We start from the raw sequence: 56,940 nt of genomic DNA, 5'->3' as shown, positions 1-56,940 counted from the left end.
GCTCTAAGTTTTCGCGAGCGAGGTGCCGAGGACCATCGGTGCCGGTACCCATCTGTGGTGGCCGACGTTGTGTAGTCCGCCGCCCCGGAAAATGGGTGCCCGACCTCATGGACACCCCGGCCGCCAGCGGCCAGACTGAGTTCATGGACCGTCCGGGAAGTGGTATCGGCCTGTTCCGGCGGCACACCCGGACACCGGCGGATGCGCTGTTCCGGCGAATCTTCCTCATCAACGGGCTGGTGTTCACGCTGGGCACGCTGGTGCTCGCGCTGTCACCGGCGACGGTGTCGTCGCGGGTGCGGTTGACCGAGCTACCGGTGCTCGCGGTCGGTCTGGCGGTCATCCTCGCCGCCAATGCGTTCCTGTTGCGAACGAGTCTGGCACCGCTGGACGAACTCATCGCCTCCATGCGGCGGGTGGACCCGTTGCGCCGCAGCGGCCGCGTCGACGGCCGGGGCAACGGCGATCTGTCCCATCTGATCGATTCGTTCAACGCCATGGTCGACCGGCTCGAGACCGAGCGCGCCGCGGCCAGCGCTTCCGCCCTGGCCGCCCAGGAAGGCGAACGGCAGCGTATAGCCCGGGAACTGCACGACGAGATCGGGCAGAGTCTCACGGTGGCACTGCTGTCGATGAAGCGGGCCGCCGACCGCGCCCCCACCGATGTGGTCGATGTGCTGCACGGTGCCCAGGAGACGGTGCGCGGCTGCCTGGACGAGGTCCGGGGGATCGCCCGGCGGCTGCGCCCCGATGTGCTCGACGATCTCGGCCTGTCCAGTGCGCTCAGTGCGCTGTGCAGTGAGTTTTCCTCCACCGCGGGGATCGGCGTGCATCGCGAAGTCGACCGGAACCTGCCACGGTTGCCGCCGGATATCGAACTGGTCTGTTACCGGGTGGCGCAGGAAAGCCTGACCAATATCGCCCGTCACGCCGATGCCGGTCGCGTGGGGCTGAGCCTGCGCGTCGGCGAGGAGGCGCTGATACTGCGGGTCACCGACGACGGCCGCGGCGGGGTGGCCGAGGACGGTTCCGGGATCCGCGGGATGCGCGAACGCGCGCTGCTCGTGAACGCCACCCTCACGATCGATTCACCACCCGGGCACGGCACCGTGGTCTGCCTGACCATTCCGCACCGGGAGGAAGGGAATGCGCCATGACTTCATCGGCACCGGCCCGGATCCTGCTCGCCGATGATCACGCACTGGTCCGGTCGGGGCTGCGGATGATCCTCGATGCCGAACCGGATCTCACCGTGGTCACCGAAGCCGCCAACGGCCACGAGGCGGTACAGCAGGCCGGAGCCGTACCGATCGATCTCGCGATCCTCGATATCGCCATGCCCCGGCTGACCGGTATCCAGGCCGCCCGCGAGATCAACCGCAACACCCCGGGGGTACGGATCCTGATGCTGTCGATGTACGACAACGAGCAATATTTCTTCGAATCCCTGCGGGTCGGCGCCTCCGGCTATGTCCTCAAATCCGTCGCCGACCGGGATCTGCTCGAGGCCTGCCGGGCCACCCTGCGCGGCGAGCCCTATCTGTATCCCGGCGCGGTGAATTCCCTGATCCGCGAATGGCTACAACGTGCCGAACGCGACGAACCCGTTCCGCAGACACTGCTCACCCCGCGCGAGGAGGAGATCGTCAAGCTCGTCGCCGAGGGGTATTCGTCGCGCGAGATCGCCGGGGACCTGGTGATCAGCGTGAAAACCGTGGACCGGCACCGTGCCAACATCCTGCAGAAACTGGGCCTGCGTGACCGCCTTGCGCTGACCCGCTACGCCATCCGCGCCGGGCTGATCGAACCCTGACCACCGGCCCTCTCCTCGCGGGGAGATGCCGATCGTGCGGCGGACCGGCGAAACCACGGATGGCGCGGACGAGGCTGCGGCGCTTGCGCTCTCGGTACGCTACGTGCCGGTTCCGTGGCCCGCAGTGAACTCGTCCAGGCCGTTGGTCCTCGTATTGTGTGCGGCCCTGATGAGCCATCGGCCCTGACGTTTCACCATGATCAAGGTGATCAGGCCGGTACGATCCTCGGTGACATCCGTACCCGGTAGCCGATGTTCCGGCCAGCTCCAGCGGGTGTGGACCAGGGCGACCTCGGGTGTGATGGTGGCGATATCCAGCACTTGCTGGGTGTAGTTCTTCTTCTGTCGTAACACCGAGTCGGGGACGTCCTTGTGGCCGTCGATGTTGTCCTGGCGTGTGCGCCACCAGATTCCGCGATGAGTGATGAAATCCGAGTCCTCGGTGAAGTAGGTGCCCCATTCGTCCATCTCATGGCTTGTCCACAGCGCGGTGTGGGTCGCGAGCGTCGTCCTGATGGTTTCTTCGTCGTCCCGATGCATACGACAACTCTGAAACCTGAAGTGAACTCGATGTCAAGAGCAGGGTCAGGAGAGCTTGTGCTCGCCGATCGGGGCGGTGAGGTCGGTGCCGTTCAGTTCGAGGTAGAGCTGCCGCTCCAGCACCGACAGCGTGGCGGAGTTGCGGCGTTCCAGGGCGGCGGCCGCGGCGTCGACGAAGGTGCGGCCGAAGCTGTAGAGCGGGATGGTCTCACCCCGGTGGATTCGCTTTCCGGCCAGGCCGGCGAGGACCTTCGAGGGGTCGCGGTGGGTGTAGACAGCTGCCCGGCCGGCGAGTTTGCTGCCGCGATGTACCCGGTCGGCATCGGGGGCGCCGACCTCGATCCATGCGGTGATCTGCCCGGTGAGATCGCGGACCAGCACGGCGGGTTCATCGGTCGAGGACACCCCGCCGTCGCTGAACGCGATCCCGTCCTCGTATTCGAGGCAGTAGGCCAGCAGCCGGGTGACCAGGAATTCCGCGGATTCCGACGGATGCCGTGCCAGGCGCAACTCCAACTCCTGATAGACGCCGCGATCGACGTCGGAGAGTTGGACTGCGAAGGTGTGCAGGGTCGCGCCGATAGCCATAGGCAGGTCAGCCTAATACCCCGGCCGGATCCCATGACCATGAGTGCTGCCCGGAACTCGACGGCAGGCGCTCGATTTCTGGAAACAGCGGCACCCGCGAAAGGTCGGACGGCGCCGGGTTGTGAGAGTGCCCGCGCCGAGTTGCCCGGGGTCACGCTGACCTTTCGGTCGATCGCAGGTGCCCGGTCACCCCGATGCGAAGGCTTCGACCATCATTATGTCGTTATAATGAATTGATGACTCTGTATGCGCAGGTGGAGGCTGCCCTCGCCGAAAGGATCGGGGCGCACTGGCAGATCGGTGACCGGCTGCCCACCGAGGACGAGCTGGTACGCCAGTTCGGGGTCAGCCGGATCACCGTGCGACGGGCCGTGCAGAACCTCGCCGCCAGGGGTCTGGTCGATGTGCGCCAGGGAGTGGGCACATTCGTGGCCGCGCCGAGAATCACCCAGCAGCTGATGGAACTGACCGGGTTCGTCGAGGACGTTCACGCATTGGGGCTCGAGGCCAGTGCCGAGGTGGTGACCGTCGAGACCGTAACGGCTTCGCGAGACGTCGCCGATGCACTCGAGGTGCCGTTCGGATCGGCGGTGACCTTCATCGAACGCATCCGCCGAGCCGACGGCCGGGCCCTTTCGTTCGATCAAACCTACTTGGTTCACGATGTGGGGCAACGTATTGCCGAGGAGGATCTCGAAAACACCCAGATCTTCACTCTGCTGGAGCACACCTACGGCGTGCCACTGGCCGGGGCGACCTACAGAATGAGTGCCTGCCTGGCCGACTCCGACGTCGCCGCCGCGCTGGACACGGAAATCGGCGAGGCCGTGTTCCGGATCGAGCGGACCACCTGCACCACGAACGACAGGCCTGTCGACTACGAGATCCTGCACTACCGCGGGGACGCGGTGACCTTCGAAACCCGGCTCCACCGTCGTCGTGACGCGCCGTGACGGTGGCCACGACGCTGGTCGTGCTGATCGGTGCGTTCCTCACCGCGAGCCTGGGAAGCGCACTCGGGATGGCAGGTGGAATTTTCCTGGTGCCGTTCCTGACGGTCGTCACTCACCTGTCGTTCGAGAGTGCTGCCGGGGTGAGTCTGGTGTCGGTCGTTGCCTGTTCGTGCGCCGGCTCACCGGCAACGATCGTTGCGCGCCTGACCAACATTCGCCTCGCGATCGTGCTGGGAATCGCGTCGTCGTCCGGGGCGCTGGTCGGGCTACTGGCGGTCGGGATGATCCCCGAGCGGGTGCTGTACGGTCTGTTCGCCGCGGTCCTGGCGGTATCTGCGGTACAGATGGTGAGTCCCCGGCGCGCCAGGCCGGTCCCGCCGGGACGGACCGATCGGGCGGCTGCGCTGCGGCTGCATTCCAGTTTCCCGGGCCCGGACGGGACAGCGATCCCGTATCGAGTCGCGTCGCCGGGAACTGGATCGGTAGCGATATTCGGCGCCGGGGTGCTGTCCACCTTGCTCGGCATCGGGAGCGGGGTACTCAAGATTCCGGCGATGGATACGGTGCTCCGCCTGCCACTGAAGGTGTCCTCCGCCACCGCGAATTTGATGATCGGCATCACGGCGGCCGGCGCCGCCGCGGCCGTCGTGATCGGCGGGACGGTCGACCTCGATTTCGCTGCGCCGGCCGTCGTAGGCTCCGTGGCCGGATCGATCCTGGGCGCGCGAGTGCTGGTGTGGGCGAAACCTGTTCACCTCCGCATCGTGTTCACCGGTGCGCTCGCCCTCCTCACGATCCCCATGGCACTCACTGCCGCGGGGACGATCGGTTCGGGCGCACAGTGAGCGCGCGACCGCGTCGGCCGAGCGCCGTGCAGCTACGGCTTGCGTTCCTGCTGCGGCGCGGAACGACATTCGCAGCGGCGCTCACCGCCTTCGGGATGGTGGCCGAACCGATGGGGGCTACACAGTGGACAGCCTCTGTCACCACAGTGTGCGGATTACTGCTGTTCGCTCTGCTACCCGTGGCGGGATTGCTCGTGGTCGCCCACCATTTCGCTCGCCGGCGCGACTGGGCGTACACCGCCCTCACGGCAGGTGCGCTGCTGCTGATCGCGGCGAATATCGTTGTCGGTTCCGTCGTCTGAAACGGGAGCAGCCGCGCGGTCGACCAGCCGTCCGCCGTCGATCATCGCGTCGGCTCCGGGCCGAATCGGTGCCCGGCGCCGGTGGCGAGATCGGCGGATGGCGTTGCTCCCGCGCTTCGAGCCGGCGGGTTCGCTCATCTATTCCCGGCAGTCGCAGTGGTGCTCTTCCTGCTGTCCGCGGTGGTGCGGGCGGCTGCGCCCCGGTGGCCGCGCCGACGATGGCCCCGGCCCGAGAAGGCCGGGGCCATCGTCGTTTCTACAGGCTGTGCCGGATCAGCCGAGGCTGAAGGGCTGACCCCAGACACGGAACTCGGAGGTGCCGTTATCGGTGGCCACCTCGACTCGCACGAACGCGCGGGCCTGAGCGTAGCCACCGCATCCGTTGAGGCCGATGGTGCTGTCGGTCCAGGTCACCGAGCCGTTGGGGCCGTTGAACTTGGTGGCGAACTGGTGGCCCTCGTTGCCGTACGCGTCCGGCTTCTCGATATCGAGGAGCAGGAACGAGGTGGCCTGGCCGGGGCCCAGGGTCAGGTTGCCGCCGGTGCTGAGTTTGCCGGTGACGTTCTCGCCGGCGTAGTCGGAGGTGACGTCGGCTCCGCCGTTGGCGCCACCGCCGCTGATATCGACCTGGCAGCCGACGACATAACCCGGGGTGATCTTGGTGCCGTTGTGCTTACCGTGCACCTCGACCTGCGCGCTGGCCGAAACCCAAGCGTTGCGGTGCAGCGGGGTGGAGCCCATGGAGGGGTTGATCAGCGCGGATTCGTGGGCGATCCGCGCGGTGACCCCGAGCCCGTTGGGCAGGGTGTGGTGGAGTTCGGCGCCGGGCAGCGGCACGAACGTATCGGCGTTGGCGGCGCCGGTCGAGAACAGACCGACAGCGGCGGCGGCCGCGGCGGCGACGCTCGCGATGCGCACGGCGCTCTTCTTCACTACAGACATGAGATTTTCCCTCTCGGAAGAGATATTCCGTTCAGCGACGGATTGATCGACCAGTGGTGACGAGCGTCAGCCGATGCTGAACGGGGCTCCGTACAGGGTGGACTTGGAGTAGTGGTCACCGATGATCTCGAGAACCGTGTAGGACCGGGCCTGGGCGAAACCGCCGCAGCCCTCGACGTTCATCTCGACATCCTTGTAGTCGATCCAGTACGGGCCGGGCTTCTTGATGTCGACGCCCTCGATGTGGACGAACTTCACTTCGCCCGGACCGAGCTTCACACTCAGGGATCCGCTGCCACCCAGGGTCGAGGTGCTCAGAGTGCCACCGATACCGGCCTGGAAGGCATTCTCGGCGATGCTGACCTGGCAGCCGACGATGTAGCCGGTGCTCAGCCGCGAGGCGCCGTGGGTGGAGGAGTTGTTGGTTCCCTCCGCGTTGGTCGGGCCCTTCCATGGTCCCGGGTCGCCCTCGGGGGTCTGCGTGACGTCAGCGTGAATCTGTCCGCTCACCCAGGCGACCCGGCCCGCGCCGTTGGCCGACATGGAAGGCGAGATCAGCGCACTCTCGTTGACGCGCGCAACCTTTCCGTTCGGGCCGGCCTTCTCGCCGCCGGGCAACGGCACGAACGTGTCCGCGGTCGCCGTTCCGCCGGCAACGCCGAGTACCGCCGCCGCCGTCATCGCCGCGGTGGCAGCAATCCCTTTGATATTCATCGTGTGTCCCTCATGGTCTAGCGAATGTCGCCGGGTACGGCCGCAGCCGCGGGACCGGCGAAAGTGGCAGCACGGAATTCCGGATCGGGACGCGCGAAAACGCGGGTCATGTCCGGTTTGCTGCGCACTCGCAGGTGAAATCCGGTGGGTACGGAATGCCCACCGGCGGTTCGGATCGTCTCAACCTGGGCGATCAGGTGACGAAATGCTGCGCCATCAATCCCTCATCCCTGTGTATCTCTTACAAACCCGGCCAGGTATGGCCGGAGGCCCCGCGCCGTGACAGAGCGGATGGGGAGGCGATACAGCCGGCAGCGGAGTGCATCCCGTCATCCTTTCGCTCCTCGGCACAGTCTGTTGCTAAGCCTAATCAAGTTAGGCTAGCCTGCGCTCACTATAAAGGTTGGTTAACAAAATTTGTGAGCTATCACCGTGACGTATCTCATATACGCCGGAAGGGACGGGTTCGATGCACAGTTCCTGTAGCACCGCGTCATGACGGCCGGTTCGTCCTATGAATACCACACCAGGGTCGCAGTCCGCAGGTGGATGGGCTGGATACTTGCCGCCGGCCTTCTGATACTTGCCTGCGTACTCAGCCTTGTGGTCGGCGTGAAGCATATTCCGATCACGGAGATCATTACTGCGCTGTGGCAGCCCGGCGGATCGCCGGACGACCTGATCATCAGCGAATACCGCCTGCCACGCACCCTGCTCGGCCTGCTCGCGGGTAGCGCGCTCGGGATCGCCGGATGCCTCATGCAGGGGCTGACACGGAACCCGCTGGCCGACCCCGGACTGCTCGGGATCAACGCGGGCGCGGCCTTCGCGATCGCGGTGGCGGTGGCGTACCTGGGCGCCAGTGGTATCGCCTCCTACGTCTGGTTCGGATTCGCCGGAGCGGCGGTAGTGTCGGTGGCGGTGTACCGGTTGGGAACCGTCGGTCGCGGTGGTACCGACCCGATCCGCCTCACCCTGGCCGGCGTCGCGGTGACCGCCGTGCTCACCGGTATCACCAAGGGGCTGATTCTGCTGAATTCGAGCGCCTTCGAAGAGATGCGGCAGTGGGATGCCGGTGCGCTGACCGGCCGCGGCTACGACGTGCTCGCCGGCGCGACCCCCTTCATTCTCATCGGTATCATTTTCGCCGCCGTCGCCGCCCGTTCGCTCAACGCCGTGGCGCTCGGCGACGATATGGCGCGCGCACTCGGCGTACATGTGACACGGACCCGCGCCTTCACCGCCCTCGCCCTGATCCTGCTGTGCGGTACGGCGACCGCCGCGGTCGGGCCGATCACCTTCGTCGGCCTGGCGGTACCGCATATCGCCCGCTGGATAGTGGGGCCCGACTATCGCTGGATCGTCGCCTACTCGCTGCTCCTCGCCCCGACACTGGTGCTCTTCGCCGATATACTCGGCCGGATCGTCATTCCGCCGGACGAGATCGCGGCGGGTGTGGTCACGGCCTTCCTGGGCGCGCCGATACTCATCTGGCTCGCCCGTCGTTCGGAGATGAGGTAGTCGTGACCCTGCGTGAGAAGCCGCGGATCGGCGCCGTGGCGAGTATCGACTTCGGCCGTACGGTCCGAGTGCTGCGGCTGCGCGGCCTCACGGCCCGATTCGGTGTACGCAGCGTGGTGGTATCGGCGGTGCTGCTGGTCGCCGCCTGCGTCGTTTCGCTACTGGCGTTGGGGACGGGGGATTTCGCGATCCCGCCCGACCGGGTGCTGCGGGCGCTACTGGGCAGTGGGGTCGGCAGCGACGAACTCGTGGTCCTGGAGTGGCGGTTCCCGCGGGTGCTGATGGCGCTGGTGCTCGGCGCGGCGCTCGGGATCAGTGGCGCGATCCTGCAATCGGTGACTCGCAACCCACTGGGCAGCCCCGATATCGTCGGGTTCAACAACGGTGCGTACACGGGCGCGCTGCTGGTCATCCTCGCCGGCGGCGGGTACTACGCCACGGCGGCCGGTGCCATCGGCGGTGGGCTCGTCACCGCGCTGGCGATCTTCCTGCTCGCATTCCGGCAGAACGTCAAGGGCTTCCGTCTGGTGATCGTCGGTATCGGAATCGGCTCGATGCTGGCCGCGGCCAATACCTGGCTCATCCTGCGCGCCGACCTCGATACCGCCATGTCGGCCGCGGCCTGGGGGGTGGGCACGCTGGACGGACTGACCTGGGCCCAGATCACGCCGGCGCTGGTGGTGCTGGCCGTGCTTGCGATCGCGGTGGTGCCCGCGGCGCATCAGTTGCCGATTCTGGAACTGGGCGACGATGCGGCGCAGGCGCTGGGGGTCCGGGTGGGCCGGGCGCGGTTGCTGCTCACGGTCCTCAGTGTCGCGTTCACTGCTGTCGGTACGGCCGTCGCGGGACCGATCGCCTTCGTGGCGCTGGCCGCCCCGCAGCTGGGCCGCCGATTGGCCCGGACGCCGACGACGGCGCTGCTTCCGGCCGCGGCGATGGGGGCGTTGCTGCTGGCGGTATGTGATTGGATCTCGCGCCGTGTGTTCGCCCCGACCACTGTGCCGGTCGGTGTGGTGACGGCGTCGGTCGGTGGTGCATACCTGGCTTATCTGCTGGTGATCGAGGCTCGACGGAACTGAGGGATCTTCGTGGACGAAAAACTCGAGCGCAGCGAATCTGCGCAGCAGGCCGTCGCACCGCATGCCGCCACCGACGCCCGGTTACGGGCCGACCGGTTGCGGCTGGGCTACCGGAACCGGGTGATCAGCGACGAACTCACGGTCGATATCCCCGACGGCACCTTCACCGCCATCATCGGGCCGAACGCCTGCGGCAAATCGACGCTGTTGCGGGCGTTGTCGCGGCTGCTGGCACCCGAATCCGGCGCCGTACTGCTGGACGGTAAGGCGATCGGTTCCTATCCGGCGAAGGAGGTGGCCCGCCGTATCGGGCTGCTCCCGCAGAGTTCGACCGCGCCGGAGGGGATCCGGGTCGCCGATCTGGTGGCTCGCGGCCGGTATCCGCACCAGTCGCTGGTCCGGCAGTGGTCGCGCCACGACGAGGAGGCGGTGGCCGCAGCGATGGCCGCCACCGGGGTGACGGAGCTGTCCGGGCGGCTGGTCGACGAATTGTCCGGCGGGCAGCGGCAGCGGGTGTGGATCGCGATGGTGCTGGCCCAGGAGACGCCGATCGTGCTCCTCGACGAGCCCACCACCTTTCTCGATATCGCCCATCAGATCCAGCTTCTCGACTTGTGCCGGGAACTCAACCGGGATACCGGCCGGACGGTGGTGGCGGTGCTGCACGATCTCAACCATGCGTTCCGTTATGCCGATCACCTGATCGCGATGCGCGACGGTGCGGTGGTCGCGGCCGGGGCGCCGCGCGAGATCGTCACCGCGGAGCTGGTGCAGAAGGTCTTCGACCTGGGCTGTCGCGTGATCGACGATCCGGAAACGGGCACGCCGCTGGTGGTTCCGCTGGGTGAGAAGGCGGTTCGGGTGGGCTGATTGCCGGAGCGCAAGCGCAAAGTCCGACTACAGTCAAGATGTTTCACTTTAGTAAAGGTTAGGCTAACCTCAACTGTGGTCGTGTGCTGTGCCAAGGGTTCCCACCCGGTGGCACAGCAGGCGAAAGTGGTTCACAGCGAAGGGAGTTGCCGTGCCGGCGGCAGTGCAGAACGCGTCGACGATCAGCGGTCCAGGACTACCGCTCACCGGCCCCCAGCTGGGAATCTGGAATGCGCAGCAGTTCGATCCGGAATCCGGCCGCTACCTGGTCGGCGAGGTCCTCGAAATATCCGGCTCCGAGCCGATCGACGTCGACGCACTGGCCGAAGCCATCGCGCTGACCGTCGCCGAGGCCGAGAACATGCGGCTGCGGTTCCGTGATACCGCTTCCGGCCCCCGGCAATTCGTGAGCAACGAACCCGCCGTCCTGCGCCCCACGATCGACCTCCGGGGCGCCACCGAACCGGTTTCCCTCGCCCATGAGGCCGTCGCCCTCGAACGGTACGAGGCCGCGCAACGCTGCCGGGGGATGGCCGATCGGCGGCTCTACAACTACACGCTGATCCGGCTCACCGAATGCGAAGTGTGGTGTGTGCAGCTGTACCACCACCTGATCGTCGACGGCTACAGCGCGGCGCTGCTGTCGCGCCGGGTCGCCGCGCACTACACGGCACTACGCCGGGGCACCGAACCTCCCAAGGCGACCTTCGGCACCATTGCCGATCTGGTCGGCGACGAGCAGGCCTACCGGGAGAGCGAGAATTTCACCGCCGACCAGGAGTATTGGCGCGAACAGCTCAGCCCGGCACCCGCGCTGGACGGACGCGGCACCGCGCTCGGCGGCGCCGTGGAACGCACGATCCGCGCCGAGGCGATCCTGCCCGTCACCACTCTCGACCGGCTGCGTCATTGCACCGAGCGCTATCGGATCACCTGGGCGGACGGGCTGATCGCCTGCTACGCCGCCTACATCCAACGACAGCTGGGCACCTCCGATGTCGTGCTCTCGATGCTGATGATGGGACGCGTCGGGCGGGTCGCATTGAGTACACCGTCGATGGCCGTGAACGTGCTGCCGCTGCGGCTGGCCGTGCACGCCCACGAGACGGTCGGCGAACTGGGCGTCCGGGTCGCGGAATCGTTGCGCGAGATGCGCAGACACCAGCGCTACAGCGGCGCCGACCTCGCCCGTGACCTGAGCGGTTTCGGTGCCGGCGAGTTGTTGCACGGGGTCGGGATCAACCTGAAGGTTTTCGATTTCGCGCTCGACTTCGACGGTGCCAAGGGGGTGCTGCGTAATGTCGCGGGCGGGCCGCCGGAAGATCTCGGCCTGGTCGCGACCCCACTGCCCGATAAATCCGTCCTGCTGAACTTCGAATGCGATGCGCGCACCAACGATCCGGAGACCGCCTATCAGCGCATGGCGGGGCTGGTCCGGGTCATCGAGGCGTTCACCGAACTGGACAAGGTACAGGTCGGTGCGCTGGAGCTGATCGACCGTGACGACCGGGCCCGGCTGCTGGCGCAGCGTCGCGGGCCGGCGGCCGCGGCCGGAACCGAGCTGGTACCGGCGGCGCTGGATCGGATGGTCGCGGAATACGCCGGCGATACCGTGCTCGTCGCCGGTGCGCAGCGATACACCGGTGCCGAACTGGGCACGCAGGTCTATCGGCTGGTCCGCTACCTGCGCGACCGTGGCGTGCGCCCGGGGGACCTGGTGGGTGTCGCGCTGCCGCGTACCGCGGATCTGGTGGTGGCGCTGCTGGCCGTCTGGCGTGCCGGTGCGACCTATCTACCGTTGGACCCGGAGCATCCGGTGGCCCGGTTGCAGACGACGATCGACGATGCTTCCCCGGTACTGGTGCTCACCGACAACGCGCTGGTGAACGCACTCGATTGCCGTACGGTCGCAGTGGACGGCGACGAGTTCCGCGCCGTGCTGCTGGAGTATCCGGACAGCCCGCCGGCCGATGCGTGCATCCACGGCGAACACGCCGCCTATGTCCTCTACACTTCCGGGTCCACCGGCACGCCCAAAGGGGTGGTGATCGACCACACCGCCCTCGCACAGTTGGTTGCCGGGCATCGGTCCGGTATCTACGCCGAGACAGTCGAGCGGGCCGGCGGTCACCGGCTGGCCATCGCGCACACCACCTCGTTCGCTTTCGACGCCGCGCTCGACCCGCTGCTGTGGCTGCTCGACGGCCACCGGATCCACCTGTACGACAGCGATATCCGCCGCGACCCCGCCGCGCTGGCCGCCGCCTTCGGCGCGGACGGGATCGAGGTCGCCGACGGTACTCCCACGCTGGCCGCCGCGCTGTTCGCGCACGGGTTGGCGGAGGTGGAGTTGCGCCTGCTGGTTCTCGGCGGGGAGGCCTGCCCGCCGGACCTCTGGCAGCAGGTGCAGACCGCCGGAATCGTGGCGGTCAACCTCTACGGGCCCACCGAGGCCACTGTCGACGCCATCGGCGCACCCGTCCGCGGCGCCGATCCGCATATCGGGGTGCCGCTGTCCGGTGTGCGGGCCTATCTGCTGGACAACGGTTTACAGGCGGTCGCCGACGCGCAGCTCGGCGAGTTGTATCTCGCGGGGGCCGGGATCGCGCAGGGTTATCTGGGCCGGCCCGGACTGAGCGCGCAACGTTTCGTGGCCGACCCGTTCGGGCCGCCGGGCGCCCGGATGTACCGCACCGGCGATCTGGCACGGTGGATGCCGGGGCAGGGCTACTTCTATGCGGGCCGGGCGGACGCGCAGATCAAGATTCGCGGGCACCGGATCGAAATCGGTGAGGTGGAAGCCGCATTGAGCGGGCTGCCCGAGATCGTCGCGGCGGCCGCCGATATCCGCGAGCTCGCGGGGCGGCAGAGCCTGATCGGTTATGTGATCGCCACCGCCGAGGCCGCGGCGCAGGTACACGACGGTGCCGTGGATCTGGGGGCCCGGTTGCGCAACCGGCTGGCCGAAACGCTACCCGACCCGATGGTCCCCACCCGGATCGTGGTGCTCGACGAACTCCCGTGGACGGTCAACGGCAAGGTGGACCGGCCCGCACTACCCGATCCGGTGGAATCCACCGGCGGGCGGGCGCCGGCGACACCGGCCGAACAGGCGATCGCCGAGGTGGTGGCCGAACTGCTCGGCCGCGACGGCGATACCGTCGATATCGACGACGATTTCTTCGGCGCCGGCGGCGACAGCATCACCGCGATCGGTGTCTGCGCGAAATTGCGGGAGCGCGGTTTCGTCCTGGCGCCCCAGGATCTGCTGACCCGTCGCGGCCTCGCCGATCTGGCGGCCGCGACCGAACCTGTTGCGGTTTCGACGGATACCGGCCCGGCCCCGGCGCCGCGCGCGGAATCCGTGACGATCGCGCTCCCGCCGCGGGGTCTTGCCGAACTGGCCGCCGTGCACGGGCCGGTCGCCGATGTGCTGCCGCTGTCGCCCCTACAGGAAGGGTTGCTGTTCCACGCGCTGCGCGACGGCGCCGCCGACGTCTACACCCTGACGGCGCGATTCGAACTGTCCGGCCCGGTGGACCCCGGCCGGCTGGCGGCCGCGTTCACCGAAGTACTGCACCGGCACCCGAACCTGGGCGCCGCCTTCCACTACGACCGGGTCGATCAACCGATCCAGGTGATCCCCCGCAACCCGCGCGTCGCGTGGCGGGTCGAGGATCTGCGCGACCGGCCGGACGCCGCGGACCGTGCGCTGGCGCTGGAACAGGCCGCGGGCGCGGAACTGTTCGATATCGGCGACCCACCGCTGCTGCGCGCGCTGCTGATCCGGCTCTCCGATACCGTGCACCGGCTGGTGCTCACCGCCCACCACCTGCTGGCCGACGGCTGGTCGATCCCGATCGTGCTGCGCGAGATGCTCGCCCGCTATCACGGCGAGGAACTGCCCGACCCCGGCTACTACGGCACCTATCTGGCCTGGCTCGCCGCCCGCGATACGGTCGCGGAAACCCGGCGGTGGGGCGACTACCTGGCCGGGTTGGAGGCGCCGAGCCTGATCGGCGCGCCCAGACCGCGTTCGGCCGCGATCGGGTTGCAGGTGCCGCTGGCCGAGCAGACCGCGACCGCGCTCGAATCCTTCGGCCGGGCACACGGGCTCACGATGAACACCCTGTTGCAGGGCGCGTGGTCGATGGTGCTGGCCGAACAGCTCGGCCGCACCGATGTGGTGTTCGGCGCGGTGGTGTCGGGCCGGCCCGCCGACCTGCCCGGTGTCGGCGGCATGGTCGGGTTGTTCAGCAATACCGTCCCGGTCCGGATGACCCTCGATACCGCGCGGCCGGTGGCCGAGCAGTTCGCCGCTTTCCAGCGGACCACACTGGAATTGCAGAACCAGGGCTATCTGGGCCTGGCCACCGTCGAACGCGCCGCGGGGGTCGGGCGGCTCTTCGATACGCTCGTCGTCTACGAGAACTTCCCGAAAACCGGTGTGGCGCCGAAGGAAACGCACGAGGTCGCGGTTGCCGACGTAGCCGTGCACAGCCTCACCCACTATCCGGTGACCGTGACGGCGCTACCCGGCGACAGGTTCCGCCTCATGCTGCACTACGCGCCGGGCGCGATCGAAGAGGCGAGCGGGCAGCGGATGGCGGCGCGGCTGGGCGCCGTGCTCACCGCGCTGGTCGGCGATCCGGCGGCTACCGCCGGTGCGGTACTCGACCGAACCCGGCATCCGGACAGCCACGGTGCGACCCTGGCCGATTGGACCTCGGAAGCGGGGATCGATCCCGCGTCCCCGGCACTCACCGCCGCCGGAACCACCCTCTCCTACCGCCAGTTCGGTGAGCGCGCCGATCGCCTGGCCCGCTGGCTGGTTTCCCGGCAGATCGGCCCGGAGACAGTAGTAGTGGTCGCGATGCCGCGCTGCGCCGAGGCGGTGATCGCCGCGCATGCGATCAGCCGCGCCGGAGGGGTCTACCTTCCGGTGGATCCCGGTCAGCCCGCCGAACGGGTGGACACGATCCTCGCGACAGCCGCCCCGGCGCTGGTGCTGACCACGGCGGCAGGCGGTTTCGCGACCAGCCGTGCCCCCGTCGTCGCCACCGACACCGTGGATCTGGCCGGTTACGCGGTGGGTGCGCTCACCGACGCGGACCGGATTGCGCCGCTGCGCCCGGACAACGCCGCCTATCTATTGTTCACCTCCGGGTCCACCGGTGTGCCGAAGGGCGTATCGGTGAGCCACGCGGCCATCGTCAACACCTTCGCCTGGCTGCAGGAACAGCATCGGTTCGGTGTGGGCGACACCATGCTGTACCGCACCCCGGCCACCTTCGACGCCTCGCTGCTGGAGATCTACCTGCCCCTGCTGGTGGGCGCCCGGATCGTGCTGGCCCGCCCCAACGGGCACCGTGACCCGTACTACCAGGCCGAACTCATGGCCGACGAGGGTGTCACCGCCGTGCAGATGACCTCCTCCATGCTCACCACCATGGCCGAGGAGAGCGACCTCACCGGCTGTGCCGCGCTGCGTTGCGTATTCACCGGCGGCGAGCCGCTACCACCGGCCACCGCCCAGCGGTTCCGGGAAGTCACCGGCACCGAGGTGAACAATCTCTACGGTCCCACCGAGGCCGCGGTCTGCATCACCTATCACGTCACCGACGACACCGATCTCGATACGGTCCCGATCGGCCGCCCGCCGGGCGGCGCGGGGGTGCGGGTGCTGGACGAGAAGCTGCGACCGGTGCCGTTCGGGACGGTCGGCGAGCTCTACCTCACCGGTGTCCAGCTCGCCCGCGGCTACCTGCACGAACCGGCGCGCACGGCGCACACCTTCGTCGCCGACCCGGCCGGCAGCGGTGAACTCATGTACCGCACCGGTGATCTGGTGCGCTGGGGCGCCGGGGGCGAACTCGACTACATCGGCCGCACCGACAGCCAGGTGAAACTGCGCGGCCAGCGGATCGAACTCGGCGATATCGAATCGGCGGTCCTGCGCCGTCCGGAGATCGCCCAGGCCGCGGTGATCCTGCGGGAGGATATCCCGGGCGATCAACGCCTGGTCGCCTACCTGCGGGCCCACTCCGGTGCCATCGTCGACACCGAGGAACTCCGGGCCGCGCTGCGTAACGTGCTGCCCTCCTACATGATTCCCGCGGCCTTCGTGGAGCTCGACGAGATCCCGATGACCGTCAGCGACAAACTGGACCGCAAAGCGCTGCCCGTCCCGGAATACCCGGTGGACGTTGCTGCCGCTGGACCGGTCGCGAGCCCGGCTGGCGATTCCGGCGCAGCGATCGTGACCCGGAACGGCGCTTCCGACACACCGGCTGCGGCCTCGGCGGCCGCTTCCGGCGCACCGGACGCTGCTCCGGCCGTACCGGAGGCTGCTCCGGGTACGCCGACGGCGGGTCCGGAGGTATCGGCGGTGGCTCCCGGCGCGCAGGCAGTGGCTTCGAACGTTTCGGCCGGGCGTCCAGGAGTTATGCCGGCCGTGGCTCCGGACCCGCCGACGGCCGTTTCCGTTGGGCCGGCGGGGGTACCAGGGGTGACATCGGCTCCCGATTCGGGTGTACCGGGCGCGTCGGCGGCGGTTTCCGGTGGACCGGTGGGCGTACCTGAAGTGGCCGGCGCGGTCACCGCGGCCATGGTCGCGGTACTGGGCCTCGCGACGATCGGGCCGGATGACGATTTCTTCGCCGCCGGCGGACATTCCCTGACCGCTGTGCGGCTGGTCGGGCGGTTGCGCCGTGCCGGATACGAGGTCGTCGTCGACGACGTTTTCGAGGCGCCGACCGTCCGCGCCCTCACGACACGTATCGAAGGCGTGGCACCGGCCGGCGGAAACGGCTCCGCCGATGCCGGTTCCGTCGTCTCGAGTAACGCAGCGCCGGAGACCGCGATCTCGGAGCCGGTGCCCGAGGAGCCGGTATCCGAGGAGATCGCCATGCTGGGCCGGCGCCTCGACCATATGCTGCGGCTACGCGACCGCGGCACGGCCGAGCCGCTGTTCTGTGTGCATCCCGTGGGCGGAACCGCCTGGCAGTTCGCCCCGCTCGCCCGGCGGTTGCGTGCCGACCGGCCGCTGATCGGCCTTCAGTTACCCGCCTTGCGTGGTGTGGATTCCGGGGCCGCGACCATCGACGAACTGGCCGCCCGCTATCTGGAAACCGTGCGCGAAATCCAGCCGGAGGGCCCGTATCATCTGCTGGGTTATTCGCTCGGCGGCAATATCGTGCACGCCATGGCGGCCGCGCTCACTGCGGCCGGCGCGGAGGTCGCGTTCGTGGGCCTGGTCGATTCGCATCCGCTCGCCAACCTGGCCGAACAAGCCGCCGAGGCGCTGGCCGATCCGGACCGGATGGACCGGTTGCTCCCGGAACTTCCCGCGGACGCCCCGGATCTCGCCGCGCTCATCCGCGGTGCCGCAGGTGAATTGCTGCGGATGGTGACGAGATCCGGGACACCGCGGTATTCCGGCCCCATGGCGCTCTATGCCGCCGACCCCGGCGACAGCGAGGACGCCCCGCGCGTAGCCGCCCAGCTGGCCGGCTGGCGTGCTGCCGGGGCCCGGATCATCCCGCGCCGCCTGCCCTACACCCATTTCGGGATCGTTGCCGACGCCGGCTGGGCCGAGGTCGCCGCGCTGCTCGATACCGACCAGGCGTTGCGGACCTGACGGTGTGGGCCGGCCCCAGAAACTCTGCCGGGGCACCGTCCGGTGCCGCGGTAGTTCGAGAAAGAAAGTGAAACACCTATGTCGTTGTTATCCCACAGCCGCTTCACGGCCTGGCTACGTGCCGTAGTCGGTCTGTTCGTCGCGGTCGTCGCGGTCGCGGGCTGTAGCTCCGATGCCGAGCCTGCTGCCGGATCCGGGACCCGGCCGGTCCAGACCGAGAAGGGCGCTGTCGAGGTGCCGGCCGACCCGCAGCGGGTCGTGGTGCTCAACGGCGCCCTCGCCGGCTACCTCTACGACCTCGATGTGCCGGTGGCCGCGGCCGATACCCGGGTTCTCGGCGTCACCGACCGCAGCGGAAAGTTCCCCCCGACGTGGGCGGATGACGCGACGGAACAGGGTACCCAGGTCGTGCCGATCGGGCAGAGCGTGAACGTGGAGTTCGTCGCCTCGATGCAACCCGATCTGATCATCGGTGGTGGCCAGGGCTTCCCGGCCAAACAGTCGGTGGACGCCTACGAGCAGCTCAGCGCCATCGCGCCGACAGTGCTGGTGCCCGGGGATGTCACCGACTGGCAAGGGCAGTTGAAGCTGCTGGCCGATGTGGTGAACAAGGGTGACAAGGTGAACGAGCTGATCACCGCCTACGACGACAAGTTCGAGCAGGTTGCCGAGACCGTCGACGCGCCCGAGCAGCAGATCGGTTTCTTCCAGTCCGCCGCCGACGGCAAGCCGAAGATGATCCTGCCGAACGCGGCGCTGCCGACGCTGCTGGCCGAACTGGGTTTCAAGGCCGACGAGCAGGTTGTCGCCAAGGCCGGTAACCCCGAGGTCAACCCCTCGGCCGATTGGTTCAACTTCAGCCCTGAACTGTTGACCAAGGTCCTGGACCAGCCCGTGGTGATCGTGGTTCCGCTCAGCGGCGCCAAGAGCGCGGCCGATCTTGCGAAGGATCCGATGTTCGCCCAGCTGCCCGCGTTCAAGGACAAGAAGGTCTACGAATTGCCGGCCACCAGCTACCGGCCGGACTACCGCGGCGTGATGAGCACCCTCGACCTGATCCAGGAGCAGTTCAAGTGAGTGCCACCGCCGGCCTCCTCATCGATATCTCCCCGTTGCGGGAGAGCCGGCGGTTCCGCTGTGCCTTCGGCGCGCGGCTGATCTCCGTTCTCGGTATCGGGCTGCTGATGGTGGCCCTGCCGGTCCAGGTCTACGACCTCACCGGGTCGAGCCTGCACGTGGCCGGAGTATCGACGACCATGGCGGTCGCCCTGTTCGCCGGAAGCCTGGGGGGCGGGGTGATCGCCGACCGGTTCGACCGGCGCACGGTGATGCAGTGGTCGCGGACCGCGGCGGGGCTGGGGTTCCTGGCTCTGGGCCTCAACGCGATCCTGGCCAGCCCCGCCCTGGCCGTGATCTACGCCGTCGCCGTCGTCGACGGCCTGGCGGGCGGCGTGAGCGGATCGGCCATGATGGCGCTGGTGCCGATGCTGGTCGAGCGCGCGAAGATGCCGGCCGCGGGTGCGCTGATCACCCTGACCTCGGATCTGGGCACCATGATCACCCCGGCCATCGCCGGTGTGCTGATCGCCCAGATCGGGGTCCCTTTTGCGTTTTTCGCCGCCGCGGCGGCGACTGCGGCCACAGTCGGCTTGATCCGGGCCATCGGCGCCGCCCCGCCACCGGCGCGCGATCTGCGCAATCCGCTGGTGGAAATGGGGCAGGGGATCGGTTTCGCGATGCGCCACCGCGTGATCCGCGCGGTACTGGTGAGCGGTCTGCTCGCCATGCTCGTGAGCGGGCCGCTGGTGTTGCTGCCGGCGTTCTCGGATCAGGCGCTGAATGCCGGTCCGGCGACGCTGGGCCTGCTCTACGCCGCTCCGGGCGCGGGTGCCGTACTCGGGTCGCTGACCAGTGGCTGGATCGGCCGCTCCCGCCGGAAAGGCCTGGCACTGCTGGCGTCGCTGGCACTCATGCCGCTGGGTTTGATCATGGCCGGTGTCTGGCCGCAGGTGGCGTGGAGTGTCTTGGGCCTGGCTGCTTTCGGTATCGCCCGGGCTGTGAACAACATCCTGCGGTACGCGGTATTGCAGCAGCATTCGCCGGAGGATATGCGCGGCCGGTTGTCGAGTCTGCAACTGGTGCAGTCGGTTACCGGAACGGCGCTCGGGTCGATGGCGGCCGGTGTGATCGGCGGTCTGGTGGAACCGGGTGCCGCCCTGGTGGTATACGGCGGTGCGGTGCTCGTGCTGCTCGTACCCACCATGCTGTTCCTGGCACCGCTGGCCCGGCTCACCGCCCCTGGTAAACCCGCCGGGTCACCGGTGAAACCGCCGGTGGAGCCCACCGGGATCGCGGATAAAGGAAAGGACGGTGTGTGATGGATCGCGGTGCCTACCGTGAGCGGATCGCCGAGGTCATGGCCGGGTCGCACGGAGCCAAGGTCGGCTATCCGATCGAATTGCGGGAACTCGAGGTGATTCGCACCGAACAGGTGGGGTCGGGCCTGCTCCGGGTCACCTTCGGCGGTCCGGAGCTCGCCGGATTCCACAGTTATGTACCCGACGAACATGTCCGTGTGGTTTTCCCGGATACCGACGGCGCCCTGCGCCTGCCGGTGAAGGACGGTCTTTCGCTGGAATGGCCTGCACCGAGACCGATCTCGCGGGAGTACACGGTGCGTGGCTACGACGCAGATGCGGGCGAACTCGATATCGATTTCGCGCTGCATCCCGGCGGGCTCGCCTCGGACTGGGCGCTGGCCGCCGAGCCGGGGGCCCGCATCCATATCGCCGGTCCGCCCGGCGGTGTGGTGGTGCCGGACAGCTACGACAACTACCTGTTCGCCGGGGATATCACCGCGCTGCCCGCGATGGCCCGCTGGCTGGAACGGCTGCCGCGCACGACCCGGGGCTGGGTTTTCGTCGAGGTCACCGACGCGAGCCAGGAGATCGGGATCGACGCGCCGTCCGGGTTCGAGATCCAGTGGCTGCATCGCGGCGATGCCGCACCGGGTACCGGGGATCTGCTGGAGAAGGCGATCCGCACGGTCACCGTGCCCGACGGGCAGAACGTGTACGCGTGGGTGGCCGGGGAGGCCGGGCAGCTGCGCCCGATCCGTAAATGGATCCGGAGCGAACTCGGTGTCGGGTCCAAGGACTGCCTGATCGCGGGCTATTGGAAACACGGTATCGCGAATTTCGACGGCGAAGAATAAGGAGAGAGCATGACGAACGACGCAGCGGCCGTGACCGATCGCGATCGCTTCATCCAGGATGTCGCCGAAGTGATGGGGGTACCGGTCGAGGAACTGTCCACCGATACCAACCTGCTCGACGCCGGGCTCGATTCGGTGCGCATCATGCAGCTGGTGGAGAAATGGCGGTCGGAGGGGCATGAGACCGTCGATCCGATGATGCTGGCCGGGGACCCCGTATTGGAGTCCTGGCTAGAGGTGCTGTGCCCGTGACGGGGCGCCGCGAACCGCGCCGGATGCGTGGTTCGCGGCACCGGGGGTCACTGTGCGCGTTGCCCCTCGGCCAGCAGCCGGCGCAGATCGCGGCGGCTGGTCTTCCCGACCCCGGTCTCCGGGAACTCGTCGATGGTCACTACGGCGTCGGGCATCTTCCACGCGGCGATACCGCGTCCGCGGACGAAGCTGCGGACCGTGGTCAGTGTCGGGGGAGTCGCCGGGTCGACGGGTTGGACGAAGGCGCAGATCCGTTGCCCGAGTACCGGATCCGGGGTGCCGACGATGACCGCGTCGCGGATACCGGGGTGTTCGAGCAGATGGGCTTCGAGCTCCTCGGCCGATACCTTCTCGCCGCCGCGGTTGATCCAGTCGCCTGCCCGGCCCTTCACGACGAGGTTGCCGTCCGGGCGCAACGCGACGATATCGCCGGTGCTGTACCAGCCGTCGGCGTCGAAACTGCGGGTGTTGGCCTCGGGATTGTCGTAGTAGCCGCGAATCGTGTAGGGCCCCTGGGTCTTCAGGTTTCCGTCGGCGCCCGGTGCGACTTCGGCGCCCTCGTCGTCGACGATCTTTATTCGGTCGAGCTCCGACATGGGGCGGCCCTGGGTGGCGACGACGACATCGATCGGATCGTCGAGCCGGGTGTAACACACGAGGCCCTCGGCCATCCCGAACACCTGCTGCAGAGTCACGCCCAGCGCGGGTCCGGCACGGCGGGCCAATTCGTCCGGGCAGCGTGCGCCGCCCACCTGAACCACCTGCAGGCTGGACAGGTCCGGCATTTCGCCGCCTTTTTCGGCCCGTTCGACCCACAAGCGTGCCAGCGGCGGAACCAGCCCGGTGATGGTGACCCCGAAGCGTTCGATCGCCGCGAACGCGGTCGAAGGTGTGGGGTCCGGTGTCATCGCGACCGTTCCGCCCGCATACAGTGCGCCCAGGATCCCCGGCGAGCTCATCGGGAAGTTGTGCGCCACGGGCAGTGTGGCGAGATAGACCGAGTCCGGGCCGAGTTCGGTGATCTCGGCGCTGCGGCGCACGCTGTAGAGGTAGTCGTCGTGGGTGCGGGGGATGAGTTTGGGGATTCCGGTACTGCCGCCGGAGAGCTGCAGGAACGCGACATCGCCGGCGTCGAGTTCGGGCATGTCGCCCGGTTCGTCGCGGTAATCGGCGAGATCAGCGGCTCCCTCGGCGAACTCGGTCTCCGGATCGTCGGTGAGCAGCAGGACATGGCGCAGGGAGGCGACCCGGTGCCGGACGGTATCGGCCAGCGCCGCATGGTCGAAGCGCTGGTGGGTGGCGCAGGTGATCATGGCGACCGCTGTGCTCGCGTTGCCGATGGGCACCAGTTCGGATTCGCGGTGCGCCGGCAGGCAGAACACCGGCAGTGCACCGATTTCGAACAGCGCGAAGATGACTTCCACGAATTCGGCCCGGTTGGGCAGCTGTACGAGGACCCGGTCGTGGTGGCCGATGCCGAGCCGCATCAGGCCGGTGGCCAGGGACCGGGCGCGGCGGTCCAGTTCGGCGTAGCTCCAGCGGTGGGTCGCGTCGACGACGGCGATCGCTTCGGGGGTGTGTGCCGCGCGGGTGCTCAGCAGTTGCGCGAACGTCTCACCGGTCCAGCACTTTTCATCGCGATACCGAGTGGCGAGTTCCGGTGGCCAGGGTGTGAAACCGGGCAGGACGGACGATGGCATGGAGCACCTCTTTCCGATCGGCGATCTTGTTCGATGTCACACCGGAATGCTAGCCTTACGGTGTAACTTCAGGTTAGGCTAACCTAATGGTCACGAAGCAATGGGGCGAAGGGGTCATCGTCACCGGAGCCGCCGGGGGCATCGGGGCGGCCGTCGCCACCGCACTCGCCGGCGGTACCCCACTCATCGAACTCTGGGATACCGATCCCCGGGTGCACGAGGCGGCCGGACGGCTCGGGCGGCAGTACGAGGGAATTGCCGCGCGGGGCACCGAAATCGATCTCACCGACCCGGCTGCCGTCTCCGCCGCATTCGATCGCGTGGTCGCCGAGCACGGTGCACCGCGCATCGTCGTGCACACCGCCGGCGCGATGATCGGCGGCTCCGCCCTGGATACCGGCGCCGGCGACTGGCAGCGCTGCCTCGCGGTCAACACCAACGCCGCCGTGTACGTGGCACAGCGCGCCGCCCGCGAAATGGTCGCGGCACAGCGCGGTTCCATCGTGGTGGTCTCCTCGAATTCCGCGACAACCCCCCGGGTCGGCCTGGCCGCCTACGGTGCCGCCAAGGCCGCTACCACGGCGTTCACCCGGTCGCTGGCCCTGCAGGTCGCACCGCACGGAGTACGGGTGAATCTGGTGTCGCCGGGTTCCACCGACACTCCTCTACTCCGCGCCATGTATGCCGATTCCGGCGAGCACGGACTCGGCGACGCCGCGCGCACCAGCCTGCTCGACGGCGATCCGGAGAACTACCGGCTGGGAATCCCGTTGCGGCGGATCGCCGAACCGGCCGATATCGCCGCCGCCGTTCACTTCCTGGTTTCCGACGCCGCGCGCCACATCACCATGCACGACCTGCGGGTCGACGGCGGCGCAACGCTGGATATGTGACACGAGAGGATGATCATCATCGACGCCGAGACCTCCGCTTTTTCCGCGGATCCCGCTTTTGTCCTGTCCCGGCCGCAACGTACCGTGACCGCGTCGGCGGGGGGCCGTGTCTTCCGCAGCGCCGCCGAGGCCGCCGCTGCGCTGCGGTCCCGGCGCGTGAGCCATATCGTCGGCGCGCTGCCGTTCACGCCCGGCGCCCCGGCCGCGTTGTGGGCGCCGGAAACGATTGCGGTGACCGACGGTCCCCGTACTCCGCGGGCGTTGACCGCACCAGATATCGCGATCACCGACAACCTGCCCGAACCCGAGGAACATGTCCGCCGCGTGGGTGCGGCCGTCCGGCTACTGGCCGATCCCGTGCATCCGCTGCGGAAAGTGGTGCTGGCCAGAAAGCTCCGGGCCCGCGCCGATCGCGCGGTGCGCGCGGTCGACCTGCTCGACCTGCTGGTCTCCACCGACCCTGCCGGCAACGGCTACCTGGTCGACCTGTCCGCCGCCGGCGGCGTCTACACCGGCCGGCACCTGGTGGGGTCCAGCCCGGAGATCCTGGTGCGCCGGCTCGGACCGGAGATCATCAGCCATCCGCTGGCGGGTTCCGCACGCCGGATACCGGAGGACCCGGTGGCCGATCGGATCGCGGCCGATTCCCTGCTCGGTTCCGCCAAGGACCGTCACGAACACGGTTTCGTGGTCGACCACGTGGCCGATATCCTGAGCGACCGGTGCACCGATGTGCGAATCCCCGCCGCCCCCGGCCTCACCGAGACCCCGGCCATGTGGCATCTGGGCACCACGATCGGCGCGACGGTGCCGGCCACCGGGCCGACCGCGCTGGAACTGGCCGATGCGCTGCATCCCACCCCTGCGATCTGCGGTACACCGACCGCGGCGGCGGCCGGCTTGATCGCCGAGCTCGAGGGCGAACGCGGTTTCTACGCCGGCGCGGTGGGCTGGTGCGATGCCGACGGCAACGGGGAGTGGATGGTGAGCATCCGCTGCGCGGAACTGGCCGCGGACAACCGGACACTACTGGCCTACGCGGGTGGCGGGATCGTCGCCGAATCGGATCCCGAGGACGAACTGGCAGAGACCACCGGAAAGCTCCAGCGCGTCCTCGGGCCGCTCGGGGTGGGCGGGAAGGCCGCGACCGTTTCCTGACCCGAAAACCCTTTCGCTACTGCGCCCGGGCCCGCAGCCCCCCCCAGAAGGTTGCGTGCCACAAAAGATGATGAGGAGTTCTGGCCATGCCCATGCAGCCGATCGCACCCTATGCGTTGCCGCCGTTGGACGACGAGATCGCCAACCAGGTGTCCTGGGGTATCGAACCCGACAGATGCGCCCTGCTGATCCACGATATGCAGAACTATTTCCTCACCGCGTATCAGCTCGATCGCGATCCGGCCCGGACGATGATCGACAATATCTCCCGATTACGCGATAGATGCCATGAACTGGGCATCCCGGTGATCTACAGCATGCAGCCCGGCGACCAGCATCCCGACCGGCGCGGATTGCTCGCGGATTTCTGGGGGACCGGGATGTCGGATGGTCCCGATACCGAGGTCATCGCGGAACTGAAACCCGAAGAGAACGATATTCAGGTCACCAAATGGCGCTATTCGGCGTTCCAGCGCACCGATCTGCGCCAGCTGCTGGGCTACCGCAATCGCGATCAGCTCATCGTCACCGGTGTGTACGCGCATATGGGCTGCATGCTCAGCGCCGCGGAAGCGTTCATGAACGATATCCGCGCGTTCATGGTGCACGACGGGGTCGCGGACTTCAGCCGGGACGAGCATGCGATCGCGTTGAAATACACCGCGCGGCGCTGCGGCATGGTGCTGAGCACCGACGGTGTGCTGGCGCAGCTCGGGGCCCCGGTGCCGGCCGGAGCTTGAACCGCGGGCCCGGCTCGTGCACGAGTGGTGAGCCGGGCCGTTTCTCATTCGATCAGTTCGCCCGATCGGCGCCAGGAGTCGTGTTCGGTGGTGAAGGCCGCGGTCCGGCGCGCCCGGAACGCGCCGTGGACCATATCGCCCGGGCGCAGCTGCCCGAGTTTCCACCGGTCGGCGGCGGTCGCTCATTGCTGCGAATCTTTTTCCATCTCTTCCCCATTATGGTGATACATTCGCAATTCCTTCGATCAGGAAAGCGTCGAGTTCGGTATCGGAAAGTTCGCCGGTCCCGTCGATCCACCAGCCCCCGATGCATTGAACGGCCGGGTACGGTAAATTGAACGCATTCTGCATCAATTCCATCAAGTCGAGCGTCGACGCATCTGGATAGAGTATCAACATCTCTCGAAGTATCCGAGAGGGAACCCAGCCTTCTCGATACTTCGAGGCCACTAGCGCGGCAGCTGCTTCGTTGAACTTCGGCTCATGATAGTTCATCGGGTAAACTCCACCATTGCGCTGGTGTACTTTCCGGGGCTACCCTCGACGTTCACGATTTCCACCCTTTCGAACCCTGCTCTAGCAGCTTGCTTTCCAGTCCATGTCCTCGCCGCTGCGGCCTCTGGCGACAATCCCTTGGCAGTGAGCTCGTTCAAGCCGGCAAGGTTCGATCCGAATTGCCAATTTCCTGCTATCGAAGTGAACTTGCCTTCGAAGAATTTCAGAATTGCTTGGAACTGTTCCTGGCCGCTCAGCAGAGTCGACCGTTGTCCATTTTCCAGTTTAGTTCTGAGGCTCACGAAGAGACTGCTACCCAAAACCTTACCCTCAGCGTGGAGCCGTGGGTTCGACGAATCCTGTTTGTAGTATCGCTGACCTGGGACGGACCGATCGATCAGGCGCGGTGGTGAATGAACATTGTCTTCGAGTGGGGTCGCTTCCGTGTGTTCGGGGCTCCGTCCCCCGCTTGCTTTCTCGATCTCGCGGCCGGCGTGCTCGGAGGCATCGCCAATTGTTCGGCGCGCCGCGCGGACCTCATCGGCCACGTCGCCCACCGTGTCGTGCAGGTAGGGGCCGGTCCGGCGGCTGAGCAGTTCGATCATGTTGTCCGCCATCCGCTGCAACTGTCGGGATAGCTCACCGGGCACGTCCTTCATTGCTGGCTGCCGCCTCCGCCGCGCACATCGGGCCTGGTCGCGGATCTCATATGTCGATCACCGGCCGGCCACTGCTGTTCGCCTTGCTGCCCCACATGAAAGTGAACCAGCCACTGACCCGGTCCGGTTCCTGATCCAGCAGCGCCACATTCGTGTCCGCGCCGAAATCTGCCACCAACTTGTCCAGCGCTGCCGCATAGATTGCACGCGTGTCGGACACCGTGATCGTGGCCGGGTAGATCCGCACCGCGTCGGCCGATCGCACATCATTCGCCGGAGTCGGCAGCATTCGAACCTGTCCCATCGGCCGACCTCCCACCGGTTCCGCAGACAGTTTCCGAGCCGCCGCCGCGTGAAAGAACATCGCGCAGGACGACTTCGACACTACCGCACATAGTGAGCTGCTATATGCGGTAACCGGTCAGCGCCGGATTTCTCGACGATGTTCCTCGGCCACCGGCACGGACACGGGGTGGTCCCGGTGTGCCGTGCAGGCGAGTCGGCAATGGATTCATGACCCAACTCGGTCCGGGCAGGCCGCGTCTCGCAACGCACCGCCCCCAGGGGCATACGCCGCGTGCCGAAATCCTCGACGCCGCGGCCGAACTGTTCACCACCAACGGCTGCGGCAACACCTCCACCCGGGCGATCGCCGAGGCGGTACTGCGGGTCCTCGGCTGGACCGGCGACCTCGCTGTGGTCGGCGCGTCCGCCGAGAACTCGGTGCACCCATGCGTGTATGAGGCGCGAGCAGCCGGCCGTCGGGTAAGCGGGAGGGCCATCGCGTTGCCGGGCGGGGATGCGGGTGCCGGCGGCCGGGTGCGTGGTCGGCGGGTGCGGTGCCGAGCGTGGTTCGCGCCGTGTGGTGGGTGGTTGCGACGCTGTCGGGTACCTGTCCGTGGCGGGTAACTAGAACGTGTTGTAATTCTGGTGTGGGTTGCCCACGAGAGGAGTCGATACCGTGTTGGCGTTCTTCACCGGAGAAGGTGAGCATTTCCTGCCCACCCGGGTAGCGAGATCCAGCTGGAGCCCGACCCAGATCAGCGGGCCGGCCATCTGCGGGCTGCTCGCCCGGGAGCTGGAAACACGCGCGCCGGGCGTGGAGTTCGTCCCGGCACGGTTCACCGTGGATCTGTTCAGCCCGGTATCCGACGAGCCCACAACGGTACGTAGCACCGTGGTCCGGGAGGGGAAGCGTATCTGCGTGGTCGACGCCGAACTACTCCAGCGCGATGAGGTGCGCTCCCGCGCCACCGTGGTGTATCTGCGGACGGGGGACGTGCCGGCCGGTGAACTGTGGCAACCCGGTCGCGATCTGCCGGTGCCCGATGTCCCGGACGAATCCGAGGCGGGCGCGCATCCGCTGTTCAAGAGTGGTGATCAGGAGTGGACGCGCAATTTCGGTGCCAACCAGACCGCGGACCGCAAGGCGATCTGGCAGAACATGCTGCCGGTGGTCGCCGGTGACCCGGTGACCCCGTTTCAGCGGGTGGCGATGGCCGGGGACGCGGCGAGTTTCATGAGCAACTGGGGTAGCGCCGGTATCGGCTACATCAATTCCGATGTGACCCTCACACTGGCCCGGCTGCCCATCGGGCCGGGGATCGGGGTGCTGGCGCAGGATCATGTGGCCGCCGCGGGAATATCGGTGGGCACGGTGAGCCTCTACGACCGGAGCGGGCCGCTGGGCACAGCGGTGGTGACCGCGATATCCAATGCGCGGCGGCAGGTCGATATGACGCAGTTCTGACGCGGCTATCCGCGCGGCTCGGTATACGAGGGGCGGGGCCAGGGCCGGGCTTCCCGCGCCTCGAGGTCGGTGTTGAATCGCTCGAGGTAGGTGGCGAAGGTCTGCAGGTCCTCTTCGCTCCAGCTACGTAACACCCGGTCCAGGGCGTTGACGTTGTAGTCGCGGTCGGCCCGTAGGCGGCGTTCGCCTTCGGCGGTGATCCGGAACTTGCGGGCCACGCCGCCGGCCGGGTCGGGAATGCGCTCGGCCAGGCCGGCCTTCCTGATGGCGGCCGTTTGCCGGTGAACGGTGGAGGTGTCCAGGGCGAATGCCTCGCTCAGTTCCCCGATGGACATCGGGCCCTCGATCCACAGCCGGCTCAGCACCAGGTAGGCGCTGCGTTCCAGATGGTCGGGGCGGCGTAGATGTGCGTTGAGGCTGTGCCGCCCCAGTAACATGGTTTCGAATTCGATCAGGCGGGTCGGCTTGTCCATGGCGGGTGTCCTGGTCGTGTGCTCATGCCGTGGTGGCCCGGCGGGCGCCCCGCCGATCGCTGTTCCACGCCGCCGGGGATGGTTTGTATCATACACACTCGTTGCATGATGCAAACGCACACCTGTCGACGGGCCTCGGGGGACGCGGCCACCCGGCCGTGGTGGCATTCAGACGGGCTCGCCGGCCCGCGAAGAACGGGGCGGCGCAGCGGGCGCGAATCGGCCCTAGGACGTGTTCGACACATCCCGGTGCACCGGGGCGGTACGGTTTTTCCCGGTACATCCGTTCGGCGGCGCGGTCGCGAACGCCGGCGGGGACCGGGAAACGGCTGGTCCCCGTCGTGCGTGCGGCTGCAATGCGGAGCGCACAGTGCGATCTGAAAGGACTGGTCCATGGTGATCGACACCGGCACGGACCCCGCGACGCCCGAGGGCGACTTGCCGGGCTCCCCGGAAGGAAGACCCGCTTTGCGGCGGGGGCGCGCAGTGGACTGGCTTGTCTTCGGCATCACGTCGATCGGCGCGATGGCCTTCGTACTGTGGGGGATCGTCGACCAGGACAGTCTCGCGCGGGTGGCATCCAACGCGCAGTCCTGGGTGATCACCAATACCGGGTGGCTGTTCGTTTTCGTCGCCACCTCGTTCGTCGTCTACGTGATCTGGCTCGCCCTCAGCCGCTACGGCAAGATCCCACTGGGGGCCGACGACGAAACGCCCGAATTCCGGACGGTGTCCTGGATCGCGATGATGTTCAGCGCCGGTATGGGAATCGGCCTGATGTTCTGGGGCGTCGCTGAGCCGCTGACCCATTTCACGTCCCCGCCGCCGGGCACTGCCGAGGCGGGCAGCCCGGAAGCGGCCGAGGTCGCGCTGGCGACCACCCTGTTCCACTGGACCCTGCATCCGTGGGCGATCTACGCGGTCGCCGGGCTCGCCATCGCCTATACGACCTTCCGCCGCGGTCGCTCGCAGCTGTTCTCGGCCGTGTTCCGGCCGCTGCTGGGCCGGTACGCGGAAGGTCTGGGTGGTAAGGCCATCGATATGATGGCGATCTTCGCGACCCTGTTCGGTTCGGCCGCGTCGCTCGGGCTCGGCGCCCTGCAGATCGGCGCGGGACTCGAATTCAACGGCTATGTCGACGCCATTTCCAAGCTGGGCCTGGTCCTGGTGATCACCGGTCTCACCATCGCCTTCATCCTGTCCGCGGTCTCCGGTATCGCCCGCGGAATCCAATGGCTGTCGAATATCAACATGGTGCTGGCGCTGGTGCTGGCGCTGTTCGTCTTCATCGCCGGACCCACCCTGTTCATGCTGAACTTCCTGCCCACCGCCGTCGGTGACTACATCGCCGAACTGCCGACCATGGCCTCGCGGACCGGTATCGCCGGTGGCGAGGAGATGGAGGCGTGGCTGTCGAGCTGGACCATTTTCTATTGGGCGTGGTGGGTCTCCTGGACCCCCTTCGTCGGTATGTTCATCGCGCGGATCAGCCGGGGTCGTACTATCCGCCAGTTCGTGGCCGGGGTGCTGCTGGTGCCCAGCCTGGTGAGCCTGGTGTGGTTCGCCATCTTCGGCGGCGCCGCGATCAGGCAGCAGACCGATACCGGCAACCTGACCGAGGCGGACGGCAGCGTGAACCCCGACTTCGCCCTGTTCCATCTGCTCGACGAGTACCCGCTCACTTCGGTCGCCACTGTGCTGGTGATGATCCTGGTGGGTATCTTCTTCGTCTCCGGTGCGGATGCGGCCTCGATCGTCATGGGCACGCTCTCCGAACGCGGCAGTATCGAACCCTCGCGGATGACGGTCATCTTCTGGGGTACGGCCACCGGCGCGGTCGCCGCGATCATGCTGGTGATCGCCGACTCGGATGATCTAGGGGGCGCACTGGACGGGCTGCAAGCGCTTACTACCGTAGTCGCGCTGCCGTTCATGGTCGTGATGGTGATGATGTGTATCTCGCTGTATCGCGATGTGCGCACCGATCCGATCATTGTGCGGGCGAACCTGGGTGTGGAACTCGTGGAGGGGGCGGTCGTACAGGGCGTGGCCAAGCACGAAGGCGAATTCGAGCTGGTCACGTCGCCGATCGAAACGGCCGACGACGAACAGGCGACCCGCGACTAGCGTTGCGGCTTCCCGCGCTGAACCCCCGGTCCGTATCCCTCGCGGGCCGGGGGTTCAGCGTCGATGCCCCCGGAAGTCCAGGCAGGCGCGCCCGGTGTGCGCTGGTCGCGAGCTGTTCTGGGTGGCCTCGATATAGATATTGAGGCCGGCGCTGAGCTTGCCGGCCAAGGCCTCGAGCTGATCGGGCGAAAGGGACTCGCCGAAGGCGGCCGCGGCGAGGAGTCGTTCCCGTACCTGTTCGAGATTGAGCCGGGCGAACGGGATGGGGGCGAGTTCGGGCATGCGGGCTACCGTACCCGAATTCGAACATACTTTCGATGGTCGGTGTGTGGGTTGTCCGCACGGCGGTGGGTGACCCACCGCCCCGGGCGACGCCGCGAGGCGTCACCGCTCAGCCGATGACGGCGTTCATGATGGTGCCGGCGCTGGTGGCGACCACGCCGCCGATCATCGCTCCGGCCACCATCTTCGGTGACTCCATCGAACCGCCCGACCATTTCTCCCAGGCGAACTTGCCGCCCGCGTAAATGATCGCGGTGATGCCGGCGAGCAACACGAACCAGGTCAGGTACTGGACCATTTGCGTGATCTTGTCGGCCAGCGGAGGTGCTTCGGGGGTGGGGTTGCCGATTTGCGCCAGCAGCGTATCGGTGACGGCGGCCAGTATCATCTCGCAGCTCACTCTGTGTTCGGGGTGGGCGGGAACGCACACGCATCGTAACCGCTCGCCGGGGGTGATCGCAGTAATCCCCGTTCCCGGTTGGGATTCGGGGGTACCAGCGGTTATAGCGCGAAAGACGCTGAGCGGCAAGAAGTTGCGCCGGAGCCGCCATCGTCTGGATGATGGAGGTGGGCCGCAGCGCCCGAACATATGAGGCGAGGGAGCAGACGGTGAGCATCATCGCAGCGTCGATTGTCGACGCGGTATCGGTATACGCACAGGTCAGCGATCCCACTCCGGAGGCTCCACCGCTGGCGGACAAGATCATGGAGTTCGTGCGATACGCGACCTGGCTGGCCATCCTGTCCGGCACGGTGAGCATCGTATTCGCCGGCGGTAAGTTCGCCTGGGAGAAATGGTCCGGTGGGGCGATGCAATCACCGAAAATGGTGGCCGGAGCCATGATCGGCGGGGTGGTCGCCACCAGCGCCGGCACCATCATGAATACCGTGCTCACCATCTGAGAACCGGCCGCGCCGACCGTGGCGGCAACCATTCGGCTATTCCTGGGCGTATCCTGCGTAGCAGTCCATCCGACGGCGATGAGCAGGGAGAATGTCCATGGGCAACGGCCCGCCGGCGATACCCGGTAACTCGCGGTCCTCGGCGGCGCCCGGCCGGTTGTCCCGTCGGTCGCTGCTGGGTCTGATCGCAGTCACCGGACTGGCGGCCTGCGGCGAGCACGAAGACAGCGCGGTCGAACCGTCGGGTACACCCGCCGAGCGGCGCGAAGTGGCCACCGACGCCTATATCTTCGGGTATCCGCTGATGCTGATCGATACGGTCCGCCGCCAGTCCCTGAAATACACGTCGGTCAACCGGTTCCAGCACCTCTCCTCACTTCCCGCATCGAGCCAGCGCACCGTCGTCCGGATCGATCTGGACAACCTGTACTCGGTGGCGTGGCTGGACCTGCGCGAGGAGCCGGTGCTGTTCGAAGTCCCGCGGATCGAGGACCGCTACTGGGTGATGCAGATCCTCGACGCCTGGTCCAACACCGCGTTCACCCCGACCAGCGTGCAACCCCACGCCGAACCAGGCGCCTCGGCACCGTTCGTCTACGCCGTCACCGGACCGGGTTGGAAGGGAACACTTCCGCTCGGTGCGGTCCAGCTACCCGTGCCCACCGCGGATGCCTGGTTGTACGGGCGGATCGAGGTGCGTGGCCCGGACGATGTTGCGGCGGTGCGTGATATCCAGTCCCACCTGCGGCTCGCCCCGTTGAGTGCCTGGACCACCCCCGCCGCCGCCGAAGCCGATTCGATTCCGGCGAACCGGGACTGGACGGAATCGGCTGGGCGCGACCTCGTCGAGGATATGCCGGTCCGTGATTTCTTCGAGCGCATGTGTGAACTCATGGAGGAGAATCCGCCCGCCGCCGACGACGAACCCGCGATGCGGCGCTTCGCCACCATCGGGATCCGGCCCGGTGGCTCACCCGAAGGGGTGAGCACCGGGGAACTCTCCGCCGGGGCCGACGCTGCCAAACGCAAGATCGTTGCGTACGTGGACCCGGGCAGCATCCTGCGCAACAGCTGGGTGCTGGACCTGAACGTCGGGCGCTACGGCACCAACTACCTGCTGCGGGCAGCTACGGCGAGCAGGGGAGTCGGCGCGAACCTTGCTGCGGTGGTGGTGTATCCGGCGATGTTCGACCAAGCCGACGACGACGGCACCCCGATCGAGTTCACCCTGCGATTCGAACCCGGACAGGCGCCGCCGGTGGCCGCGTTCTGGTCGCTCACCGCGTACGGCAGCGCCGGATACCTGGTACCGAACGAGGCGGATCTGCATACGGTGGGACATCCGGTTCCGCCGGTGTTCGCGCCGGACGGTTCGCTCGAGTTCACCATCCAAGCTGCCGACCCCGGTAGCGGCGTGCCGCGATCGAACTGGCTGCCGATCCCGGAGCGCGGCCAGTTCTCCCTGGTCATGCGGCTGTACGAACCGGATCGGCGGGTCCTGGACGGTGAATGGTTCCCACCCCCGCTGACGCCCTGATACCGGTTCGCACTGGTCAGCCGCGCAGCACCTCGGCCAAGGCCGGATCGAGCACGTCGGCGAGCGCGCGCCACGGGACGGTGATGGTGATCAACCTCTTGCCGGGCGGGGCCACACTGCCCTCCTCGAAATGGATGGCCATACCTTTATCGGTAGCCACCCAGTGATGGAAGTTCTCGGTCCGCGGCCGGGTCGCCCGGTGATCGAAATCCGGACCCGCCGCTGTCTCGGGTAGTAGTCGTTCGGCCTCGTCGGACAACCGGTTCAGGCCGGCATCCAGGTCCGGGAAGAGATCACGCAGCGTGATCGGGTCGGCGTTATCGGCGTTGATCGTGATGGTGGCGAGCAGTTTCTTCGGCTCCCCGGACGGGGGATCGCTCGTACGCGCCGTCGTCAGCAGAGCGCTCAGCACCCCGGCCCCGATATGCAGTTGGTTGGGCGGTCCGCTGGTCAGCTTCGACGATGCGGGCGCGTTGTCGATCTGATCTTGCAGGGCGGCGCGCACCGAATTGTTGAATCGATCCGCAACAGCCGCTGTCCCGCCGTTCACCTGCGGTATCAGAACATTCCAGCTGACGTCGCCGTTATCGCCCCGGGCTTCGGCCCGTGCCTCGGTGTAGCCGTCTCCCGCGGGGGTGGTGCCCGTGGCGGTGCCGGGTACGGAGGAAACGGGGGTACCGGTGTCGCTGGCGGGCGCCGCCGTGGGATCCGCGGTGCCCTCCGATCCCGCGTTATCGGTGCCGAACACCGCGGTGGCCGTCAAGGCTGCGGCGAGTAGGAGGGCGCCGGTGCCGACCACGATGGGTCGCTTTCGCACGCGCCGCTGCCCGGTGCCTGCGACCGAGGCTGCGGATGAGGCCGAGTCGCTGGACGTGACCGACCGCGTGGGTGTCGGCCACCCGGGAGATGGCGAGTCGTGGTGTGGGCCGCCGGAAAGCCGTGAGCGCGCGCTCGTGTGCGTAGGCGGGCCGGGCGAGTGCGGTAAGTCCGGGCGGGCGGGTGTCGGCGGGCCACCGAATGCGGATTCGAGTGCGCGCAACGCCTCTTCGCTGAAGGCGCGGCACGAGTCGTAGCGGTCCGCGGGGTTCTTCGACAGCGCCCGGTACAGCACCGCGTCGATCGCCGGCGGCAGTCCGGGAGCGCGGTCGGAGGCCGCGGGCGGCGCAGCGTTCAGGTGGGCGTTGACGACCGCGGCGGTGCTGCTCACGGGGAACAGTTTCTCGCCGGTGAGCAGGACGAAAAGCGTGCAGCCCAGGGCGTACACATCGGCACGGTGATCGACCGGGCCGGCGGTGAACTGTTCGGGCGCGGCATAGGACACCGTCGCGATCACATCGCCGGTACGGGTCAGGTCCGTGCCTTCGCGGGCGAGGCGGGCGATCCCGAAATCGGTGAGCAGGGCCCGTTCGCCGAATTCGCGGTCCGGATCCGCGGTGACCAGGATATTCGCCGGTTTCACATCCCGGTGCAGCATCCCGTTACGGTGGGCGTGGTCCAGCCCGCGAGCGGCATCGTCGATGATATGCGCCGCCCGGCGCGGACCGAGCTGCGGTGAACCGGCCAGCGCGGCGGCATCGGTACCCGGAACGTATTCCATAGCGATCCAGGGCTGTCCGCCGGTGACACCGCGATCGTGAACGGTGACGATATTCGGATGCCGCAACCGGGCCGCGAGTTCGGCTTCCCGATCGAACCGGCCACGAAACCCGGCGTCTGCCAGATGATCTGCCGGTAGCAGTTTCAGCACATCCTGCCGGGGCAGCCGAGGGTGTTCGGCGAGATAGACGACGCCCATCCCGCCTGCGCCGATCCGGCGCACGATCCGGTAGCCGGCGAATCTCGCCCCGGGTTGCAGCATTGCCCGAGACTATCGCGGGACCGGTGGGCGTCGCGGGCCGGAGGAGTGGTTCGGTACGCGCATACCACACCCCTGGAGCAGGTTGCTCCGGGCGAATTTCCTGGTCGGTTCCGGGTATTCCCCGATACCGCATCGCGGGCCCGCGGCGCAGCATCGGAGTATCGGATCCGGCGAAGGGGATGTGGACGATGACCGAGCAAGATTTGCGTACTGTGGCCGAGGCCGAACAGCAGATCCGGGAAGTGCTGAGCCGGGCCGCTCTGGCGTGGGCCGATAACGATGCGACGGCCTATGCTGCGGAATTCACCGCAGACAGCGACTACGTGGCCTTCGACGGCACCCACGTGCGTGGGCGCGAGGCGAATCGCGCGCTACACGCCGGACTGTTCGAAGGGCCGCTGTACGGCACCCGCCTCGAGGGCGAGATCGAATCGATCCGCTTCCTCACCGACGACGTGGCTGTTGCGCATATGACCGGATCGGTGGTGTTCGCCTGGCAGAGCGGTATTCCACGGAACCGGAGGTCACGTAACACCTGGGTGCTGCACCGCGCCGACGGCGAATGGAAGGTCGCGGCCTTCCACAACACTCGGGTCCGGCCCCTGCCCGGCGACGACAGCCCGTTCGGCCGCTGGTTCGCAACCTATGTACGCCGGCGCACCGACCGCGCCAGGGTGCTGACCGGTCAGAGCTGAGAGCCTGCGCGATCCGCACCGGGTCCCGGCGGGGCGTTCAGATATTCGCACCCTTCTCGCGATTGCAGCCGCGGCACAGGATCTGGAGATTCGAGGCGCTGGTGGCGCCGCCGCGACTGAGCGGGATGATGTGGTCGAATTCGAGGTAGTGGCTTTCCCCGCATTCCACGCATTTTCCGCCGTCGCGTTGCCATACCTCGGCCTTGACCTCTTGCGGGATACTGCGCGAATCACGCTGTCCCGGCGCCAGGACAAGCCGTTTGGCGATTCGCAGCGCGCCTTCCAGTGCGGCGGCGAGATAGGCCGGATCGGCCACCGCGAAACTCGCCCCGCCCCGGGCCGAGGTGGCCGCGACGACGACTGTATCGAGTTCGGCCGCCACCGATACGATCCGCGACCAAGGGATCTCCACACCGGTGCCGGGGCCGACGAACCGCAGTTTCTTGGTGCTCACGATCAGCCGGCCGTCGGTGTGTTTCGGGCCGCGGGCCAGCTCCCGGATATGGGTCGCGCCGATATCCAGATAGACCAGTTCCTCGGCGTCCAGATGCAGATCCGGGGTGCGCAGGGTGGGCAGATCACCTTCGCGTAGCCGCGACAGTGTTCGGCCGCGACCCATCCGGGCACGCAGATCATCGATCAGCCGGCCCGCCAGCGACAGCTCGGTGACGGCGTGCTCGAAATCGTCGTACTCGTCGGCCGAGATCTGACCGTCGGCGAAGGCGAAGGCGACCCGCCGTTCCACATACTGCAAGGCCGCCGGTTCCAGTGCGGCCCGGGCGGTGGTTTCGTCGATCCGCTGATAGCGCAGCGATGCCCACACCGCATCCCATTCCGCACCGCGTGGACCCGAGGCGGCGAGTACCCGCGTAGCACGGGTATGCCAGTGGGTCAGGAATTCCTCGATCTCGGCCGCACACGCGGTACACCGATGGTGCCCGCCGAAGACCCGGCGGCGGCGCCGCGTGCCGCAGCGCGCACAGTCCTGCGGGTGGGGGCGGGCTGTCGGCCGGGTGTCGGCGGTCCACTGCTCGCCGTCCCACCAGCGCAGCACGGTGGGCTCCGTGGGGTCGCGGTACCAGTCGGCGCGACCCGACCCGGGCGGCGGCTCGACGGGTATGGGTTCCGGCACGGTGAGCCGCCGCAGGGTGACAGTGCCCGGTGATCTGCGGGCGGTATGCGCGGAATCGAACCGGTCCCACGGCGGGGCAGCGGCGGTACCGGATTCCATCCGCTCGTCGAGCCGGTAATGCGCGTTACCCGGGTGTGCCTCGGTGCCCCGGCGGGAATCGGTCGGGATGCTTTCCTGCTCCTCCGATCCAGCAGTCCGGGCCGCATGGTCCGATCGGTCCCGCCGGACGGTGTCCGGTGCGGTGCGGCGCGGGGATTCGTACCCGGACTCCATGGGGTGGGCTGCCGGATAGGCCGCTGCCGGGTTCCGCGCACCGGGCAGCGGCGGGCGGTCGCTGTGCGGTGATGGAGCGTCGTTGCGGGCGGAGCGGGCTCCGGTGGGCACCGGGTGGCCCCGGTCCGCGGCCGGTCGGTTCGCCTGTTCGCCGGACACTGTTCGCCCGATGCTCGCCTCTGCGCGCACGGTCTCCGCGGCCGCGCCGTGCCGGCCCGGCGTTGCGCGGTCGCTGTGGCGGCGCGGTGTATCGCCGTGGGATGCGCGCATTCCGGTGAGTACGGCAGTGCTCATGTCTCCGGCCGGGGAGTTCGTGGGCTCGATGCCCGGCGCGTTCCTCGAATCCGGAGCGGGTGGATCGTCGACCTGGATACCGAATTCGGTCACCAGCCCCGCCATGCCGGCGGCCCAGCCCTGGCCGACCGCGCGGAATCGCCACCCTCCATCCCGGCGGTAGAACTCCCCGAACATCATGGCTGTCACCGCTTCCGAATCGGTGACGGCGAATTCGGCGATCGGCCCGTCCACCGCGTACACCGTGACGCGCAGGTCCTCGATCCGGGTGAATTCGGTGTTCTCCAGCGACCCCGACACCACGATGCGGTCCACATCGGGCTCGGTACGCGGAAGTGACACACTGAGCCGGGCGGTCCCGGGTGCGGGATCCTGGTCGAGGGTGACCGCCTGGGACATATGCCGGGGCGCGTTGTAGAAGACCAGGTCCTTGTCGTTGCGGACAGCCCCGGCACTGTCCAGCAGCAGGGCATGCGCATCGACCACATGTTCGGACCGCCAGGAAATCACCACGGCCAGAAGAGATGTCGGTATCGGCGTATTGGCGCCCTTGCTCAGTTCCATCGCCGTCGAACTATGCCATGCGGTGCCGACACGCCCGCAGGCGCGCAGGTCATGGCCTTGCCCGGGATGGATGCGGCAGAGTTGTCGCATGGCCGATCCGGGACAGCCGGGGAGTGGGAAGGCGGCGAACCGGCCGGGAGCGCGCCGGGTGCCCTCGCCCGCCGATGTGCTGGCCGCCGCGCAGTCGGCGGTCGATGCGGCGCAGTCCGCGGCCGGGCAGGCCCTGGAGGCCGCGCAGCTCACCGCCGGTCAGGCATTCGATACGGCGGTGCGGTTACCCCCGGCCTCGGCGCAACTGGCCGCGCAACTACCCGATCTGCTGGACAACCTGTCCAGCGCCATAGACCGCCTCAATGCCACGGTCGACCGGCTCGATCGCACGCTGGCCCTCGCCGACCCCGCCTTCGCGGCCTACGACCGGTTGTTGCCCCGGCTGGAAGCGTTGATCGCGCTCGGCGAGGATCTGTTCGGCGCACTGTCCCGGTTGCCCGGGGTCGGTCGTATCGGCCGGATAGCCGGCCTCGGTGCACGTCCGGACCCCGAGCCCGACCCGCCGCCCCGGAAGCGGCCGCGGCGGAAAACCTGATGGGCGGCCGTTACGTCAGCGGTGGTCGAGGGCCCGGCCGTTGTAGGGGGTGTCGGAGGTGGTGCGGTCGTGTACCGGCCGGACCAGCACATCGTCGTCTTCGAAGGTGATCTGAGCGTTGCGTTCGGCGCTGAGCAGGGTCAGGACCAGTCGGTCCGCGACCCGCTGCGCGGAATTCTCGTCCGGGTAGCGGCCCAGCACCCGAGCGCTCGGCCCGACGGTGCCGTCACCTCGGTCGTGATCCCGGTTCCCGCTGCCGGTGGCCACCGCGAGCCGTGCGATGACTTCTGTCGCGCCCGGACCGTCGTTCGGCGCGCGCACCGGTTCGGTACCGATTTCGATGATCTGGTCGGCCCGAAGCCAGTCCCCACCATGTGTTTTCACCCAGAGCTGTGCCATCGCTCCATTGTTGCGCTGTTCGCGCGATCAGGGCGGGTGTTCTTCCGTCCGGCTTCGACCGCGGATACGGCCCGGTACACTGCCCGGGCCTTGAGCAGCATTTCGTCGTATTCGTCGGCGGCCACCGAATCCAGCACGATCGCCCCGCCTGCGCCGATCTGCCAGCGGCCGCCGTGGCGGACCGCGGTGCGGATCACGATATTCAGATCGGCGGTACCGCCCAGGCCCAGGAACCCGATGGTGCCCGAATAGACGCCGCGCGCACGGGTTTCCAGTCCATCGATGATCTCCATGGTGCGGATCTTCGGGGCGCCGGTCATCGACCCTCCGGGGAAACACGCGCGCAGGCAGTCGATGGCATCGGTATCGGCACGCAGTGTCCCTCGCACCGTCGAAACCAATTGGTGCAGAGTCGAATAGGTTTCGGTGGCCAGCAGATCGTGCACCCGGACACTGCCGATCTCGCAGACTCGGCCCAGATCGTTGCGCAGCAGGTCGACGATCATCACGTTTTCCGCGCGGGTTTTCGGATCCTCGGTGAGGGCGCGGCGCAGCCGTTCGTCCACCGCCGGATCGGGGTCGCGGCGAGCGGTGCCCTTGATGGGTTTCGTCTCCACCGTGCGGGTGCGGTCGACTTTCAGGAAGCGTTCGGGGGAGGAGCAGGCGATTTCGAGATCGTCGAAGCGCAGGTAGGCGGAATACGGTGCCGGATTGGCGCGGCGCAGTACCCGATAGGTGTCGAGGCCATCGGCCGTGGCGGGCAGGGTGAGCTGGTCGGTGAGGGTGATTTCGTAGGATTCGCCGGCCCGCAGCGCGATCTGGCAGGCCGCTATATCTCCCAGGTACTGGTCGCGGCCGCGGACGAGGTGGTCCTCGGTCCGGGGGCGGTCGGATCTTGTGCGGGCCCCGGATCGTCCGTGCGTATCGACCGGCGAGTGGTCTCCACGGGCATCGGCCGTGGCGCGGTCGTCGTGAGCGCCGGCCGCGGACGGGACCGGGTGCTCATCCACGGCGGTGAGGTCGTTGCCGGTGTCGAGGGGTGCGGGATTCCGCCACGTGGGCAATTGCGCCAGTACCACGGCCGTGTCGTCCAGCCAGGCATCGCAGTCCTGCCGCGCCGTTTCCGTGGGGCCCGAGAGTGCCACCAGATGGGTCCGGGCGGCGAGATGATCGACCACCACCAGCCGATCGGTGAAGATCCACTGGGCATCGTGGGTGGTGGCGTTGTGCACGGCCGCGCCGCCGCAATCGGCCTTGACCTCGTAACCCAGGTAGCCGACGTAGCCCCCGGCGAAATCGAACGGCAGCCGCGCGGGCAGCGGCAGGAACCGGGTACGCAGCGCGGCGGCCAGGTAGTCCAGAACGGTGCCCGGTTCGCGGCGGACCCGGCCCCCGGATCCGGTGACGGTGACGAACCCGCTGCCGACCCGGTACCGCACCACTTCGGCCAGTGGTCCGGAGGCGTCGCCGAGGAACGAGAACCGGTCCAGCCCCGGTTCCACATGTTCGCTGTCCAGCCAGAACGCGGTGGCCGAGGTGCCGTAGAGCCGGAGGAATGCCGCCTCGGTGTCGACGGCGCGTTCGAGCACCCGGTGCTGGACGGTGAGGGAATCGGACATGGTGGTCCGAATCTACGCCGGGCGGGCGTACCGAACTGTTGTCGGTTGCCCGCAGTTGTGTGGGTGTGGTGGGGCACAATGTCAGGCATGTCTGTTGCGCAGCCGGTGGGCGTGGATCGCGAACACGTCGACTTCACCGTGGTCGGGAATTGGATGGATGAGCGCGGGCTCGCCGGTGGAGAGTTCCGGGAGGTGAAGGCCCTCGGTGGGGGCACCCAGAACATCATGCTGCGGTTCACTCGCGGCGGTCGTGACTATGTACTGCGGCGCGGGCCCGCCCATCTGCGGCCCAAGAGCAACGAGGTCATCCGGCGGGAGGCGCGGCTGCTGGGCGCGCTGTCCGGTACCGATGTGCGGGCGCCCCGGGTGATCGCGGCCGAGCCGGACGAATCGGTCCTGGGCGCGGTGTTCTACCTGATGGAACCGATCGAGGGATACAACCCGCAGACCGAACTACCGGCGGAATTCGCCGGTGACCCGGCCGCCCGGCGCGCCATGGGGTTGTCCGCTGTGGAGGCGATCGCCCGCCTGGGCGCGCTCGACTACCAGGCCCTCGGGCTGTCCGACTACGGCAAACCGGAGGGTTTCCTGGAACGGCAGGTCGGCCGGTGGATGTACGAACTCGACTCGTACTCGGCCAACGAGGGCTACCCGGGCCCGCAGATCCCGGGCCTGAACGAGGTGGCCGACTGGCTGGAGCGCAACCGTCCCACCACCTGGACGCCCGGCATCCTGCACGGCGACTGTCATCTCGCCAACATCATGTTCTCCTATGAACGTCCCGAGGTGGCGGCACTGGTGGACTGGGAGATGTCGACCATCGGCGATCCGCTGCTGGATCTCGGCTGGCAGATCGCCACCCGGCCGGAACCCGGCACCTCCGGTGCCGTGCTCATCGGCAAACTGGGGGAGGCCGGCGGTCTGCCGTCGAGCGCGGAGATGATCGCGCACTACGGCACATTCTCCGATCGCGACCTGAGCGCTGCCACCTGGTACACGGTGCTCGCATGCTTCAAGCTCGGCATCGTGCTGGAAGGCACCTACGCGCGTGCTTTCGCTGGTAAGGCGCCCAAGAAGGTCGGTGACTTCCTGCACGCGAACACCCTGGAGCTGTTCGCGCGGGCGCGCGGCCTCATGGAGTAGGAACAAGTTTCACTCTTCGGCGAGGACGGCGGCTCCCGGTGGTATCCGGGAGCCGCCGTCTTGTTTCGGGCCGTGGTGGTGTGCAGGTATCGGCACTTGCGGTATCGACGGTGGAAGCGGACGATTCGGGTGTATTCTCCGCCGCATATGGAGCGTTGGCGGGGAATTCTGGTCGGTCGACCAGTTATCCGCGGAAATTCTTTGCCAACCCACTAGAACGTGTTCCAGTTCGTATCGTAGTGTGGAGGCTGTCACATGAAAGCCTGCGCATGCGAGAGGTCGGACACGAATGAAGACGAAGGGCGCGATCCTCTGGGGGATCGACGAGCCGTGGTCCGTCGAGGAAATCGAACTCGGCGACCCCCGCGGCGGCGAGGTGCAGATCCGGATGGAAACCGCCGGTATGTGCCATTCGGACCACCATATGGTCACCGGTGCCACCCCGATGCCGTCGTTCCCGGCAATGGGCGGCCACGAGGGCGCGGGCGTCATCACCAAACTGGGCCCCAACACGCCACCCGATCTCGCCGTCGGCGACCACGTGGTGCTGTCGTTCATCCCGGCCTGTGGCCGCTGTCCGGCCTGCGTATCCGGGAATATGGCCCTGTGCGACCTGGGGATGGGCCTGCTCTCCGGGCAGTCGGTCAGCGACGGTAGCTATCGCATCCAGGCTCGAGGCAAGGACGTCATCCCGATGTGCCTGCTCGGGACGTTCTCCCCGTACATGACGGTGCATCACACCTCGGTGGTCAAGATCGACCCCGAGATCCCGTTCGAGGTGGCTTGCCTCGTCGGCTGCGGTGTGCCCACCGGTTTCGGATCCTCCACCCACGTCGCCAACGTCATGCCGGGGGAGACCGCGGCCATCGTCGGTGTCGGCGGTGTCGGGATGAGCGCGTTGCAGGGCGCGGTGCTCTCCGGGGCGCGCAAGGTCGTCGCCATCGACCCGAACCCGTGGAAACGGGAGCAGGCCATCAAGTTCGGCGCAACCCACGCCTACGCGAGCATGACCGAGGCCATCGCCCCGCTGATGGAGGTCACCGAGGGCCGGATGGCGGACAAGGTCATCCTCACCATGGGTGAGATGGAAGGCTCCTACATCGAAGAGGGCCTGATCCTCACCGCGAAGGCCGGCACCCTGGTGGTCACCTCCATGGGCCGCATGGACGCCTTCGACGTGAAGATGAACAACTTCCTGCTCTGCATGCTGCAGAAAACGGTCAAGGGCTGCATCTTCGGCGGCGGCAACGCCCGCCAGGACGTTCCGAAGCTGCTCTCGCTGTACAAGTCGGGTCAGCTGAACCTGGACGATATGGTCACTCGCAGCTACGCACTGGAGGACATCAACCAGGGCTACAAGGACATGCTGGACGGCAAGAACATTCGCGGCATCATCAAGTACACCGCCGCCGACCGCTGATCCCGTGCCGGGGTGACCGGCCGGATCCTTCGCGGATATTGCGTTTTCCGGGGCTGCCGGGCCGGTCGAGTACCAGCCCGGCAGCCCCGTTCCGGTTGGGCGGGCCTGTGCCCGGTGTGTGAGCGCGCAGCGGCGCCCGGTCGTCGGCTCGGCCGGCATCGACACGGCGCTCGACCGGCGGGTCGGGCTGCGGAGTTCTGTGCGCCCCGGGCCTGCCCACTATCGGAACAGCACGCGTGGTGCGCAGGCCAGGGTGCCCGTCCCGATGAGGGCTCGGGTGAATTCCACGCCGGCGGCACTGTCTCGTAACCTCGGGGATGTGCGCGCACTCGAGCAGATCAAGCAATGGCCGGTCCGGCATGCCGCGGCGGGCGTGGTCACCCGGAACGGACAGTGGTCCGCCGGTGACGGCGACCGTGTCTTCCGCCTCGCCTCGGTGACCAAACCGCTGGCGGCGTATGCGGCGCTGATCGCCGTGGAAGAGGGCGCCATCGAACTCGACCAGCCCGCGGGCCCGCCCGGTTCGACCGTCCGCCATCTGCTGGCGCACACCTCCGGTGTCGCGTTCGACACCACCGATATCCTCGCCCCGCCCGGCGCCAGGCGGATCTATTCGAGCGCCGGTTTCGAACTGCTGGCCGATTTCGTTGCCGAGCACACCGGTATCCCGTTTCCGCAGTATCTGCGCGAGGCCGTCCTCGAGCCGCTGGGGATGCAAGCTTCCGAGCTGACGGGTTCGGCCGGGCACGGCGCGCATTCCACACTCGCCGATCTGCTGCGCTTCGCCGCCGAACTTCTCGAACCGCGGTTGATTTCGGCGCAAACCCATACCGACGCAACCACCGTCCAGTTTCCCGGCAGCAACGGGGTGCTGCCCGGATTCGGTTCGCAGCGCCCCAACGACTGGGGGCTGGGTTTCGAAATCCGCGACGCTAAATCGCCGCATTGGACCGGTACCGCGAACTCGCCACGGACATACGGTCATTTCGGGCAGTCGGGCACGTTCATCTGGGTCGATCCGCAGCTCGACCTCGCCTGTGTGGCCTTGAGCGACGAGAATTTCGGGGAGTGGTCGCGTGAAGTATGGCCTCCGTTCAGTGATTCGGTGATCGATGAGGCCACAGTCGCTCGCAACACAGCTGCGCAGTAACACATGTAACACCGGGCACTCGAGTACACTCGGGCAACGCCTTTTCGACGGACCGTTGGGGAAGACGAGCATCGTCGAAACCGGAGGTGTACGTGGTGCGCGCATCGACCCGATACGCGGAGGTAACGGCGGGTGTGGTCTACATCCACTCGTCGCCCACCGCGCTGTGCCCACATATCGAATGGGCGCTCGCGGCCGCGCTCGGTAGCCCCGCGGGCCTGCGCTGGACCGCGCAGCCGGCGGCACCGGGTCAGCTCCGTGCCACCACCGACTGGATCGGACCGGCCGGTACCGCCGCCCGGATCGCGCAATCCCTGCGCTCGTGGCCGGTGCTGCGTTTCGAGGTCACCGAGGATCCCAGCGAGGGAGTCGACGGCGAACGCTACAGCTTCGTCCCGAACCTGGGTCTGTGGCACGGCGCGACAAGCGCCAACGGCGATGTGATGGTGAGCGAGATGCGGTTGCGGGTCATGCTGCAGGCCGCCCGCGAACTCGGCCGCCATTCGGTCTATGACCTCTCCGTCGAGATCGATCGCGCGCTCGGGACCGCCTGGGACGAGGATCTGGAGGTCTATCGCACGGGCAGCGAGGGTGCCGAGATCACTTGGTTGCGCCGCGACGTCGGCTGATCGCCGCGCCCTGTGCTTGCGGATCAGGCTCCCGCTGCGAGACCGCAGGGGTTCGGCCCCGCGACCTCCGAGACTTCCCTTGTTGCCGGTGCAAGGCCGATGGGGTCTTGTCATCCGGTGGCTGCGTCATAAATGTTCGCCGCGCCCCCAGCCGATGGCCGCGAGGACGCCGGCCAGTTCGCGCCAGCGGCGCTGCCGGTGGCGGAACATCAGCTCGGCGAACATCCGGACGCCGAGGCCGCGCCAGCCGTCTTCGAGTTCGATCTCGTCGGTATAGCGGCACCGGGTCTCGTCGATCGGGGTGAAGGTGAGGCGATGGTTCCAGACGCGTACCGGCCCGCCGTTCTCGTTGGTGTAGATCTCGGTGGGGCCGAGGTGTAGCAGCGTCAGCCGATGCGTCCAGCTCGGTACGATGCCGAACCACCACAGCCGCGCCGAGCCCGAGACGCCCGGTGTGAGCGGGTTCGGAAAGTCCAGGCCCGGGGTGCGGAGCAGGGGGGGGCGACAACGTATTCGAACAGTTCCGGACGTTGCGCCAGCAGGCAGGCGTCACGCGCGGGGAGGGGCAGTTCGGTCGAGAGCCTGACCGTGCTCATCTGTTCATCATCGCGAAAGCCTGCGGCCAGGGCAATGGAGCGTGTTTCGAAGGAGATCCGGGACCGCCGGTTATGGACATTTCGTTACAAAATAGGTTACTGTGCGGTTTATGGCAAGACCACGGAGCTTCGACCGCGAACAGGTCATCGAGGCCGCCACGCGGCAGTTCCGGCAATCCGGGCTACATGCCTCCAGTGCGGAAGACCTCTGTCGCGCAACAGGTCTCGGGCGCAGTAGCCTGTACAACGCCTTCGGTAGCAAAGATGAACTGTTCGCGCAGTGTCTCGACGCCTATCTGGACCGCACGCTGGCGCGTGCCGAAGAGGTTATCGGTGACACCGCACAGGGAACGCTCGACCGGATCGAGAAGCTACTCCGGGGGGTGGCGACCGAGGAGTCCGAGCGTGCTGGTTCGGGGGCGCCGCGGGGCTGCCTGGCGGTGAACACGGTGACCGAACTCGCCGACGATCCCGCCTACGATGCCTGCGTCGAGCGCATCGGCCGCGATACGGCGGCGCGCCTGGAATTGCTTGCGGCCGTGCTGCGGGCCGGGCAGGCGGCGGGAGAGGTGACGACGAGTCTTTCCGCCGAGGGGCTTGCGGCCTTCGTGCACTCGGCGGTCGCTGGATTGCGGGTGGCTTCACAGGGCCGGGTTGCGGTGGCATGGTCGGACGAGATGATCGCAGCGACGCTGCGGGCGCTTCGGCCGCAGCGGCTGATTCGATATGGGTGAACGGGGCGGGCTGCGTCTGTTTGTTTTGTGCAATTCGTTACAGAATGTTCGGTTGGCCAGGTGCTGTCGTAGTAGTGGTAGTGGCGCCCCCGTTGGGGAGGTGGTGGTCGCGGCGCGGGCTCCACCGGGTATAGACCCGAGTGTTCGGTGTTCGTCGGGGCGTCCGGGCATGCCGAGCGTCTCGGGGCCGTTTTCGGTTGATTGCCGCGATCGCTGACTCCCTGTTGTCGCGTGCTCGGTAACCGGTGGTGGGGCCCGGCCGAATGGGCCTGTTGCGGGCTGCCTCAGTTTTAGAACGTTCATTTCAAAACCAGTCAGGAGAGTTTCGTTGACATCCTCCCCGCCCGGTAGTCAAGCACCCGCGATACCCGCCGCTGTGTATGTGCTCGCCGCAGGCGTATTCGCCATGGTCACGAGCGAATTCGCCGTCGCCGGCCTCATGCCGCAGCTGGCCGAGAGCCTTGATACCGATATCGCGCAGATCGGCTACCTGGTCACGATTTTCGCTGTCGCCATGGCCTTCGGCGGACCGCTGCTCATCTTGGCTCTCCTGCGCCTACCGCCGAAGACCGCGATCATGGTGGTTTTCGCGATCTTCTTCGCCGGTAACCTGCTCGCCGCGCTGGCTTCTTCGTATGCGGTGATGGTGGTAGCCCGGATCGTGACCGGTATTGCCGCGCAAGCCTTCTTCGGCCTCACCGTCTCGCTGTGTATGCGAATCGTCGACGCGAGCGTCCGCGGTCGCGCAGTCAGCGTCGCGATGAGCGGCCTGATGCTGGGCACGCTACTGGGTCTACCCCTGGCAACCTTCATCGGCGGCCGGCTCGGCTGGCAGGCCGCTTTCTGGGCAGTCGCCGTCCTCACCGCGGTGGCGGCCGCACTCACCTCGGTCCTGGTCCGCAACCCACGCGACCCGGACGAATCCAGCGCCGAAACCGAAACCTTCACCGAGCAACTGCGGGCGATCCGCAGCCCACGCCTGCTCCTGGCGCTCGTCTCCAGCACCCTGATCATCGGCGCAACCTTCTCCGTCTTCAGTTTCCTGGCCCCCATCCTTACTCGGGTCAGCGGTTTCACCGAAAGCTCGGTCCCGCTGCTCCTGCTCGCCTACGGCGCCGCAACTCTCCTCGGCAATTTCGTCGTAGGCCGCCTCGCCGATCGCCGTACCGTGCCCACACTTCTCGTGGGCACGCTCTTGAACATCGTGTTCCTCCTCGGTTTCGCACTCGGTACCGGCTCTCGGCCGCTCGCGATCCTGTTCATGCTCGGTATCGGTCTCGTCGGCGTGACGATGAACCCGGCAATGGCCGTCCGCGTCCAGCGTGCCGGCGGCACCGGCGTCCTCGTGAACACGGTGCACGCCTCGTTCATCACCTTCGGCGTTGTCCTCGGCTCGGCACTCGGCTCTCGTCTCCTCGCGGAATACGGCTTGCGCGCCCCGATTGTCCTCGGTGTGGTCCTGGCCGTTCTGGCGGTTGCTGCGATCCTGCCGGCGCTACGTGATCCGCGGCCGCGCGACGGCAGTGTGGCCGGCCCGCAGCGTGTCATCCAGGAGGAACGCCCCGCGTATACCGGCTGACGGCGGCTTCGCCGGACCTTGTCTCCTGCGATCGACTACGCGGCGCGAACCACAGAGCCCCAGATGGGCCGGATTGTTTTTCACTGCAAGGATCCGCAGGGTGCGCAGCTCATTTCCGCGGAGTTCGCCCGCGCCTTGCCTCACCCGCCTGCACAATCGGTCGGTGGGCCGACCAGCGATCTGGTCGATCCGAACGCCGGCACCCTTAGCCGTGACCAGCTCGGTGTCGCTGGCGCCGGATCAGGTGCGGGTCAGCGCGAAAATCGGCAGGTCACGGCTGGTCCGGTCGCGGTATGTGGCGTATGCGCCCCAGAGTTCGACGAATCGCCGAAAGATCGATTCCTCTTCCGCCCCGTCGACTCGACTTGCCCACACCGGTATCCGCTGCCCGGCGATGGTCACGGTTGCGTTCGGCTCGGCGATCAGGTTCATTGCCCAAGCCGGATTGCGGTCACCGCCGTAGTTGCTGCCTATGACATACAAAGTGTCGCCGTCGTGCAGATACAGCAGCGGCTGGGTGCGTGGCTGTCCCGAGCTGCGGCCCTTGGTGGTCAGCAGGATTATCGGCGCACGAAGCGCACCCAACGGGGCGTGCTCGGCATTGGTGCGTTCCAGTATCCGCCGGTCCATCGGCGCGAACTTGCGGGCCACCCAGGATCCGGGTTTGGTAACGGCCCACCGTGCCGAAACGCGGAACAGGGCGTTGTGCGGTGACCCCTGTCGTGGCCGGGGGAAGCGCGATGTCATGTGCTGATACCTCGGCTCGCCGAAAGGTGCTCTCAGCCGATCGATTCCCGGAAGCCGACACCCTCCTCTATCGCTTGCACGGCTTCGGCGAGTTCGACGACGGGGTGGACTTCGTAGTCGGCGAAGAAGCCGAACTTCTTGGGAGCGTCGGCGAGATCCAGCGGATTGTCGGTTTCGACCACCGCGAACCCGCCGCTACCGTCGAGCCGGCCGACCATCTGGTGGTAGGTCACGCCGTCGACCGGTTTCCAGTTCTCGAATACCTTCAGCGCGCGGCGGATACTGTCCTCGTTCTCCGTTGCGGTGCCGCTCCAACGATAGGTCCAGGAAACTACGTATTTCATTGATCCTCCATGGATATCCCGAAATGTACAGATTTTGCGCACGGTGGGCCCGCCTCGACATATGACCGATTCCGGTGAAGTCTCGTGCTGGATATGAGGTCGGGCGAGATGCCGCGGAAAATGGTTGCTGACAGGCAGGCTCGGTGAGTCCGTAGCTCGCCTGCTGCTCGGAAGAGCGGTAGATGTGAAGGGGAACTCCGCCTATCGGCTCTGATCGGGGAGTGTGGTTTCTCTCTCCGGCGGGCGTTCCGAGTGCGCGCGACCGGACCATTGACGCAGTAATTATAGCCCTACGCTATTTGTGTCTCAATGGTTCTGAGTCACGGACCACGGATCAGATCGGGGCGCTGGTCGCTGAGTTCGGCAGCCTCCTTCCGGGCCGCTTTTCGGTATCGCAGCGGTCACTTTCCGACCTTGCGTTCGAACGCAGTCGTGGTGACCGTGTCGATCAACTCGAAGGCCGGGTAGTGGGGTGCGACACATACTCGCCCGTCGGTTATGAATGCGTTCGGTCTAGACTGCTCCGCACGAGCCGGTGAGATTTCCCGGTACTTGCATTCGGTACGAGCGGTGGTGGGCAACGCAGCCGGGACCAAAGGTGAGTCGATGAACAACGCCAAAACGTTGCGAGCCTGGTGGAACGACCCGGTCGACTACAGCTGGCTGGTGCGCACCCTGGCAGCTCGATCGGCGCTCCGGCCGCTGAAGATCCTGATCGGCGTCGCGGGCGCGATGATCGCAGTGATGGGCGCAGTGATCGCCGGTACGCCGGTGGGACCGCCCGGCAGCCCGGGTATCTATTCGACAGTCGGAGTGCTGGCCGGTACCTTGTGGGCGCTGCGCTGGTGGCTACTGCCCTGGCCGAGTAAAAACGAGTCTCTGGTGCTGATGGCCTGCGCCGACGTGCTGTTCATCGTGGAGTTCCTCCAGGTCCCGGACCGGTCGTTCGGGGCGATGGGCACGGTGTTGCTCGTTGTCAGCGGTAGCTACCTGGGCTGTTTTCACAGCGCGCGTGTTCTGGCCGCGCACTCGGTGTGGTCTTTCGTCGCGGTGATCGTGTTCTCGGCGCGCATAGTCACCGGAGGCGGGAATGTGCACCTGGCCGTCGCGATCGCGCTGCTGCTGTTCGTATCGGTGGTCAGCGCGGTACCCGCATTGCAGATCCTCTACTGGCTGTTGCGCAACGAATCGCTGTCGGACCCGCTCACCGAACTGCTCAACCGCCGGGGCCTGGAGATCAGGCTCCCGAGGATGGTGGAGCGCTACCCCGCGATCTGCGTGATGAACTTCGACCTCGACCGATTCAAGACCGTCAACGACACCTGGGGCCACCGCGTCGGCGATACCGTCCTGGTACGAACCGCCCGGCGACTCCGCGACGCTGCGGGGGAGGAGGCGGTGGTAGCGCGCACGGGCGGGGAGGAATTCGTGGTCGCCGCGCCCATCCCCGCCGCAGACGCCCGCGCCGAAGCCGAACGCCTGCGCCTCGTGGTCGCCGCACCACCGGCGACCGCGGTGGAGGTCACCGCGAGCGTGGGCGTCGCCGTCTTCGATGCGCTGGTATGCCCCCAGTGCCCGCGCCCCACTCCGGACCGGTTGCTGCATTCCGCCGACGCCGCCATGTACCGGGCCAAACAGTCCGGCGGGAACCTGGTGGTCGTCGACGAACTCACCCCGCCCCGCGACGATACCCAACCGATACTCGGGTAGCGTGTCGCCCTTGCCGGCGGCATAGCGCGTCATCCCAGATCCGGGATGTTTCGCAGCTGTCTGCGCGAGGTGATGCCGAGTTTGCGGAAGATGTTTCGCAGGTGAGCATCCACCGTGCGCTTGCTGAGGTACAGGCGGGTGGCCACCTCCTTCGACGTCGCACCCGCCGCCACCTCGCGGGCAATATGCATCTCCTGCATGGTCAGGCGGTCGTAGGTGTGCGCAGAGCGGCGACGGACCACTTCTCCGGTCGCGCGCAGCTCGCCCGCGGCCCGCTCGGCGAACGCCTCCAGCCCTATCTCCGACAACTGTTCGTGCGCGGTACGCAGGTGTTCGCGTGCCTCGCGTCGGCGGTTCGCCCGTCGTAGCCACTCGCCGTACCGCAGGTGTGCCCGCGCGAGGTGCGTTGCCAGTGGGCTACCCGTCAGATGCTCGAGTGCCTCCCGGTGGTCGTCTTCCCCCTCGCTGACCAGGGCCCGCGCCCCTGCCGCGACGCCGAGGGCGAAGCCGGTGCCCGCCGGCTGTGTGCGTTCGAGCAGGGCTTCCAGCGCCGACCGCGCGACGGCATCCGCACCACACCGGACCGCCGCCTCCACCAGCTCGGGCAGCGCGATTCCGGTGAGGAAGAGGTCGCCGCCCGCCACGGCGCTCCGGGCTGCGTCCAGTGCGGTGGCGTAGTCGGCCGAGCCGTTGTACAGGACGGCCTTTGCGAAATGGGCGTTAGCGGTCAGCTGGCCGGTGTCCCGGCTCATCACCTCGGTGAACAGATCGTGCACTTCGCCGCGACGGCCGCGCATGGCCGCCAGATGCACTCTCGGATACAACTGCGGGAGATCGCCGAGGGCGTCGGCGATCGCTTCCTCCTCGGCGATCGCGGCCATCGCCCGCCCGAAGTCGCCAGCGAGCACCGCGGACACAGCAGATTGCGACAGGCCCAGCCGGATCGTCATCGGCGAACCCGTGTCCCGCCCGGATCGCCCCAGCCAATCGGTGACCGTAGCGTGCAACTCGATATCCCACAGTTCACCCGCGAGTACCGTGGCCAACGCCGGCGCCTGGATCCAGCCGGCATCGTCGCCGGTGAGAACCCGGCGCAGGGCCGGCACTCCGGCGTGATGGCCCTCGGTGTTCAACAGCACCAGTGCGTCCAGGAGATCCGGCGGTCGTGCTGTCGGCGGTGCCGAGCGCGCCGCGTCGAGCACCCGATCCATTACTCCTGCGGCCCGCCCCACGACGAGCCCCATCTCCAGTGCCGCGACGAAGCACTCTCGTGACCGTTGCGGATCGATGGCCGCGAGCCGCTGCCCTGCTCGCAGGATGAGTTCCGGGCCCTCGACGGACCCTCCCGCGCCTCGGACGAACGCGATCCGGCCACGCAGCAGGTCGACGGCCGCGTGCTGGAGATCGTCCAGCCTCTCGGTATCGATGCTGGCCAGCAGGTCCGCTGCTGCGCCGGCCCCGCCCGCTTCGAGCATCGCCCGCGCGGCCGCGAGTGTGCGTTCGGTCTGCTTGCCGGGATCGAGTGACAGTGCCGCCGCTCGTTCGAGGAACGCGGCGGCGGCCGCCACACCGCCCCGTGCCTGCGCCCGCGATGCCGACGACTCCAGTTGCGCAGCGGTCCGTTCGTCCGGTGCGGTGGTGGCTTGGGCACGGTGCCAGGCCCGCCGGTCCGGTGCGGTATCCGGATCGGTGGCCTCCGCGAGCGCCTGATGTGCCGCACAACGCTGGTACGGTTCGGCTGCCCGGTATGCGGCCGAGCGCGCCAACGGGTGGCAGAAGCGCGCACGCGTATCGAACACCATCAGCCCCGACGCCGCGACGGTGGCAGTTGCGGCGGGCACATCGATATCCAATCGCCGTGCGGCGACCCACAGCAGATCCGGGGAACCAGTGGGATCGGCACTCGCGAGGATCAGCAGCAGTTGTGCATGCCGGGGTAATTCCGCCATCCTGGCCTGGAAACTCCGCTCGATCCGGCTCGCGACCGGCGAGGGCGCGGGCTGGGCGAAACCGCCCGCTTTCGGCAACTCGATCAGGGCCAGCGGGTTTCCGCGCGCCTCCGCGAGCAGGCGATCTCGTACCCGCTCGTCGAGCGTTACGGTTCTCTCCGCTGCCAGTAGTTCGCGCGCATGAGCGTCGCTCAGGCCGTCGACCGGTAACTCCGGTAGCGCGGCCAATCCACCCGCCAGGTCCTGGTCGCGAGCCGCGAACAGCATCGCGATCGGCTCCGCCGCGATGCGTCTCGCCAGGAATGTGAAGGCATTCGCCGAGGCGGCGTCCATCCAGTGTGCGTCGTCGATGAGGCACAGCATCGGACGCACCGTGGCGGCGGCGGCCAGCAGTTCGAGAGTCGCGAGGCCGACGCGGAACGGGTCGGGAGCGCCGTCGGCCAACCCGAAGGCGACCTGCAGGGAGTTCCGGTAGGGCGCCGACAGCGTGGGGAGGTGCGCCAGCACCGGAACACACAGCTGATGCAGTGCCGCGAACGGCATCTCGTCCTCGAACTCCGATCCGGACGCGCGAATGACCTGGAATCGCTCCGGCGCCGCGTGTTCGACGTGCTGTAGCAGTGCGCTCTTGCCGATGCCGGCCTCGCCGCGCAGGACGAGCACACCGCCCTCGCCCTGTTCTGCCCGGTGGAGAAGGGAAAGCAGGATTTCGCCCTCGTCGTCCCGGCCGACGAGCGAGCCGCGGGACGACGCCGCAGTATTCGGAACCATAGGCCGATGCTGTCATCCGTGGCATCTCGCTCGTTCGAAGGGAGGGATAGGCATTTCTTGCCGACGCGAGTGAGGGTGTTCCCACGCGATCATTCAGGCGTGACGACACCTGCACCCACCACATTGCCCGCCCGTTCGCAGTTACCGCGCGGGGTCGCGATGGCCGGCCTGGCAACTGCCGTGTTCCTGGTTATTCTCGACGCCGCGATGGTGAACCTCGCCGGGTCCACGATCCGCGAGGGACTCGAGCTCACGGCCGCCGAACTCACGATCGTCGTGGACAGCTATCTGGTGACCTTCGCCGGTCTGCTGCTGCTCGGCGGGCGCCTGGCCGACGTACTCGGGGCGCGGGCCATGTTCTCGACCGGGTTGATCATCTACCTTGCGGCATCGGCCTTCTGCGGGCTCGCTACCGGCGGCGAGATGTTGATAGCCGGGCGGATCGGGCAGGGTATCGGGGCCGCGGTCGTGATGCCGGCTGCGCTCTCGCTCGTGCTCGCTCTCCACCCCTCGCCCACGGAACGCACTCGGGCGATGGGTATCTGGGGCGCCGTCGCCGGGGCCGGCAGCCTCGTCGGAGTCTTCCTCGGCGGAACGCTGACACAGCTGCTGGGCTGGCAGGCGGTATTCGTGACTCCGGTTCCCTTCGGGATCATCGGCGCGATCATCGTGTGGCGTTCGGTGCCGCCGATCCCGGGCAGCCCCGGCCGGTTCGACGTGCTCGGCGCCATCACCGTCACTGCCGGGATCTCCGGCCTCGCGCTCGGCATGGTCTCCGCCTCCGACGCCGGATGGACCTCGCCCGCCACGGTAATCGGACTCGCGGCGGGCATAACCTGTCTGGTGGCGTTCGTGATCGTCGAGCGGCGTTCCACCCATCCTCTGATCCCGCTCGGTGTGTTCCGCAGGGGGCCGGTGGTGACGGCGAACCTTGTGATGCTGCTGATCGGCGGCACACTGACGAGCCTGTTCTTCTTCCTGCCCCAATACCAGCAGGATGTGCTCGGGATGAGCCCCTTCGAGGCCGGGATCGCGCAAATCCCCGTCGCCGTCATGCTCATCGTCGGCAGCGTGGTCGCACCGCTGCTGGCCCAGCGCGTAGGGGTGGCCGGTGCGTTGCCGGCCGGTCTCGTCGTACTGCTCGCGGGCCTGCTGTGGCTGGCGACGGCTCCGGTGACCAGCGGCTTCTCCGTCCACCTGCTGGGCGCGTTTGTACTGATCGGTACCGGTCTCGGGCTCGGCACCGTCAACGCGATCGCGATGGCGGTGCGCAACAGTGCCGACAGTGAAACAGGACTGCTCAGTGGGCTCGTCAACGCCGCGCAGCAGCTGGGAGGTGCGGTCGGTGTCGCCGCGCTGGCCGGAATCGCCATCGGCGCAGCCGGAACAGCCGGAGATATCTCGTTCACGACCGCGTTCTTCGGTCAGGCCACGCTCATCCTGATCGCGCTCGCGGTGTCGCTGATCTCCATTGCCAGGACTCGGCAGACCGGCCTTACGGCCGCCGGCACACACTGATCTCCTCGAAGGGACGCAGAACGATGAACACCCCCACCATCCTGGTGACCGGTGCGACCGGAACCGTCGGCACCGCACTGGTCCCGGCCCTGCAAGCCCGCGGCGCCACCGTCCGCGCCATGACCCGCAACCCCGGCCGCGTAATCCCCGGCGTCGAAACCGTCGTCGCCGACCTGCGCGACCCGGCAGCTGTGACCGCGGCACTGGACGGCGTCGACGCGGTTTTCCTCAACAGCCCTTCGGCCCCCGACGCCGCCGCGCTCCAGATCCGGTTCGCCGAGCTCGCCCGCGACGCGGGTACGAACCGGCTCGTGCTGCTGTCCCAGTACGCGGCACGTACCGACTCGCCGGTGCGATTCCTGCGCTGGCACGCCGAAGTCGAAGCACATGTGCGCAAGCTCGGGCTCGACCACACCGTGCTCCGCCCCAACCTCTACCTGCAAGCGTTGCTCGCTTTCGCCGGCACCATCGCCCGGGGCTGGTTCGCCGCACCCATCGGCGACGCCGCTGTCAGCGCCATCGATATCAGGGATATCGCCGAAACCGCCGCAGCTGTACTGACAACCAGCGGGCACACCGGGCACACCTATACGCTGACCGGCCCCCGCGCGGTCACTCACGCCGAGATCGCCGCCGCGATCGGCACAGCCACCGGCCGCAGCATCACCTTCCGCGACGCACCCGCCGACCGGTTCGCCGCCGCACTGGCAGGTTTACCGCCGTGGCAGCGCGACGGCCTCGTCGAGGACTACGCCCACTACGCCAGAGGCGAAGCCGCCGACGTACATACGTCCGTCACCGACCTCACCGGCCACCCCGCCCGCGATATCACCGACTTCGCCCGCGATTACGCCGCCGCATTCACTCCGGCCGAAAACGCAAAGGACGCCCCATGATCTACCACTGCATCCGTTTCACCCTGAAGCCCGATGTTTCGGAGGAGGACAAGGTATCCGGCCTCGCACGGATGGGCGAGCACATCAACGCCATTCCGGCCATCAAGTCACGCGTCGTCGGCCCCGACTTCGGCGGTGAATTCGACTACGGCGCAGTTTCCGTGCTGGAAGACCTCGAGGCCTACGAGGAGTACATGAACCATCCGGCGCATCTCGAAATGGATCGGATCGGGTTACCGCTGGTCGACAAGTTCGTATCGTTCGATATCACCGACGACCCGGACCCGGCGGTCGGTGACAAGATCGCCGAGATCCACCGCCGCCGGTTCGACGGTATGCCCGATA

The 56,940-nt window shown here is 67.5% G+C and carries 50 protein-coding genes and 2 pseudogenes (1 of these 52 cut by a window edge); 33 read left to right on the top strand and 19 right to left on the bottom strand.

What is annotated here, in order from left to right; all coding sequences use genetic code 11:
* Positions 1-143 precede the first annotated feature (143 nt).
* Both NS6_RS09365 and NS6_RS09360 read left to right on the top strand, forming a co-directional pair.
* On the top strand, positions 144-1,157 hold the full coding sequence (locus tag NS6_RS09365; RefSeq protein ID WP_068039688.1) for a sensor histidine kinase: 1,014 nt from the start codon (positions 144-146) through the stop codon (positions 1,155-1,157).
* Positions 1,154-1,813, top strand: coding sequence for a response regulator (locus tag NS6_RS09360; RefSeq protein WP_068039545.1), 660 nt, complete (start codon positions 1,154-1,156; stop codon positions 1,811-1,813). The genes NS6_RS09365 and NS6_RS09360 overlap by 4 nt, the downstream gene beginning before the upstream one ends.
* Positions 1,814-1,912: 99 nt before the next feature.
* Here NS6_RS09360 and NS6_RS09355 read toward each other — a convergent pair whose 3' ends face one another.
* Both NS6_RS09355 and NS6_RS09350 read right to left on the bottom strand, forming a co-directional pair.
* The gene (locus NS6_RS09355) at positions 1,913-2,353 is read right to left on the bottom strand and encodes an SgcJ/EcaC family oxidoreductase (RefSeq protein ID WP_068039543.1); all 441 of its coding nucleotides are present in this window, start codon (positions 2,351-2,353) and stop codon (positions 1,913-1,915) included.
* A gap of 45 nt (positions 2,354-2,398) precedes the next feature.
* Complete coding sequence (locus tag NS6_RS09350) at positions 2,399-2,941, bottom strand: YaeQ family protein (protein ID WP_068039541.1); 543 nt, start codon at positions 2,939-2,941, stop codon at positions 2,399-2,401.
* A gap of 236 nt (positions 2,942-3,177) precedes the next feature.
* Between NS6_RS09350 and NS6_RS09345 the strand changes: the two genes are divergently transcribed.
* From NS6_RS09345 to NS6_RS09335, 3 genes are read left to right on the top strand one after another with little or no spacing between them, the layout of a single operon-like run.
* A complete protein-coding gene (locus tag NS6_RS09345) occupies positions 3,178-3,894 on the top strand; it encodes a GntR family transcriptional regulator (RefSeq protein ID WP_084470874.1) in 717 nt (238 codons plus the stop codon).
* Entirely contained in the window at positions 3,891-4,739 is an 849-nt protein-coding gene (locus NS6_RS09340; protein WP_245669215.1) for a sulfite exporter TauE/SafE family protein, read from the top strand. Before NS6_RS09345 ends, NS6_RS09340 begins: the two co-directional genes overlap by 4 nt.
* The gene (locus NS6_RS09335; RefSeq protein ID WP_068039537.1) at positions 4,736-5,041 is read left to right on the top strand and encodes a DUF1634 domain-containing protein; all 306 of its coding nucleotides are present in this window, start codon (positions 4,736-4,738) and stop codon (positions 5,039-5,041) included. Before NS6_RS09340 ends, NS6_RS09335 begins: the two co-directional genes overlap by 4 nt.
* Before the next feature lie 273 nt (positions 5,042-5,314).
* Here the strand turns inward: NS6_RS09335 and NS6_RS09330 are convergent, their stop codons facing one another.
* Positions 5,315-5,983, bottom strand: coding sequence for an MspA family porin (locus NS6_RS09330; RefSeq protein ID WP_068039536.1), 669 nt, complete (start codon positions 5,981-5,983; stop codon positions 5,315-5,317).
* A 66-nt stretch (positions 5,984-6,049) separates the two neighbouring features.
* Positions 6,050-6,697: an MspA family porin gene (locus NS6_RS09325; RefSeq protein ID WP_068039532.1), complete on the bottom strand. Its 648-nt coding sequence runs from the start codon at positions 6,695-6,697 to the stop codon at positions 6,050-6,052.
* A gap of 495 nt (positions 6,698-7,192) precedes the next feature.
* On the opposite strand from NS6_RS09325, the gene NS6_RS09320 reads away from it, so the two are divergent.
* From NS6_RS09320 to NS6_RS36210, 8 genes are all read left to right on the top strand, one after another.
* Positions 7,193-8,218 carry an iron chelate uptake ABC transporter family permease subunit gene (locus NS6_RS09320; RefSeq protein WP_084470873.1) on the top strand — a complete coding sequence of 342 codons (1,026 nt, stop codon included), beginning with the start codon at positions 7,193-7,195 and terminating at the stop codon, positions 8,216-8,218.
* 2 nt (positions 8,219-8,220) lie between these two features.
* On the top strand, positions 8,221-9,297 hold the full coding sequence (locus NS6_RS09315) for a FecCD family ABC transporter permease (protein ID WP_068039530.1): 1,077 nt from the start codon (positions 8,221-8,223) through the stop codon (positions 9,295-9,297).
* A 96-nt stretch (positions 9,298-9,393) separates the two neighbouring features.
* The gene (locus NS6_RS09310; RefSeq protein ID WP_210747405.1) at positions 9,394-10,167 is read left to right on the top strand and encodes an ABC transporter ATP-binding protein; all 774 of its coding nucleotides are present in this window, start codon (positions 9,394-9,396) and stop codon (positions 10,165-10,167) included.
* Between the two features lie 151 nt (positions 10,168-10,318).
* Positions 10,319-17,806, top strand: coding sequence for a non-ribosomal peptide synthetase (locus tag NS6_RS09305; protein ID WP_068039524.1), 7,488 nt, complete (start codon positions 10,319-10,321; stop codon positions 17,804-17,806).
* 78 nt (positions 17,807-17,884) lie between these two features.
* The gene (locus NS6_RS09300; RefSeq protein ID WP_068039522.1) at positions 17,885-18,883 is read left to right on the top strand and encodes an ABC transporter substrate-binding protein; all 999 of its coding nucleotides are present in this window, start codon (positions 17,885-17,887) and stop codon (positions 18,881-18,883) included.
* Positions 18,880-20,184, top strand: a complete 1,305-nt coding sequence (entS, locus tag NS6_RS09295) for an enterobactin transporter EntS (RefSeq protein WP_068039519.1) — start codon at positions 18,880-18,882, stop codon at positions 20,182-20,184. Before NS6_RS09300 ends, entS begins: the two co-directional genes overlap by 4 nt.
* The gene (locus tag NS6_RS09290; RefSeq protein WP_068039515.1) at positions 20,184-21,020 is read left to right on the top strand and encodes a siderophore-interacting protein; all 837 of its coding nucleotides are present in this window, start codon (positions 20,184-20,186) and stop codon (positions 21,018-21,020) included. Before entS ends, NS6_RS09290 begins: the two co-directional genes overlap by 1 nt.
* 9 nt (positions 21,021-21,029) lie before the next feature.
* Entirely contained in the window at positions 21,030-21,272 is a 243-nt protein-coding gene (locus NS6_RS36210; RefSeq protein ID WP_068039512.1) for a phosphopantetheine-binding protein, read from the top strand.
* Positions 21,273-21,319: 47 nt separating this feature from the next.
* Here the strand turns inward: NS6_RS36210 and NS6_RS09280 are convergent, their stop codons facing one another.
* On the bottom strand, positions 21,320-22,972 hold the full coding sequence (locus tag NS6_RS09280) for a (2,3-dihydroxybenzoyl)adenylate synthase (RefSeq protein ID WP_068039510.1): 1,653 nt from the start codon (positions 22,970-22,972) through the stop codon (positions 21,320-21,322).
* A gap of 86 nt (positions 22,973-23,058) precedes the next feature.
* Between NS6_RS09280 and NS6_RS09275 the strand changes: the two genes are divergently transcribed.
* The 3 genes from NS6_RS09275 to NS6_RS09265 all read left to right on the top strand — a co-directional run bounded on the left by NS6_RS09275 (position 23,059) and on the right by NS6_RS09265 (position 25,763).
* Complete coding sequence (locus tag NS6_RS09275; RefSeq protein WP_068039507.1) at positions 23,059-23,865, top strand: SDR family oxidoreductase; 807 nt, start codon at positions 23,059-23,061, stop codon at positions 23,863-23,865.
* A 9-nt stretch (positions 23,866-23,874) separates the two neighbouring features.
* Positions 23,875-25,023 carry an isochorismate synthase gene (locus tag NS6_RS09270; protein WP_068039503.1) on the top strand — a complete coding sequence of 383 codons (1,149 nt, stop codon included), beginning with the start codon at positions 23,875-23,877 and terminating at the stop codon, positions 25,021-25,023.
* A gap of 86 nt (positions 25,024-25,109) precedes the next feature.
* Entirely contained in the window at positions 25,110-25,763 is a 654-nt protein-coding gene (locus NS6_RS09265) for an isochorismatase family protein (RefSeq protein WP_068039500.1), read from the top strand.
* A gap of 216 nt (positions 25,764-25,979) precedes the next feature.
* Here the strand turns inward: NS6_RS09265 and NS6_RS09260 are convergent, their stop codons facing one another.
* The 3 genes from NS6_RS09260 to NS6_RS09245 are packed head-to-tail and all read right to left on the bottom strand — an operon-like array spanning position 25,980 to position 27,221.
* Entirely contained in the window at positions 25,980-26,258 is a 279-nt protein-coding gene (locus NS6_RS09260; protein ID WP_157112673.1) for a hypothetical protein, read from the bottom strand.
* A complete protein-coding gene (locus NS6_RS34595; RefSeq protein ID WP_157112672.1) occupies positions 26,255-26,917 on the bottom strand; it encodes a hypothetical protein in 663 nt (220 codons plus the stop codon). The genes NS6_RS09260 and NS6_RS34595 overlap by 4 nt, the downstream gene beginning before the upstream one ends.
* Before the next feature lie 46 nt (positions 26,918-26,963).
* Positions 26,964-27,221: a hypothetical protein gene (locus NS6_RS09245; RefSeq protein WP_068039679.1), complete on the bottom strand. Its 258-nt coding sequence runs from the start codon at positions 27,219-27,221 to the stop codon at positions 26,964-26,966.
* 209 nt (positions 27,222-27,430) lie between these two features.
* Here NS6_RS09245 and NS6_RS35745 point away from each other — a divergent pair.
* Both NS6_RS35745 and NS6_RS09235 read left to right on the top strand, forming a co-directional pair.
* Positions 27,431-27,580 (top strand): annotated as a pseudogene (locus NS6_RS35745) (TetR family transcriptional regulator); the annotation flags it as partial.
* 298 nt (positions 27,581-27,878) lie between these two features.
* Positions 27,879-28,667, top strand: a complete 789-nt coding sequence (locus NS6_RS09235) for an acyl-CoA thioesterase domain-containing protein (RefSeq protein ID WP_068039482.1) — start codon at positions 27,879-27,881, stop codon at positions 28,665-28,667.
* Positions 28,668-28,672: 5 nt separating this feature from the next.
* Here NS6_RS09235 and NS6_RS09230 read toward each other — a convergent pair whose 3' ends face one another.
* Positions 28,673-29,140, bottom strand: coding sequence for a MarR family winged helix-turn-helix transcriptional regulator (locus tag NS6_RS09230; RefSeq protein WP_068039479.1), 468 nt, complete (start codon positions 29,138-29,140; stop codon positions 28,673-28,675).
* 393 nt (positions 29,141-29,533) lie between these two features.
* On the opposite strand from NS6_RS09230, the gene NS6_RS09225 reads away from it, so the two are divergent.
* Positions 29,534-31,267, top strand: a complete 1,734-nt coding sequence (locus NS6_RS09225; RefSeq protein WP_084470871.1) for a BCCT family transporter — start codon at positions 29,534-29,536, stop codon at positions 31,265-31,267.
* 54 nt (positions 31,268-31,321) lie between these two features.
* Here NS6_RS09225 and NS6_RS09220 read toward each other — a convergent pair whose 3' ends face one another.
* Positions 31,322-31,549, bottom strand: a complete 228-nt coding sequence (locus NS6_RS09220) for a DUF6374 family protein (RefSeq protein ID WP_068039477.1) — start codon at positions 31,547-31,549, stop codon at positions 31,322-31,324.
* Positions 31,550-31,658: 109 nt separating this feature from the next.
* Positions 31,659-31,937: a hypothetical protein gene (locus NS6_RS09215; RefSeq protein WP_033244913.1), complete on the bottom strand. Its 279-nt coding sequence runs from the start codon at positions 31,935-31,937 to the stop codon at positions 31,659-31,661.
* Between the two features lie 221 nt (positions 31,938-32,158).
* Between NS6_RS09215 and NS6_RS09210 the strand changes: the two genes are divergently transcribed.
* Positions 32,159-32,452 carry a hypothetical protein gene (locus NS6_RS09210; RefSeq protein ID WP_068039475.1) on the top strand — a complete coding sequence of 98 codons (294 nt, stop codon included), beginning with the start codon at positions 32,159-32,161 and terminating at the stop codon, positions 32,450-32,452.
* 91 nt (positions 32,453-32,543) lie between these two features.
* A complete protein-coding gene (locus tag NS6_RS09205) occupies positions 32,544-33,989 on the top strand; it encodes a DUF1254 domain-containing protein (protein WP_245669213.1) in 1,446 nt (481 codons plus the stop codon).
* A 16-nt stretch (positions 33,990-34,005) separates the two neighbouring features.
* Here the strand turns inward: NS6_RS09205 and NS6_RS09200 are convergent, their stop codons facing one another.
* Entirely contained in the window at positions 34,006-35,847 is a 1,842-nt protein-coding gene (locus NS6_RS09200; RefSeq protein WP_068039472.1) for a serine/threonine-protein kinase, read from the bottom strand.
* A gap of 188 nt (positions 35,848-36,035) precedes the next feature.
* Between NS6_RS09200 and NS6_RS09195 the strand changes: the two genes are divergently transcribed.
* Positions 36,036-36,542, top strand: a complete 507-nt coding sequence (locus tag NS6_RS09195; RefSeq protein ID WP_068039469.1) for an SgcJ/EcaC family oxidoreductase — start codon at positions 36,036-36,038, stop codon at positions 36,540-36,542.
* Positions 36,543-36,579: 37 nt separating this feature from the next.
* Here the strand turns inward: NS6_RS09195 and NS6_RS09190 are convergent, their stop codons facing one another.
* Positions 36,580-38,805, bottom strand: a complete 2,226-nt coding sequence (locus NS6_RS09190; RefSeq protein WP_245669211.1) for a TerD family protein — start codon at positions 38,803-38,805, stop codon at positions 36,580-36,582.
* Between the two features lie 88 nt (positions 38,806-38,893).
* On the opposite strand from NS6_RS09190, the gene NS6_RS09185 reads away from it, so the two are divergent.
* Entirely contained in the window at positions 38,894-39,391 is a 498-nt protein-coding gene (locus NS6_RS09185) for a hypothetical protein (RefSeq protein ID WP_084470869.1), read from the top strand.
* A gap of 15 nt (positions 39,392-39,406) precedes the next feature.
* On the opposite strand, the gene NS6_RS09180 is transcribed toward NS6_RS09185, so the two are convergent.
* On the bottom strand, positions 39,407-39,790 hold the full coding sequence (locus tag NS6_RS09180) for a hypothetical protein (RefSeq protein WP_068039463.1): 384 nt from the start codon (positions 39,788-39,790) through the stop codon (positions 39,407-39,409).
* Positions 39,772-41,409: an aminodeoxychorismate synthase component I gene (gene pabB, locus NS6_RS33780; RefSeq protein WP_084470868.1), complete on the bottom strand. Its 1,638-nt coding sequence runs from the start codon at positions 41,407-41,409 to the stop codon at positions 39,772-39,774. The genes NS6_RS09180 and pabB overlap by 19 nt, the downstream gene beginning before the upstream one ends.
* A 78-nt stretch (positions 41,410-41,487) precedes the next feature.
* Here pabB and NS6_RS09170 point away from each other — a divergent pair, with 78 nt between their 5' ends.
* The 4 genes from NS6_RS09170 (at position 41,488) to NS6_RS09155 (ending at position 45,751) form a co-directional block, all read left to right on the top strand.
* Entirely contained in the window at positions 41,488-42,552 is a 1,065-nt protein-coding gene (locus NS6_RS09170; RefSeq protein WP_084470867.1) for a phosphotransferase family protein, read from the top strand.
* Positions 42,553-42,841: 289 nt separating this feature from the next.
* Positions 42,842-43,972: an NDMA-dependent alcohol dehydrogenase gene (locus NS6_RS09165; RefSeq protein ID WP_068039462.1), complete on the top strand. Its 1,131-nt coding sequence runs from the start codon at positions 42,842-42,844 to the stop codon at positions 43,970-43,972.
* Positions 43,973-44,291: 319 nt separating this feature from the next.
* A complete protein-coding gene (locus NS6_RS09160) occupies positions 44,292-45,122 on the top strand; it encodes a serine hydrolase domain-containing protein (RefSeq protein WP_068039666.1) in 831 nt (276 codons plus the stop codon).
* Between the two features lie 95 nt (positions 45,123-45,217).
* Positions 45,218-45,751: a DUF3145 domain-containing protein gene (locus NS6_RS09155; protein ID WP_068039663.1), complete on the top strand. Its 534-nt coding sequence runs from the start codon at positions 45,218-45,220 to the stop codon at positions 45,749-45,751.
* Positions 45,752-45,877: 126 nt separating this feature from the next.
* Here the strand turns inward: NS6_RS09155 and NS6_RS33775 are convergent.
* A pseudogene (locus NS6_RS33775) lies at positions 45,878-46,347 on the bottom strand (Rv1443c family protein).
* A 110-nt stretch (positions 46,348-46,457) separates the two neighbouring features.
* Between NS6_RS33775 and NS6_RS36205 the strand changes: the two are divergent.
* Together NS6_RS36205 and NS6_RS09140 are read left to right on the top strand one after the other, a co-directional pair.
* The gene (locus tag NS6_RS36205; RefSeq protein WP_068039456.1) at positions 46,458-47,081 is read left to right on the top strand and encodes a TetR/AcrR family transcriptional regulator; all 624 of its coding nucleotides are present in this window, start codon (positions 46,458-46,460) and stop codon (positions 47,079-47,081) included.
* A 328-nt stretch (positions 47,082-47,409) separates the two neighbouring features.
* Positions 47,410-48,660, top strand: a complete 1,251-nt coding sequence (locus NS6_RS09140) for an MFS transporter (RefSeq protein WP_210747337.1) — start codon at positions 47,410-47,412, stop codon at positions 48,658-48,660.
* A 240-nt stretch (positions 48,661-48,900) separates the two neighbouring features.
* Here NS6_RS09140 and NS6_RS09135 read toward each other — a convergent pair whose 3' ends face one another.
* The gene (locus tag NS6_RS09135) at positions 48,901-49,407 is read right to left on the bottom strand and encodes a nitroreductase/quinone reductase family protein (protein WP_068039453.1); all 507 of its coding nucleotides are present in this window, start codon (positions 49,405-49,407) and stop codon (positions 48,901-48,903) included.
* Positions 49,408-49,439: 32 nt separating this feature from the next.
* Positions 49,440-49,751 carry a DUF3303 domain-containing protein gene (locus tag NS6_RS09130; RefSeq protein WP_068039450.1) on the bottom strand — a complete coding sequence of 104 codons (312 nt, stop codon included), beginning with the start codon at positions 49,749-49,751 and terminating at the stop codon, positions 49,440-49,442.
* Positions 49,752-50,357: 606 nt separating this feature from the next.
* Between NS6_RS09130 and NS6_RS09125 the strand changes: the two genes are divergently transcribed.
* Positions 50,358-51,461 (top strand): diguanylate cyclase, encoded by a 1,104-nt coding sequence (locus NS6_RS09125; protein ID WP_068039658.1) that lies wholly within the window; start codon positions 50,358-50,360, stop codon positions 51,459-51,461.
* A gap of 29 nt (positions 51,462-51,490) precedes the next feature.
* Here the strand turns inward: NS6_RS09125 and NS6_RS09120 are convergent, their stop codons facing one another.
* Positions 51,491-54,181 carry an AAA family ATPase gene (locus NS6_RS09120; RefSeq protein WP_068039447.1) on the bottom strand — a complete coding sequence of 897 codons (2,691 nt, stop codon included), beginning with the start codon at positions 54,179-54,181 and terminating at the stop codon, positions 51,491-51,493.
* A 99-nt stretch (positions 54,182-54,280) separates the two neighbouring features.
* Here NS6_RS09120 and NS6_RS09115 point away from each other — a divergent pair, with 99 nt between their 5' ends.
* The 3 genes in view from NS6_RS09115 to NS6_RS09105 are tightly spaced (at most 23 nt apart) and all read left to right on the top strand, a layout consistent with a single transcriptional unit that may run on beyond the window.
* Positions 54,281-55,699, top strand: a complete 1,419-nt coding sequence (locus NS6_RS09115; protein ID WP_245669209.1) for an MFS transporter — start codon at positions 54,281-54,283, stop codon at positions 55,697-55,699.
* Positions 55,700-55,722: 23 nt separating this feature from the next.
* Positions 55,723-56,595 carry an SDR family oxidoreductase gene (locus NS6_RS09110; protein ID WP_068039442.1) on the top strand — a complete coding sequence of 291 codons (873 nt, stop codon included), beginning with the start codon at positions 55,723-55,725 and terminating at the stop codon, positions 56,593-56,595.
* Positions 56,592-56,940 carry the 5' portion of a Dabb family protein gene (locus NS6_RS09105; protein ID WP_068039439.1) on the top strand. 95 nt of this gene lie beyond the right edge of the window, so the window shows 349 of its 444 coding nt (coding positions 1-349); the start codon lies at positions 56,592-56,594; its stop codon lies beyond the right edge, outside the window. The genes NS6_RS09110 and NS6_RS09105 overlap by 4 nt, the downstream gene beginning before the upstream one ends.

The sequence above is a fragment of the Nocardia speluncae NBRC 108251 genome, from assembly GCF_001613245.1.
GTDB classification, from domain to species: Bacteria; Actinomycetota; Actinomycetes; order Mycobacteriales; family Mycobacteriaceae; genus Nocardia; species Nocardia speluncae.
The sequence above is the reverse complement of the archived record's forward strand: the minus strand, read 5'-3'. Positions and strand labels throughout refer to the sequence as shown.

What these genes read in the sequence shown, in the direction of transcription:
- NS6_RS09365 (WP_068039688.1), top strand. Translation starts at nt 144, where the DNA reads ATGGACCGTCCGGGAAGTGGTATCGGCCTGTTCCGGCGGCACACCCGG.
- NS6_RS09360 (WP_068039545.1), top strand. Translation starts at nt 1,154, where the DNA reads ATGACTTCATCGGCACCGGCCCGGATCCTGCTCGCCGATGATCACGCA.
- NS6_RS09355 (WP_068039543.1), bottom strand. Translation starts at nt 2,353, where the DNA reads ATGCATCGGGACGACGAAGAAACCATCAGGACGACGCTCGCGACCCAC.
- NS6_RS09350 (WP_068039541.1), bottom strand. Translation starts at nt 2,941, where the DNA reads ATGGCTATCGGCGCGACCCTGCACACCTTCGCAGTCCAACTCTCCGAC.
- NS6_RS09345 (WP_084470874.1), top strand. Translation starts at nt 3,178, where the DNA reads ATGACTCTGTATGCGCAGGTGGAGGCTGCCCTCGCCGAAAGGATCGGG.
- NS6_RS09330 (WP_068039536.1), bottom strand. Translation starts at nt 5,983, where the DNA reads ATGTCTGTAGTGAAGAAGAGCGCCGTGCGCATCGCGAGCGTCGCCGCC.
- NS6_RS09325 (WP_068039532.1), bottom strand. Translation starts at nt 6,697, where the DNA reads ATGAATATCAAAGGGATTGCTGCCACCGCGGCGATGACGGCGGCGGCG.
- NS6_RS09320 (WP_084470873.1), top strand. Translation starts at nt 7,193, where the DNA reads ATGACGGCCGGTTCGTCCTATGAATACCACACCAGGGTCGCAGTCCGC.
- NS6_RS09300 (WP_068039522.1), top strand. Translation starts at nt 17,885, where the DNA reads ATGTCGTTGTTATCCCACAGCCGCTTCACGGCCTGGCTACGTGCCGTA.
- NS6_RS09290 (WP_068039515.1), top strand. Translation starts at nt 20,184, where the DNA reads ATGGATCGCGGTGCCTACCGTGAGCGGATCGCCGAGGTCATGGCCGGG.
- NS6_RS36210 (WP_068039512.1), top strand. Translation starts at nt 21,030, where the DNA reads ATGACGAACGACGCAGCGGCCGTGACCGATCGCGATCGCTTCATCCAG.
- NS6_RS09280 (WP_068039510.1), bottom strand. Translation starts at nt 22,972, where the DNA reads ATGCCATCGTCCGTCCTGCCCGGTTTCACACCCTGGCCACCGGAACTC.
- NS6_RS09275 (WP_068039507.1), top strand. Translation starts at nt 23,059, where the DNA reads ATGGTCACGAAGCAATGGGGCGAAGGGGTCATCGTCACCGGAGCCGCC.
- NS6_RS09270 (WP_068039503.1), top strand. Translation starts at nt 23,875, where the DNA reads ATGATCATCATCGACGCCGAGACCTCCGCTTTTTCCGCGGATCCCGCT.
- NS6_RS09265 (WP_068039500.1), top strand. Translation starts at nt 25,110, where the DNA reads ATGCCCATGCAGCCGATCGCACCCTATGCGTTGCCGCCGTTGGACGAC.
- NS6_RS09260 (WP_157112673.1), bottom strand. Translation starts at nt 26,258, where the DNA reads ATGAACTATCATGAGCCGAAGTTCAACGAAGCAGCTGCCGCGCTAGTG.
- NS6_RS34595 (WP_157112672.1), bottom strand. Translation starts at nt 26,917, where the DNA reads ATGAAGGACGTGCCCGGTGAGCTATCCCGACAGTTGCAGCGGATGGCG.
- NS6_RS09245 (WP_068039679.1), bottom strand. Translation starts at nt 27,221, where the DNA reads ATGGGACAGGTTCGAATGCTGCCGACTCCGGCGAATGATGTGCGATCG.
- NS6_RS09230 (WP_068039479.1), bottom strand. Translation starts at nt 29,140, where the DNA reads ATGGACAAGCCGACCCGCCTGATCGAATTCGAAACCATGTTACTGGGG.
- NS6_RS09225 (WP_084470871.1), top strand. Translation starts at nt 29,534, where the DNA reads ATGGTGATCGACACCGGCACGGACCCCGCGACGCCCGAGGGCGACTTG.
- NS6_RS09220 (WP_068039477.1), bottom strand. Translation starts at nt 31,549, where the DNA reads ATGCCCGAACTCGCCCCCATCCCGTTCGCCCGGCTCAATCTCGAACAG.
- NS6_RS09215 (WP_033244913.1), bottom strand. Translation starts at nt 31,937, where the DNA reads ATGATACTGGCCGCCGTCACCGATACGCTGCTGGCGCAAATCGGCAAC.
- NS6_RS09205 (WP_245669213.1), top strand. Translation starts at nt 32,544, where the DNA reads ATGTCCATGGGCAACGGCCCGCCGGCGATACCCGGTAACTCGCGGTCC.
- NS6_RS09200 (WP_068039472.1), bottom strand. Translation starts at nt 35,847, where the DNA reads ATGCTGCAACCCGGGGCGAGATTCGCCGGCTACCGGATCGTGCGCCGG.
- NS6_RS09195 (WP_068039469.1), top strand. Translation starts at nt 36,036, where the DNA reads ATGACCGAGCAAGATTTGCGTACTGTGGCCGAGGCCGAACAGCAGATC.
- NS6_RS09190 (WP_245669211.1), bottom strand. Translation starts at nt 38,805, where the DNA reads ATGGAACTGAGCAAGGGCGCCAATACGCCGATACCGACATCTCTTCTG.
- NS6_RS09185 (WP_084470869.1), top strand. Translation starts at nt 38,894, where the DNA reads ATGGCCGATCCGGGACAGCCGGGGAGTGGGAAGGCGGCGAACCGGCCG.
- NS6_RS09180 (WP_068039463.1), bottom strand. Translation starts at nt 39,790, where the DNA reads ATGGCACAGCTCTGGGTGAAAACACATGGTGGGGACTGGCTTCGGGCC.
- pabB (WP_084470868.1), bottom strand. Translation starts at nt 41,409, where the DNA reads ATGTCCGATTCCCTCACCGTCCAGCACCGGGTGCTCGAACGCGCCGTC.
- NS6_RS09170 (WP_084470867.1), top strand. Translation starts at nt 41,488, where the DNA reads ATGTCAGGCATGTCTGTTGCGCAGCCGGTGGGCGTGGATCGCGAACAC.
- NS6_RS09165 (WP_068039462.1), top strand. Translation starts at nt 42,842, where the DNA reads ATGAAGACGAAGGGCGCGATCCTCTGGGGGATCGACGAGCCGTGGTCC.
- NS6_RS36205 (WP_068039456.1), top strand. Translation starts at nt 46,458, where the DNA reads ATGGCAAGACCACGGAGCTTCGACCGCGAACAGGTCATCGAGGCCGCC.
- NS6_RS09135 (WP_068039453.1), bottom strand. Translation starts at nt 49,407, where the DNA reads ATGACATCGCGCTTCCCCCGGCCACGACAGGGGTCACCGCACAACGCC.
- NS6_RS09130 (WP_068039450.1), bottom strand. Translation starts at nt 49,751, where the DNA reads ATGAAATACGTAGTTTCCTGGACCTATCGTTGGAGCGGCACCGCAACG.
- NS6_RS09125 (WP_068039658.1), top strand. Translation starts at nt 50,358, where the DNA reads ATGAACAACGCCAAAACGTTGCGAGCCTGGTGGAACGACCCGGTCGAC.
- NS6_RS09120 (WP_068039447.1), bottom strand. Translation starts at nt 54,181, where the DNA reads ATGGTTCCGAATACTGCGGCGTCGTCCCGCGGCTCGCTCGTCGGCCGG.
- NS6_RS09110 (WP_068039442.1), top strand. Translation starts at nt 55,723, where the DNA reads ATGAACACCCCCACCATCCTGGTGACCGGTGCGACCGGAACCGTCGGC.